Source organism: Nostocoides vanveenii (assembly GCF_039531165.1).
In the GTDB taxonomy this organism is placed as follows: Bacteria; Actinomycetota; Actinomycetes; order Actinomycetales; family Dermatophilaceae; genus Nostocoides_A; species Nostocoides_A vanveenii.
Genome location: NZ_BAAAPN010000037.1, coordinates 1 through 50446, shown reverse-complemented (window position 1 = coordinate 50446; position 50446 = coordinate 1). Strand labels below are relative to the sequence as shown.

The 50446-nt window shown below is 68.7% G+C and carries 48 protein-coding genes and 6 pseudogenes; 28 read left to right on the top strand and 26 right to left on the bottom strand.

All coding sequences use genetic code 11. The features are described from left to right. Nucleotides 1–147: 147 nt before the first annotated feature. The 3 genes and pseudogenes from ABD209_RS07875 to ABD209_RS07865 all read right to left on the bottom strand — a co-directional run. Nucleotides 148–1197: pseudogene (locus ABD209_RS07875) on the bottom strand (acyltransferase family protein); the annotation flags it as partial. A 73-nt stretch (nt 1198–1270) separates the two neighbouring features. Beyond that, nucleotides 1271–1864 (bottom strand): methylated-DNA--[protein]-cysteine S-methyltransferase, encoded by a 594-nt coding sequence (locus ABD209_RS07870; protein ID WP_344064448.1) that lies wholly within the window; start codon nt 1862–1864, stop codon nt 1271–1273. Next, nucleotides 1861–2373, bottom strand: coding sequence for an RNA polymerase sigma factor (locus ABD209_RS07865; protein ID WP_344064445.1), 513 nt, complete (start codon nt 2371–2373; stop codon nt 1861–1863). The genes ABD209_RS07870 and ABD209_RS07865 overlap by 4 nt, the downstream gene beginning before the upstream one ends. A 260-nt stretch (nt 2374–2633) precedes the next feature. On the opposite strand from ABD209_RS07865, the pseudogene ABD209_RS07855 reads away from it, so the two are divergent. The 8 genes and pseudogenes from ABD209_RS07855 to ABD209_RS07820 all read left to right on the top strand — a co-directional run. After that, nucleotides 2634–4100, top strand: a pseudogene (locus ABD209_RS07855) (LAGLIDADG family homing endonuclease); the annotation flags it as partial. Between the two features lie 51 nt (nt 4101–4151). After that, a pseudogene (locus ABD209_RS07850) lies at nt 4152–4745 on the top strand (intein-containing recombinase RecA); the annotation flags it as partial. Between the two features lie 108 nt (nt 4746–4853). Next, nucleotides 4854–5621: pseudogene (locus ABD209_RS07845) on the top strand (intein-containing recombinase RecA); the annotation flags it as partial. A 27-nt stretch (nt 5622–5648) separates the two neighbouring features. Then, nucleotides 5649–6074, top strand: a pseudogene (locus ABD209_RS07840) (recombinase RecA family protein); the annotation flags it as partial. Between the two features lie 5 nt (nt 6075–6079). Next, nucleotides 6080–6700, top strand: coding sequence for a regulatory protein RecX (locus ABD209_RS07835; RefSeq protein ID WP_344064442.1), 621 nt, complete (start codon nt 6080–6082; stop codon nt 6698–6700). Nucleotides 6701–6776: 76 nt separating this feature from the next. Further along, on the top strand, nt 6777–8153 hold the full coding sequence (locus ABD209_RS07830; RefSeq protein ID WP_344064439.1) for a nicotinate phosphoribosyltransferase: 1377 nt from the start codon (nt 6777–6779) through the stop codon (nt 8151–8153). 2 nt (nt 8154–8155) lie between these two features. Next, entirely contained in the window at nt 8156–8737 is a 582-nt protein-coding gene (locus tag ABD209_RS07825) for an isochorismatase family protein (RefSeq protein ID WP_324386703.1), read from the top strand. Then, the gene (locus ABD209_RS07820) at nt 8734–9492 is read left to right on the top strand and encodes an NUDIX hydrolase (RefSeq protein WP_344064436.1); all 759 of its coding nucleotides are present in this window, start codon (nt 8734–8736) and stop codon (nt 9490–9492) included. Before ABD209_RS07825 ends, ABD209_RS07820 begins: the two co-directional genes overlap by 4 nt. 7 nt (nt 9493–9499) lie before the next feature. Here the strand turns inward: ABD209_RS07820 and ABD209_RS07815 are convergent, their stop codons facing one another. Together ABD209_RS07815 and yczR are read right to left on the bottom strand one after the other, a co-directional pair. Beyond that, nucleotides 9500–9874 (bottom strand): VOC family protein, encoded by a 375-nt coding sequence (locus ABD209_RS07815; protein ID WP_344064433.1) that lies wholly within the window; start codon nt 9872–9874, stop codon nt 9500–9502. Between the two features lie 39 nt (nt 9875–9913). Further along, on the bottom strand, nt 9914–11356 hold the full coding sequence (gene yczR / locus ABD209_RS07810; protein ID WP_344064430.1) for a MocR-like transcription factor YczR: 1443 nt from the start codon (nt 11354–11356) through the stop codon (nt 9914–9916). A gap of 60 nt (nt 11357–11416) precedes the next feature. On the opposite strand from yczR, the gene yczE reads away from it, so the two are divergent. Both yczE and ABD209_RS07800 read left to right on the top strand, forming a co-directional pair. Further along, a complete protein-coding gene (gene yczE, locus ABD209_RS07805; protein ID WP_344064427.1) occupies nt 11417–12118 on the top strand; it encodes a membrane protein YczE in 702 nt (233 codons plus the stop codon). Between the two features lie 83 nt (nt 12119–12201). Then, nucleotides 12202–12408: a CsbD family protein gene (locus ABD209_RS07800; protein WP_344064424.1), complete on the top strand. Its 207-nt coding sequence runs from the start codon at nt 12202–12204 to the stop codon at nt 12406–12408. A gap of 66 nt (nt 12409–12474) precedes the next feature. On the opposite strand, the gene ABD209_RS07795 is transcribed toward ABD209_RS07800, so the two are convergent. The 5 genes and pseudogenes from ABD209_RS07795 to ABD209_RS07775 all read right to left on the bottom strand — a co-directional run bounded on the left by ABD209_RS07795 (nt 12475) and on the right by ABD209_RS07775 (nt 17108). After that, nucleotides 12475–14622: a RecQ family ATP-dependent DNA helicase gene (locus tag ABD209_RS07795; RefSeq protein ID WP_344064421.1), complete on the bottom strand. Its 2148-nt coding sequence runs from the start codon at nt 14620–14622 to the stop codon at nt 12475–12477. Nucleotides 14623–14775: 153 nt separating this feature from the next. Further along, on the bottom strand, nt 14776–15501 hold the full coding sequence (locus ABD209_RS07790) for a 5-oxoprolinase subunit C family protein (protein WP_344064454.1): 726 nt from the start codon (nt 15499–15501) through the stop codon (nt 14776–14778). Nucleotides 15502–15718: 217 nt separating this feature from the next. After that, nucleotides 15719–15886 carry a carboxyltransferase domain-containing protein gene (locus ABD209_RS07785; protein WP_344064451.1) on the bottom strand — a complete coding sequence of 56 codons (168 nt, stop codon included), beginning with the start codon at nt 15884–15886 and terminating at the stop codon, nt 15719–15721. A gap of 9 nt (nt 15887–15895) precedes the next feature. Further along, a pseudogene (locus ABD209_RS07780) lies at nt 15896–16517 on the bottom strand (LamB/YcsF family protein); the annotation flags it as partial. Nucleotides 16518–16532: 15 nt separating this feature from the next. Further along, complete coding sequence (locus ABD209_RS07775) at nt 16533–17108, bottom strand: hypothetical protein (RefSeq protein ID WP_344064418.1); 576 nt, start codon at nt 17106–17108, stop codon at nt 16533–16535. A gap of 99 nt (nt 17109–17207) precedes the next feature. Here ABD209_RS07775 and miaB point away from each other — a divergent pair, with 99 nt between their 5' ends. Then, a complete protein-coding gene (gene miaB / locus ABD209_RS07770) occupies nt 17208–18725 on the top strand; it encodes a tRNA (N6-isopentenyl adenosine(37)-C2)-methylthiotransferase MiaB (RefSeq protein WP_344064415.1) in 1518 nt (505 codons plus the stop codon). An 8-nt stretch (nt 18726–18733) separates the two neighbouring features. Here miaB and ABD209_RS07765 read toward each other — a convergent pair whose 3' ends face one another. Beyond that, a complete protein-coding gene (locus ABD209_RS07765; RefSeq protein ID WP_344064412.1) occupies nt 18734–19057 on the bottom strand; it encodes a hypothetical protein in 324 nt (107 codons plus the stop codon). Nucleotides 19058–19245: 188 nt separating this feature from the next. Next, complete coding sequence (locus ABD209_RS07760) at nt 19246–19434, bottom strand: antitoxin (protein ID WP_324387302.1); 189 nt, start codon at nt 19432–19434, stop codon at nt 19246–19248. Nucleotides 19435–19579: 145 nt separating this feature from the next. On the opposite strand from ABD209_RS07760, the gene def reads away from it, so the two are divergent. The 3 genes from def to dapF all read left to right on the top strand — a co-directional run bounded on the left by def (nt 19580) and on the right by dapF (nt 22034). Continuing rightward, nucleotides 19580–20152 carry a peptide deformylase gene (gene def, locus ABD209_RS07755; RefSeq protein WP_324387303.1) on the top strand — a complete coding sequence of 191 codons (573 nt, stop codon included), beginning with the start codon at nt 19580–19582 and terminating at the stop codon, nt 20150–20152. Then, the gene (gene miaA, locus ABD209_RS07750; RefSeq protein WP_344064407.1) at nt 20142–21059 is read left to right on the top strand and encodes a tRNA (adenosine(37)-N6)-dimethylallyltransferase MiaA; all 918 of its coding nucleotides are present in this window, start codon (nt 20142–20144) and stop codon (nt 21057–21059) included. Before def ends, miaA begins: the two co-directional genes overlap by 11 nt. A 108-nt stretch (nt 21060–21167) precedes the next feature. Continuing rightward, a complete protein-coding gene (gene dapF / locus ABD209_RS07745; protein ID WP_324387305.1) occupies nt 21168–22034 on the top strand; it encodes a diaminopimelate epimerase in 867 nt (288 codons plus the stop codon). Here dapF and ABD209_RS07740 read toward each other — a convergent pair. Both ABD209_RS07740 and glpK read right to left on the bottom strand, forming a co-directional pair. Next, complete coding sequence (locus ABD209_RS07740; RefSeq protein WP_344064404.1) at nt 22018–22623, bottom strand: class I SAM-dependent methyltransferase; 606 nt, start codon at nt 22621–22623, stop codon at nt 22018–22020. The genes dapF and ABD209_RS07740 overlap by 17 nt on opposite strands. Next, nucleotides 22623–24149 carry a glycerol kinase GlpK gene (glpK, locus tag ABD209_RS07735; RefSeq protein ID WP_344064401.1) on the bottom strand — a complete coding sequence of 509 codons (1527 nt, stop codon included), beginning with the start codon at nt 24147–24149 and terminating at the stop codon, nt 22623–22625. The genes ABD209_RS07740 and glpK overlap by 1 nt, the downstream gene beginning before the upstream one ends. A 95-nt stretch (nt 24150–24244) precedes the next feature. Here glpK and ABD209_RS07730 point away from each other — a divergent pair, with 95 nt between their 5' ends. After that, complete coding sequence (locus tag ABD209_RS07730; protein ID WP_344064398.1) at nt 24245–25957, top strand: glycerol-3-phosphate dehydrogenase/oxidase; 1713 nt, start codon at nt 24245–24247, stop codon at nt 25955–25957. A gap of 73 nt (nt 25958–26030) precedes the next feature. Then, nucleotides 26031–27533, top strand: coding sequence for a GTPase HflX (gene hflX / locus ABD209_RS07725; RefSeq protein ID WP_344064395.1), 1503 nt, complete (start codon nt 26031–26033; stop codon nt 27531–27533). 96 nt (nt 27534–27629) lie between these two features. Here hflX and ABD209_RS07720 read toward each other — a convergent pair whose 3' ends face one another. From ABD209_RS07720 to ABD209_RS07700, 5 genes are read right to left on the bottom strand one after another with little or no spacing between them, the layout of a single operon-like run. Further along, the gene (locus ABD209_RS07720; RefSeq protein ID WP_344064392.1) at nt 27630–28724 is read right to left on the bottom strand and encodes a VWA domain-containing protein; all 1095 of its coding nucleotides are present in this window, start codon (nt 28722–28724) and stop codon (nt 27630–27632) included. After that, a complete protein-coding gene (locus ABD209_RS07715; protein WP_344064389.1) occupies nt 28721–29710 on the bottom strand; it encodes a VWA domain-containing protein in 990 nt (329 codons plus the stop codon). Before ABD209_RS07715 ends, ABD209_RS07720 begins: the two co-directional genes overlap by 4 nt. Then, entirely contained in the window at nt 29707–30597 is an 891-nt protein-coding gene (locus ABD209_RS07710; RefSeq protein ID WP_344064386.1) for a DUF58 domain-containing protein, read from the bottom strand. The genes ABD209_RS07715 and ABD209_RS07710 overlap by 4 nt, the downstream gene beginning before the upstream one ends. Beyond that, on the bottom strand, nt 30579–31595 hold the full coding sequence (locus ABD209_RS07705; protein ID WP_344064383.1) for an AAA family ATPase: 1017 nt from the start codon (nt 31593–31595) through the stop codon (nt 30579–30581). Before ABD209_RS07705 ends, ABD209_RS07710 begins: the two co-directional genes overlap by 19 nt. Nucleotides 31596–31613: 18 nt before the next feature. After that, the gene (locus ABD209_RS07700) at nt 31614–32513 is read right to left on the bottom strand and encodes a S1C family serine protease (RefSeq protein WP_344064380.1); all 900 of its coding nucleotides are present in this window, start codon (nt 32511–32513) and stop codon (nt 31614–31616) included. Nucleotides 32514–32631: 118 nt separating this feature from the next. Between ABD209_RS07700 and ABD209_RS07695 the strand changes: the two genes are divergently transcribed. Both ABD209_RS07695 and ABD209_RS07690 read left to right on the top strand, forming a co-directional pair. Next, nucleotides 32632–35280, top strand: a complete 2649-nt coding sequence (locus ABD209_RS07695; protein WP_344064378.1) for an MGH1-like glycoside hydrolase domain-containing protein — start codon at nt 32632–32634, stop codon at nt 35278–35280. A 144-nt stretch (nt 35281–35424) separates the two neighbouring features. Beyond that, on the top strand, nt 35425–35799 hold the full coding sequence (locus tag ABD209_RS07690; protein ID WP_344064375.1) for an Rv0909 family putative TA system antitoxin: 375 nt from the start codon (nt 35425–35427) through the stop codon (nt 35797–35799). Nucleotides 35800–35809: 10 nt separating this feature from the next. On the opposite strand, the gene ABD209_RS07685 is transcribed toward ABD209_RS07690, so the two are convergent. Continuing rightward, complete coding sequence (locus tag ABD209_RS07685; protein ID WP_324387223.1) at nt 35810–36532, bottom strand: AIM24 family protein; 723 nt, start codon at nt 36530–36532, stop codon at nt 35810–35812. A 118-nt stretch (nt 36533–36650) separates the two neighbouring features. Between ABD209_RS07685 and ABD209_RS07680 the strand changes: the two genes are divergently transcribed. Then, a complete protein-coding gene (locus tag ABD209_RS07680; protein WP_344064372.1) occupies nt 36651–37151 on the top strand; it encodes a hypothetical protein in 501 nt (166 codons plus the stop codon). Nucleotides 37152–37294: 143 nt separating this feature from the next. Then, nucleotides 37295–38506 (top strand): lipase family protein, encoded by a 1212-nt coding sequence (locus ABD209_RS07675; protein ID WP_344064369.1) that lies wholly within the window; start codon nt 37295–37297, stop codon nt 38504–38506. On the opposite strand, the gene ABD209_RS07670 is transcribed toward ABD209_RS07675, so the two are convergent. Both ABD209_RS07670 and ABD209_RS07665 read right to left on the bottom strand, forming a co-directional pair. Continuing rightward, on the bottom strand, nt 38507–40393 hold the full coding sequence (locus tag ABD209_RS07670) for a cation:proton antiporter domain-containing protein (protein WP_344064366.1): 1887 nt from the start codon (nt 40391–40393) through the stop codon (nt 38507–38509). Between the two features lie 42 nt (nt 40394–40435). Then, a complete protein-coding gene (locus ABD209_RS07665) occupies nt 40436–42115 on the bottom strand; it encodes a DUF885 domain-containing protein (protein ID WP_344064363.1) in 1680 nt (559 codons plus the stop codon). A gap of 121 nt (nt 42116–42236) precedes the next feature. On the opposite strand from ABD209_RS07665, the gene ABD209_RS07660 reads away from it, so the two are divergent. The 3 genes from ABD209_RS07660 to ABD209_RS07650 are packed head-to-tail and all read left to right on the top strand — an operon-like array spanning nt 42237 to nt 45318. After that, nucleotides 42237–43628 carry a DUF6421 family protein gene (locus ABD209_RS07660; protein ID WP_344064361.1) on the top strand — a complete coding sequence of 464 codons (1392 nt, stop codon included), beginning with the start codon at nt 42237–42239 and terminating at the stop codon, nt 43626–43628. Beyond that, nucleotides 43628–44209: an SDR family NAD(P)-dependent oxidoreductase gene (locus ABD209_RS07655; RefSeq protein ID WP_344064358.1), complete on the top strand. Its 582-nt coding sequence runs from the start codon at nt 43628–43630 to the stop codon at nt 44207–44209. Before ABD209_RS07660 ends, ABD209_RS07655 begins: the two co-directional genes overlap by 1 nt. 47 nt (nt 44210–44256) lie before the next feature. Beyond that, nucleotides 44257–45318, top strand: a complete 1062-nt coding sequence (locus ABD209_RS07650) for a threonine aldolase family protein (RefSeq protein ID WP_344064355.1) — start codon at nt 44257–44259, stop codon at nt 45316–45318. Between the two features lie 87 nt (nt 45319–45405). Here ABD209_RS07650 and ABD209_RS07645 read toward each other — a convergent pair whose 3' ends face one another. Further along, nucleotides 45406–45654, bottom strand: a complete 249-nt coding sequence (locus ABD209_RS07645; protein WP_344064352.1) for a PIN domain-containing protein — start codon at nt 45652–45654, stop codon at nt 45406–45408. A 514-nt stretch (nt 45655–46168) separates the two neighbouring features. On the opposite strand from ABD209_RS07645, the gene ABD209_RS07640 reads away from it, so the two are divergent. Beyond that, complete coding sequence (locus tag ABD209_RS07640; protein WP_344064349.1) at nt 46169–46690, top strand: hypothetical protein; 522 nt, start codon at nt 46169–46171, stop codon at nt 46688–46690. A 112-nt stretch (nt 46691–46802) separates the two neighbouring features. Continuing rightward, nucleotides 46803–47021, top strand: a complete 219-nt coding sequence (locus tag ABD209_RS07635; RefSeq protein ID WP_344064346.1) for a hypothetical protein — start codon at nt 46803–46805, stop codon at nt 47019–47021. On the opposite strand, the gene ABD209_RS07630 is transcribed toward ABD209_RS07635, so the two are convergent. The 3 genes from ABD209_RS07630 to ABD209_RS07620 all read right to left on the bottom strand — a co-directional run bounded on the left by ABD209_RS07630 (nt 46996) and on the right by ABD209_RS07620 (nt 48774). Next, the gene (locus ABD209_RS07630) at nt 46996–47982 is read right to left on the bottom strand and encodes an IS481 family transposase (RefSeq protein ID WP_344064343.1); all 987 of its coding nucleotides are present in this window, start codon (nt 47980–47982) and stop codon (nt 46996–46998) included. The genes ABD209_RS07635 and ABD209_RS07630 overlap by 26 nt on opposite strands. A gap of 76 nt (nt 47983–48058) precedes the next feature. After that, a complete protein-coding gene (locus ABD209_RS07625; RefSeq protein WP_005177612.1) occupies nt 48059–48391 on the bottom strand; it encodes a TfoX/Sxy family protein in 333 nt (110 codons plus the stop codon). Continuing rightward, nucleotides 48388–48774, bottom strand: a complete 387-nt coding sequence (locus tag ABD209_RS07620) for a nuclear transport factor 2-like protein (RefSeq protein ID WP_005177618.1) — start codon at nt 48772–48774, stop codon at nt 48388–48390. The genes ABD209_RS07625 and ABD209_RS07620 overlap by 4 nt, the downstream gene beginning before the upstream one ends. Here ABD209_RS07620 and ABD209_RS07615 point away from each other — a divergent pair. The 3 genes from ABD209_RS07615 to ABD209_RS07605 form a co-directional block, all read left to right on the top strand. Further along, nucleotides 48773–49513 (top strand): winged helix-turn-helix transcriptional regulator, encoded by a 741-nt coding sequence (locus ABD209_RS07615; RefSeq protein WP_344064330.1) that lies wholly within the window; start codon nt 48773–48775, stop codon nt 49511–49513. The genes ABD209_RS07620 and ABD209_RS07615 overlap by 2 nt on opposite strands. A gap of 58 nt (nt 49514–49571) precedes the next feature. Next, nucleotides 49572–50033: a hypothetical protein gene (locus tag ABD209_RS07610; protein WP_344064328.1), complete on the top strand. Its 462-nt coding sequence runs from the start codon at nt 49572–49574 to the stop codon at nt 50031–50033. A gap of 101 nt (nt 50034–50134) precedes the next feature. Then, the coding region (locus ABD209_RS07605; RefSeq protein WP_344064325.1) for a transposase at nt 50135–50446 on the top strand (312 nt) is incomplete at its 3' end.

Genomic DNA, 50446 nt, shown 5'->3' with positions numbered 1-50446 from the left:
CGCGGTCATCATCACCCGAAGCCTGCTCCGCCGAGCCTGGACGACCCACCGCTGGGACACCCGACCCACCCGACGACCCTGACCTATCCGCGCGATCTCTAAGTGAAAGCGCAGCGGGTTCTCGATCAGCTTGTGCGTCAACCACGCCGGTATGACGCTGGCCGTCACCACCGCGACGCCCTGCCACCAGGTCAGGCCGTGCCACGCCTGTTTGGCGGCCACGACGAGCGGCCAGTGCCAGAGATAGAGGGAATAGGACAGGCCGCCGATCCAGACCATCGGCCGGACGCCGAGCAGACGCACCGGGCCGAGGGCGCCCGCGCTCTGGCCACCGAGAATGACGGCCGCCGCACCGAGCACGGGGATCAGGGCCGCGGAGCCCGGCCACGGCGTCCTGGTGGACTGCGTGAACAACCCGACCGCGATCACAGCGAGGCCGCCCCACGCGATGGCGGCTGCAATCGGGGGGCGCAGGCGCGCCCATACGGTCGTGCCGACGGCGACGAGCGCGCCGACGCCCAACTCCCACAACCGGGTGGTGGTGACGAAATACGCGCGGGCCGGGTCGGTCGCAGTGAGATGGATGGACCAGGCGAGGGTGGGAATCACGATTGCGGCGAGGCCGATGGACAGGGTCGGGCGGATCGGCAACCGGCGGGTGCGGATGAGCAGTGCCAGCAGGAGCAGCAGGATCGGCCAGATGATGTAGAACTGCTCCTCCACCGCCAGGCTCCAGAAGTGCTGGACCGGAGAGGCGGTGGTGTCCTCCGCGAGGTAGTCGACGGACCGGGCGGCCAGGCGCCAGTTGACGACATAGGCCGCGGCCGAGGTGATATCCCAACCGAAGTCGCGCCAGCTGATCTTCGGCAGGACGATCCAGGTCAGCAAGGTGGTGGTGACCAGGACCGCCGCGGCTGCGGGGAAGAGTCGTTTGGCGCGGCGGGCGTAGAACCCGACCAGCGAGATCCGCCCGGTGCGCTCGACCTCACGGGTGATCTGCCCGGTGATCAGGAAGCCCGAGATCACGAAAAAGATGTCGACACCGGCGAAGCCTCCGGTCAGCCCGCTCAGGCCGGCGTGAAACCACAGCACGGTGCCGACCGCAATCGCGCGCAGGCCCTCGACGTCCGGCCGGAAGCCTTTGGGCTGATGGGTCGTCGACGGCGCAGCGGGTGCGGCATGGGTGGTCGTCGGCAAAGTCGTCCATCATCGGCGTGCGGGCTTCGGGCCCGTCAAGGGTACCCGCCGAGCCGGTCGCGCCCGTTTCGGATCAGGCAGACTCGAAGGAAAGCAGGGTGGCCTTGGCCGGCGCGCAGCCGCGGTACCTGCCGAGGGTCCCGTCGGCCGGGACGACCCGGTGGCAGGGCAGCACGATCGGGAGCGGGTTGGTCGCGCACGCCGACCCCACGGCGCGGGCCGCGCGGGGGCGGCCCACGAGGGCGGCGACTTCTCCGTAGGTGGCCGTCGCGCCATACGGGATCGCGGTGAGCGCGGCCTGGACCTCGCCGCGAAAACCCCGGGTGAGGGCGAAATCCAGCGGGAGGTCGAAGGTGGTCCGCGCGTGCGCGAAGTACTCGTCGAGTTCGGTCGCGGCGACGTCGAGGCGGCGGGCATCGCGAAGGATGCGGGGACTGACGTGGTCGGCCAGCTCGGCGAGCACCGCGTCGGTGTCCTCGTTCTCGAAAGCCACCCGCACCAGGCCGCGCTCGGTGGCGGCGATCAACAGCGAACCGATCGGGGTGTCGAGCATGCGATAGGCGACGGCGAGCAGGTGCTCGCTCTCGGCGCGGGCGGCGAGGCGATCGTGCAGCCTCTGCAGTTCGGTGTCCGTGGGCGCGGTCAGGGTCGTCAGGGTCGGGCTCATCGGCTGGCTTTCGCGGGAGTGCGGGCGGACGGGGTCGGATCGTCGGTGGACAGCGTGCGGCGCAAGGCGGCGATGCCGTCGGCCGCCGCCCGGCGAACGGCGGCGGGGGAGGAGCCGGTCACTTCGGCGGTTTCCGTATGCGGCAGCCCGCCGAAGTAGTGATAGGCGACGGCTTCGCGTTGGCGTTGGGGGAGCCGGGCGACGGCCTGCCAGACGTCGGTGGCCTGCGGGTCGTGCGAGCGCGCGGCATCAGGAAGGGCATCGGCCGGGATCGCTTGCCGGGCGGTCGCGCGGACGATGTCGATGGACTTGTTGCGGGCGACACGCACCAGCCAGGCCTGGACGTTGGTGCCGGGCGGTAGGTCCGGCCACGCGCGAAGCGCGGCGAGGAAGGTCTCCGACCATGCGTCGTCGGCGTCCGGACCGGCGCCCAGGACCGCGCGGCAGACGCGCAGCACGGTGGGTCCGTGCGTCTGCACGGCGTTCTCGAAGGGTTGGACGGGTGGCATCACCAAGTAGTCGCCTGACCGTGGACGGATGTGAGGCCACAAGTAGACACCCTCGGCAATGCTGCGGCGTGTCGCTGTTCGTCGAACAAGTGTTCGGCTAGTGTCGTTCACAGGTGGGAACGCCGCACTGCATCATCCACAGCCTTTCCGGCGGGGATGGAGGGTTGTCGGTGGTCCCGCCTAGCGTCTGACCCACGAGCCGAACTCGGCCGGGGTCGAAGGCAGGCGCGCTCGACACGAGATGAAAGAAGAGGTGTGGCATGGCCGCGAAGCCGGACATGGACCAGAAGTTGGCCGACCAGAAGAGCAAGGCCCTCGAGTCCGCGATGGGGCAGATCGAGAAGAACTTCGGCAAGGGCGCGGTGATGCGGCTCGGCGACGAGGTCCGTGCGCCGATCGAGGTGATCCCGACCGGATCGATCTCGCTGGATGTCGCCCTCGGCATCGGCGGCCTGCCGCGCGGGCGCGTGGTGGAGATCTACGGACCTGAGAGCAGCGGCAAATGTCTGACTGCGGACACCTACATCTGGACCGATCTGGGCCTGGAAACGGTTGCCGAGTTCTTCGCCCGCTTCGGACAGGCGGCCTCGTGCACATCCCGAACCACCGATGTCCGAGACTCCGGGGTTCGAATCGTCAACGAGCGCGGAGCGCTCGAGCCTGTCGTCGTGCTGACGCACAACAACCGCAAGCCCGTACTTCGCATCACCACTCGGTCCGGCCGAAGCGTCACCGCGACGCACAACCACCCCTTCCGCGTCATGTCGGAGCGCGGCAATATCGTCTGGCGCAACGCAGGACGCTTAGTGCCCGGCGACGTCATCGTCTCGGCGCTCTTCGGCGCCGAAGAAGCGGCTTGCGGTGCCGGTCTTAGCGAGGACGAGGCCGTTTTCCTCGGATACCTGGTTGCCGAAGGAACGCTCGGTGAGGCGAACCGGCATGCGGTCCGCTTCACCAATTGGGATGCCGAGGTAGCGGCGGAGTGGAGCCGGCTCGCGGAGACTCTGTTTGGGGTCCGCGTCAAGCACGACGCGGACCGGGAGCATGTCATCCACGACGTCGCCCTGCGTCGACGCATCGCGGACGAGTATGGGCTCGACTACGTCAATGCGCCCGGCAAGGTGATCCCGCACCGGGTTCGCACGGCCGGCGCCAAGGCCCAGGTCGCCTTCTTGTCTGCCCTGTTCGAAGGCGATGGCTGGATCGACCCCACCTCCACGATCGGTCTGGGCACTGCCTCCGTGGAGCTCGCCCGGCAGGTCCAACTGATGTTGTTCGGGTTGGGGATTCCGGCGTCTATCCAAACCACCTACGACCGCGACTACTACAGCGTGCTCATCAACCCGGCCGCTGCTCACCGCTTCCTCGACACCGTCGGCTTCCGCAGCCGGCGTCGTGCGGATCAAGTGGCCTCGAACTTTCGTCGCTCTCCGCGTGATCCGCAGTTCGAGAACATTCCCCACCTACGGGGCCTGATCGCCGATCTGCGGGACGCAATCGGCGGGGACCGCGAGTTCGATCGGATCGCGGGGGATCTTTTCCGCGCAGATCTGGACCTGGGTTGTTCCCGCGGGCGCCTGGACAAGATCCTCGCCTGGGCGCAGGGGCGCCCGTCTCAGATCCCCCCGGGGGCGAAGCACATCATCGGCATTCTGCAGGAGCTGGCTGAGTCCGACTACACCTACGAAGCGATCACCGCGGTCGAGGACGCGGGCGAGGAGCCCACCTTCGATCTCATGGTTCCCGATTCCCACAGCTTCCTGGCCAATGGGATGTTGTCGCACAACACAACCGTGGCGCTGCATGCGGTGGCCAATGCGCAGCGCAATGGCGGGATCGCGGCCTTCATCGACGCCGAGCACGCGCTCGACCCGGACTATGCCAAGAAGCTTGGTGTCGACACCGATGCGCTGATCGTCAGCCAGCCCGACACCGGTGAGCAGGCGCTGGAGATCGCCGACATGCTGGTGCGTTCTGGGGCGATCGACATCATCGTCATCGACTCCGTCGCGGCGCTCGTGCCGCGCGCCGAGATCGAGGGCGAGATGGGCGACTCGCACGTCGGCCTGCAGGCCCGCCTGATGAGTCAGGCGCTGCGCAAGATCACGGGCGCGCTGAACAACACCAATACGACGGCGATCTTCATCAACCAGCTGCGCGAGAAGATCGGGGTGATGTTCGGCTGCATGTCGTACAACACGCGGATCACGCTGGCCGACGGATCCACCGAAAAGATCGGCAAGATCGTCAACCAGCGGATGGACGTCGAGGTCCGCACCTACGACCCCGTGACCGACAGCGTCGTTGCCAGGCCGGTGACCAACTGGTTCGACAATGGTCCAGCCGCACGCTTCCTTCAATTCACGGTCGCCAAGTCCGGAGGAAACGGACGCTCACAGTTCGCCGCCACCGAGAACCATTTGGTCCGCACGCCTGGTGGTTGGCGCGAGGCCGGCGAGTTGATCGCAGGAGATCGGGTCATGGTCAGCGAGACGGCGCGTCTGTCCGACCAGCAGTGGCAGGTCATCCTTGGCGGTCTGCTGGGTAACGGCCATTTGGCTCCCAACACCCGGGGACGGTCAGGCGTTCGCTACCGCATGGGGCACGGACCCAAGCAGGTCGCGTATCTCGACTGGAAGTGCGCCCAGCTCGGCAACATCGGCCAGACCCGGACAGTTCGGTCCACGGGCGCGGTTCACGTCGACTTCACTCCGTTGCCCGAGCTCGGCGAGTTGCGTGAAGTCGTCTATTGGGGCGACGGCAAGAAGCACGTCACCGACGAGGTGCTCAAGCAGCTCACCCCGGTGGCTCTTGCGGTGTGGTTCATGGACGACGGCTCCGTTGCCCTGCGCAGTAAGGGTCTGCAGGAGCGAACGCGCGGGGGTAGTGGTCGGATCGACTTTTGCGTCGAGGCGATGAGTCCGTCCAGCCGCACTCGGCTCGCGGACTACCTACGCGACACATTCGGAGTCGAGGCCGCGGTCACGACGCGGGGCCGAGCCCAGAAGTCGTATCTGGTGCTGACCACCGCTGGTTCCGCGCGCTTCATGGAAGTTGTGGCGCCGTATGTCCATCCGTCGATGGACGACAAGCTGCTGCCGAGATTCCGTGGCCAGTTCGCGATGCCGCCGCAGTTCGTGCCGCCGCGGGAGGTCCTGGTGCCCGCTCGCGTCTTGGATGTCCACGTCAAGCCGCCGACCCGATCGATGCACCGATTCGACATCGAAGTCGAGGGCACCCACAACTACTTCGTCGACGGGGTGATGGTGCACAACAGCCCCGAGACGACCACGGGTGGCAAGGCGCTGAAGTTCTATGCGTCTGTCCGACTGGACGTGCGTCGGATCGAGACCCTGAAGGACGGCAACGAGCCAGTGGGCAATCGCACACGGGTCAAGGTCGTCAAGAACAAGGTCAGCCCGCCCTTCAAGCAGGCCGAGTTCGACATCCTTTACGGCCACGGCATCTCGCGCGAAGGCGGCTTGATCGATATGGGCGTGGACCAGGGCTTCGTGCGCAAGTCCGGGGCCTGGTACACCTACGACGGCGACCAGCTCGGTCAGGGCAAGGAGAACGCCCGCAACTTCCTCAAGGACAACCCCGACCTGGCCGACGAGCTGGAGAAGCGGATCAAGGAGAAGCTCGGCATCGGTCCGCGCGTGGACGCACCGGCCGTCGTCGACGTGCCAGTCGAATTCTGACGGTCGTGAGCAGCCAGTCGCGGCCCGCCCTCGACGCCTTGCGCGCCGAGGTGGCCCGGCTCCAAACCGGCGGGAACCCACACCCCCCGCCGCGGTCGTCGCCGGAATCCACTCCCTCCGGCGACGACCGCACACCAGCGGCTCGGGATCCGCACGCCGTCGCGAAGGCAATTGTCTTGCGCCAGTTGACGAATTCGCCCAAGACGCGGGCCCAGCTGGCGCGCGCGCTGGCGAAGCGGGAGTGTGACCCGGCAGTGGCGCGCGAGGTTTTGGACCGGCTCGCCGAGGTCGGTCTGGTCGACGATGCGGCGTATGCCGAGCTCTATGTCCGTTCGAAGCAGAACAGCCGGGGCGTGGCCAAGGCGATGCTGAGCCGGGAGTTGCGCGCGAAAGGCGTTGCTGCCGACACGGCCGCCGACGTCCTCGACGCCGTTCCTGATGCGGTCGAGGAAGAGCGAGCGCGAGCCCTCGTTCGGACCCGGCTCAAGCGACTGAACGGGCTCGACCGATCCGTTCAGGTGCGCCGGCTCGCGGGGCTGTTGGCCCGCAAAGGGTATCCGTCCGGGTTGGCCGGCCGGGTCGTGTTCGAGGAGATCGCACTGTCGGCGGAGCACGTGCGCGACTGAGGGGCGGGCCTTGGGGTGGGCCCGGGATGGGCGGGCCGTCCTTCCCCACGGCGGGGGAAGTCCTGTTATAGTCAAAATGACTGTAATGCCGCAGAGAGGGGGATCCGTAGTGGATGCAACTGAATCGACGGTCCCGAGCGGGCCTTCATCAAGGGCCGTGGGTGGCACGTGGCACGCGCCGAGCCCGGGGATGCTCACCGACCGCTACGAGTTGACGATGTACTCCTCCTTCGTCGAGGACGGCAGCGTCGACGATCACAGCGTTTTCGAAGCCTTTGCCCGTCGTCTGCCGCCGGGCCGGCGTTATGGCCTGCTTGCCGGGCTTGGCAGACTGATTCCGCTGATCGCCGACTTCGGGTTCGACGAGGACGAGATCGGCTATCTCTTGCAGGTCGGCGCGATCACGCCCAAGGCGGCCGACCGGCTGGCGGACTTCCGGTTCAGTGGCGACCTGACGGCCTATCCGGAGGGCGAGATCTACGTTCCCGGGAGCCCCGTGCTCACCGCGGAGGGCCCGCTGGGTGAATGTCTGCTCCTCGAGACACTCGTGCTCTCGGTGCTCAATCACGACACGGCCGTCGCCAGCGCTGCCGCCCGCATGGTCACGGCCGCGGGCGACCGACCGATCATCGAGATGGGCAGTCGGCGAACGCACGAGATGTCGGCCATCGCGGCGACCCGCGCGGCCTATCTGGCCGGCTTCGGGAGTACGAGCAATCTCGCCGGTGGCCACCTTTACGACATTCCGACCGTGGGCACGGTGGCCCACGCCTTCATCCTCTCTCACGAGAGCGAGCGCGCAGCCTTCGCCAGCCAGGTGGCCGCCCTGGGCGTCGGCACCACCTTGCTCGTCGACACCTATGACATCGAGCAGGGCATCCGGACGGCGGTGGAGGTAGCCGGGTCGGGGCTGGGCGCGATCCGCATCGACTCCGGCGATCTCGACATCGAGTCGCGCCGTGCCAGAGCGTTGCTCGACGAACTCGGCGCCACCGGCACCCGCATCGTCGTCACCAGTGACCTTGACGAGTACGTGATCACCGCCCTCGGCGCGGCACCGATCGACGGGTTCGGCGTGGGCACGCGCGTTGTCACCGGATCGGGGCATCCCACCGCGGGGATGGTCTACAAACTCGTGGCCGTGGCCGACCGCCCCGGAGCCGATGCACCCCTTCGCCCGGTGGCGAAGAAGGCGAGCGGCAAGGGATCCGCGGGCGGGCGGAAAACGGCATACCGGCGAGGAGACGGGAGCGAAGGCTTCACTCTCGACGGCACCGTTCCCCCGGACGCCCGGCCCCTGCAAGTGCCCGTGATCCGGGGCGGCGAGATCGTCCACAACCCGGCGCTCGACGAGATCCGCGGGTATGCCCGGGCGGTCGTCGAGGCCTTGCCGGCGAGCGCCCGGGATGTCGCCGACGGGACGCCTTTCACCACTGCAACCGAGGAGGACTAGGCATGAGCACCACAGCACTTCTGGTCGTCGACGTCCAGAACGATTTCGTCGAAGGCGGATCGCTGGCCGTCACCGGTGGGCGCGCCGTCGCCGCTGCGATCGTCGACCACATCGATCGGTATGCCGGCGACTACCGCCTCATCGTCGGCTCCCGAGATTGGCACACACCAGGATCGGACAATGGGGGCCATTTCGCACTGACCGGCGCGCCCGACTACGCGGGCACCTGGCCGGTGCACTGCGTCGCCGGCACAGCGGGTGCCGAGTTCGCCGAGGCGGGCCTGGCGGATCGGCTGACCCATCAGGTGCGCAAAGGGATGGGCGAGCCGGCCTACTCGATGTTCGAAGGGCGCGCCGACGCCGACGGCGATGGCTTGGCCGAACTTCTTGCTGCGCAAGGGATTCGAGCCGTGGACGTGGTCGGGATCGCGACCGACTACTGCGTTCGCGCCACGGCGCTCGACGCACGCCGGGCCGGCTTCGAGACACGGGTGATCCTTCCGCTGACGGCGGGGGTGGCGCCGCAGTCCTGTGCTGCGGCGCTCGATGAGCTGGCCGCGGCTGGCGTGGAGGTGCTCCGATGAGCGCGGCGAAGCGGTCCGGTGAGAGCTATCCGCCGTTCGCGGTGACCGTGGATCTCGCCGTGTTCACCATCCACGAGGGAACCCTGGCCGTGCTGCTCGTCCAACGTGGGGATGACCCCTTCGCAGGGCACTGGGCCCTGCCGGGTGGCTTCGTCGGAATCGCCGAGGACGCCGCAAGCGCGGCGTGGCGGGAACTTGCCGAAGAGACTGGCCTGGAACGCTTTTCGGGACACCTCGAGCAATTGGCCACCTACTCGGCGCCAGATCGTGACCCGCGGATGCGAGTCGTTTCCGTTGCGCACGTCGCCTTCGCGCCGGGCCTGGCTCGCAGCGGCCCGACGGCCGGTTCGGACGCGGCAGCGGCGCGATGGTGGCCGGTCGAGGACCTGGGGCTGGATGCGGATGCCCCGGGGGAGGGGAGCGTCGACCTCGCCTTCGACCACGCCGACATCCTGCGCGATGCCCTGGAGCGCGTGCGATCGAAGATCGAATACACCACGCTCGCAGCACAGTTCGCCGACGAGCCGTTCACCTTGGCCGACCTGCGCCGCGTGTATGCCGCTGTCTGGGGGGCCGCACCGGACCTCGGCAACTTCCGTCGCAAGGTGCTCTCGACCCCTGGCTTCGTGGTGGCGACCGAGGGCCGGGACGAGGGTGACGGTCGCCTCGGGCGACCGGCGTTGCTCTATCGGCGCGGTCCGGCGACGACCTTGCAGCCGGCGATGCTGCGCCCGGACGGGCCGCCCGCCGGCTGACTCGGGGCTAGGGCACGTCCTCGATGAACTCCAACCGGTTGCCGAAGGGGTCGTCGGTGTGGAAGCGCTTGGTGCCCGGGACTTCCTGACTCCACCGGACCTCGGCCCCGGCCTCGGTCAGGCGCGCGGCCAGCGCATCGAGGTCGGTGGCCAAGAGTGCGGGGTGCGCCTTACGGGCCGGCACGAAGGGCTCTTCGATCCCCATGTGCATCTCGAGGTCGCCGAGCCGGAACCAACACCCGCCTCGCACGGCCAGCATCGGCGGCTTGGGCACTTCGATGAAACCCAGCGCGTCCACCCAAAAGGACCGGCTGGCCTGCTCGCCGCCCGGCGGGATGGCGAGTTGGACATGCTGCAGACGGGTGATCCGGAAGGACGTCATGGCGCCAGCGTGCCAGGTCCGGGCGGCCGGTGCGGGCGATCAGGCGACGAAGCCGTGGGCGGCGGCGGTCGTGATCCCGGCGACCCCGTGGGCGCGGACATGATCGACGGCCGCGCCGAGACGTTCGACCGCGGTCGCCATCACGTCGGGGTCGGCGACATAGGGGATCCGGACGTGATGCTCGAAGCCGCCGGAGGGGGCGAAGCGGGGTCCAGCAGCGATTTGCAGGCCGAAGCGCTCGGCGGCGAGAGCGACCGCACCGGCGCTGATCTCGCCGAGGTCGACCCACAGATTGAGGCCACCGCGCGGCACCACGAAGCGCGCGTCGGGAAGCCGCTCGCGCAGTGCGGCGCTCGTCGCATCGCGGGCCGCGCGAAGCTCGGCGAGCCGGCCGATCGGCATACCGCCGTGGGTCCGCAGCAGGTGGGTCAGGACGAGTTGCTCGAGGATCGGCGCACCGAGATCGAGGGTCGCCCGCGCGTCGAGCAACCGCCCGGCGAGCGCGCCCGGCACGCGGATCCAGCCGATCCGCAGGCCGCCCCAAAAGGTCTTGGCCGCACTGCCGAGCGCGATCGCGTCCGGGGCCAACACGCCGAAAGGTCGCACGGCCGGGCCGCCGTCGAGGTCGACCTCTGCCACCGTCTCGTCGATGAGCGGGATGGTGCCGCTGCGCCGCAGTGCCCGGGCGAGTCGTTCGCGGTCGCTGTCGTCGAGCAGGGCGCCGGTCGGATTGTGAAAGTCGGGGATCAGGTATGCCGCCCGCGCGCCCCCGGCGCGCAGCACCCGTTCCGTCTCGTCGAGATCCGGCCCCGTCGCATCCACGGGGATCGTCAGGGTGCGAGTCCCGCTGCGGCCCAAGGCTTCCAGCGCGTTGGGATAGGTCGGACTCTCGACGATGACCCGGTCGCCCGGGGTGAGGAGGGCGCGCGAGACGATGGCCAGGCCGGCGACTGCGCCGGAGGTGACGAGGATCTGGTCGGGGCTCGTCGGCAGGCCGCGCTGCCGGTAGCGGTCGGCGATCGCGGTACGCAGATCGAGCAGGCCGACCGGGGCGTAGCCGTTGTCGCTGAGATAGCCGGGGAGTTCGGCGAGGGCCGCGGCAAATGCGTCGAGAATCCCCTCCGGCGCCCTCGTGGCGGCGCAGGTCAGGTCGATGGCGTCGGGATCCAGCCGGATCGCCGGCGTGAGCACTCGACCAGCTGACGCGGATTTGCTCGGTACGCGCGCGATCGAGCCCGACCCACGACGCGCGGCGAGGTAACCGCGCTCGGCCAGCACGGCATACGCGTTGGTGACGGTCGTGCGAGAGCAGCCGAGTGCCGCGGTCAACTCGCGCTCGCTGGGCAGGCGGGTGCCGGAGGGGATGCGGCCGTCGGCGAGCAGCGCCATGATCGCCCCGGCGAGCGACCGATAGGCGGGGCGAGCCAGGGCGTCTTCGCCGAGGAGGCGTCCGAGCCGCACGGCGGAGATGGACGGCGTCATGAGGCCACTCTTGCATGATTGGCTATGTAAAACCAGACCACTTGGGGGAAGGCTGTAGGCATGTCACCACTTGCGCTGGCCCGCCGCGGCCTGGCCCGCCGGGCGGACCTGCATCCGATGACCCCGCTGGAGCAGATCCGCGCTGGGAAGACGGCCCACCGGCTGAGTCAGCTGGTGATCGGTCTGGTGCTCTACGGCGTCTCGATGGCAATGATGCTGCGCAGCGGCCTCGGTCTCGATCCGTGGGATGTCTTCCATCAGGGCGTGGAAGAGCACTGGGGGGTCAGCTTCGGCACGGTCGTGATCGTTACAAGTTTTGTGGTGTTGCTCCTGTGGATACCGCTTCGGCAGTGGCCGGGGCTGGGGACGGTGCTCAATTCCGTGCTGATCGGGCTCGCGACCGACGCGACGCTGCGCGTGCTGGACGCGCCAGACAACCTGGGCGCTCGATGGGGGCTCCTCCTCGGCGGCATCGTGGCCAATGCCATCGCGGGTGGCCTCTACATCGGCAGCCAGTACGGGCCCGGGCCGCGCGACGGGCTGATGACGGGCCTGCACCGGCGCACCGGGGTTTCGTTGCGCCTGGTCCGCACCTCGATCGAGGTGTCGGTGCTCGTCGTCGGCTGGCTGCTCGGCGGTGTCGTCGGCCTTGGCACTGTGCTGTATGCCGTCCTCATCGGCCCCTTGGTGCAGGTCTTTCTGCCGATGTTCACGGTGCGACTGCCGGCCCCGGCCGCGGAATCGGCGACCGTCCGGCGCTGAAGATCGCCCGGGTCCTTAGCCCCCTAGAGAGCCGATCCTTTGGCACGGTGGAACCACTGATCAACCGAACAAAGGAGAAACCCATGGGTATCGGCGACAAGATCAGCAATGCCACCAAAGAGGCCGTCGGCAAGGTCAAGGAGAAGGTCGGTGACGCCACGGACAACGAGCGTCTGCAGGCCGAGGGTTTGACCGAGCAGGCCGAGGCCAACGTCAAGCAGGCTGCCGAGCGTGCCGAGGACGCCGTCGACGACGCGCGCGACGCGGCCAAGGACGCCTTCGGTTCCTGAGCGTCATCACCGGGTCGGGCCCCGCCCGGGGATCTGGGCGGGGCCCGACCCGTGCACGGGCGGCGGTCAGCCGTCGATCGCTAGCGCCAGGGGGAGCACGGCTGGGGCCCCGGCGCGCCGCAAGGCTCGCGCCGCCTCGGTGACCGTCCACCGGGAACTCACAAAGTCGTCTACGAGCAGGATCGGGCCGGGAATGCCGGCCAAGGCGTCGGCCAATGCCAGACCGACGGCCAGGCGCTCCCACACATTCGCCAGCCGGAAGGCGGAATTGCCGCCCGGCTCACCGGCTGGACCACCATCAATCACGTCGAGGGTGCCCAGATAGCGCAGCCGACCGATCTCGGCGATGCCCTGCGCGAGCGAGGTCACCAGCGCCGGCCGGGCGCGCGACGGAATGGCCACGACGGCCACCGGTCGCTGTGCCCAGCCCCATTCCGTGAGCACCTGAACCACCCCGGACAGCACCTCTGGGGGCACCGGCCCGTCCCGTTGCAGGAGCGGGCGCAAGCGTTGGCCCCACCCCAGGTCCGACAAGCGAGCGAGCACTCGCCCGTCCTCCGCCTGCTCCTGCGCCGCGATCTTGCCCCGGACCGGGACCCCGAGCCGGTCCATCCCGGTCGGCCACATCGCGCGCGGCTCGATCACGGTGCCGACTCGGGCCAACTGCTCGCGGGCGGCCCCGATTACCCGATCGGGGATCTCCGTTGGATACCAGGGGCCGGCGCAGTTGTCGCAGCGTCCGCAGTCGGCTGCGGAGTCGTCATCGAGCGCGTGCTGGAGGTACGCCATCCGGCAGGCCGCGCCGCGTTCATACGCGAGCATCTGCTCCTGCTCGGCCTGTCGCTGCTGGGCGACCCACGCGTACCGCTCGCCGTCATAGGTCCACGGCGCACCCGTAGCGATCCAGCCGCCGCTGACCCGGTTGACCGCCCCGTCGACATCGAGCACCTTCAGCAGCAACTCCAGTCGGGTGCGCCGGATGTCGACGATCGTCTCGATGGCCGCGGTCGACAGGGGGCGTCCGGCCTGCGCCAAGGCGGCTAGCACCGCTGACGCCTGCTCCTCGCGCGGCATCGACACCGAGGCGAAATAGCGCCAAATGTCCTGATCCTCCGGCCCCGGGAGCAGCAGGACATCGGCCCGCTCGGTGGCCCGCCCGGCCCGCCCGACCTGTTGGTAGTAGGCCACGGGCGACGATGGTGCGCCGACGTGCACGACGAAGCCGAGGTCGGGCTTGTCGAAGCCCATGCCGAGTGCCGAGGTCGCGACGAGGGCCTTGATCTCGTTGGCGCGCAAGGCATTCTCGAGGCGTTCGCGGTCCCCTGGGTCGGTGCGACCGGTGTAGGCCGCCACCCGATGACCGGCCCGCGCGAGGGCGTCGGCCATATCCTCGGCACCGCTGACGGTCAGCGCATACACGATGCCGCTCCCCGGCAGGTCGCCAAGATGCGCGAGCAGCCAGCCCAGCCGCTGCTCCGGCGACATCGAGCGCAGCACGCCGAGCCGCAGCGAGTCCCGGGCCAGGCCGCCCCGGATCGTCGTGACCGGCGCGCCCCCCGCGGACAACTGCACTTCGACATCGGCGACGACCCGCGCATTCGCCGTCGCGGTCGTCGCGAGGACGGGCGTGTCGGCCGGGAGACCGTCGAGCAGGTCCTTGATCCGGCGATAGTCCGGTCGGAAATCGTGCCCCCAGTCACTGATGCAGTGCGCCTCGTCAACGACCAACAACCCGCAGCGGCGCGCCAGGTCGGGCAGTTGCTCCTCGCGGAAGCGCGGGTTGTTCAGGCGCTCGGGCGAGACGAGCAGCACGTCGACGTCGTCGGCCGCCAGCGCATCGCGCACCTGATCCCAGTCGGTGGCATTCGCCGAGTTCATCGTCACCGCCCGGATCCCGGCGCGTTCGGCTGCGCCGATCTGGTCACGCATCAGCGCCAGGAGCGGCGAGATGATCACCGTCGGTCCGGCTCCGGCCGCCCGCCGCAGGGCCGTCGCGACGAAGTAGACGGCCGACTTGCCCCACCCGGTGCGTTGCACGACGAGCACCCGGGCCCGCCGCTCCACCAGCGCCTCGATCGCCTCGAACTGCCCGTCTCGGAAGTCGGCGTCGGCGCGGCCGACGAGGCGGCGCAGGTCAGCTTCGGCCCGTTCGCGCAGCGACGGTGCCCCGGCCGGTGGTGCCGGCGGGCCGGTTGTGGAACTGGGTCGCGTCATACCGATGACCGTATGCCGTGCCGCCGACAGCCGGTCATCCGTCGTCCACAGGTCAGCCCGCGATCGGGGTGACGTGTTGGGTCCCCGCGAAGTATTGGAGGAGCGGAGCGGGGGAAACTTCGTGGAGTGACGTCGGCCCGCGATCCGGGGTCGTCAGGGCAGACTGAGCCGTACCTCATCGCCCGGACGCAACTGGGCGGCCCGGTCCGCAGCGACTGACGACACGACGGCTACGACCGGATAGCCGCCTGTCGCCGGACGGTCGGCGAGGAACAGGATCTGCTGCCCCGACGGCGGCACCTGGATCGCCCCGCGGACCACGCCTTCGCTAGCCAACTCGGCTCCGGGTGACTGCCAGCGCAGGTCCTCGCCGGCCAACCGCACGCCCGTCCGGTCCAGGCGATCCGTCACGCGCCACGGCATCGCGCGCAGGCGGCGCCGCGCCTCGTCGGTGAGCCAGTCGGCCCGCGGCCCCCACGTCGCCGCCAACTCCACGTGGTTGCCGAGCGGCGCCACCGCCACGTGCCCAACGACCGGCACGTATGCCGTGTCCTCACCCACCTCCAGCACGTCACCCGCCGCCAGTGGCGGCGGTCCCACACGCGCGAGCGCGTGCCGGGAAACGGATCCGAGTACGGGGTCGCCGGCCCAGCCGCCGCGGACGGCGAGATAGCTTCGGAGGCCGGCACTCGGCATACGGCAATCGAGGCGAACTCCCTGGGGCCAGAAGACCACCGCATTCCGATCGACCGCCCGCCCGGCCAACTCCACCGGCCCTTCGGCTCCGGTCACGGCGATCAGCGGATTCGCCTGCACGACGGCGGCGAAGCCTCCCAAGGTGACCTCGATTGCGGCGCAGCCGGGGGGATTGCCGACCAGCCGGTTGGCCAGCCGCCAGGCGCCTCGGTCGGCCGCGCCGCTCTGAGAGAGCCCGACCCGCGCCAGCCCGGCTGGCCGGCGTCCTGCAGGGACGCGAACGGTCCCGGGTCGAGCACGAGCAGACCGGGCGGCATACCGGCAACGCTACGGCGCTCAGTGATGGGTTAGGGCGTCCGGGCCGCCGAGGCGTTGCGCGATCCAGACGGGCAAGTCGAGGTCAGCAGCCCTGGTCGACGAAGCGCACGCGCATTCCGGGGCTGAGCAGCGCGGGTGGGTCCCAGTCCTCGTTCCAGAGCGTCTCGTCCGTGCGGCCGATGAGTTGCCAGCCGCCGGCCGCGACGGCGCCGGGGGAGTCGCCGTGGACGCACAGGCTCTCGACCGGCACATGCACGTCGCGCCCGTCGACAGCCCGCACGACCCGCTCGCGAGCCATCCGCGCCGCGCGCTCCGGGATGGCGGCGGCGTCCACAAGAGCCCCTGGTTCCCCGCGCGGCACCAGCCGGCCATCGGGCGTATAACCCCGATCAACGAACCCCTCGCCGATCGTCCGCAGCCCGGCCGCGGCTCCGAGCGACAGCAGCCGCGACCCCGGCAGGCCGAGCAGATCGAGCTCCCGGTCGTATGCCGTGACTGACGCACCACGGCGCTCGCCTGACGCTCGTGGTGGACGACCGCGTTATAGAGCGCCCCGTGCGGCTTGACATAGGCCACCCGGGAGCCGGCCGCCCGGGCAAAGGCGTCCAGCGCCCCGATCTGATAGAGCGCGTCGGCCCGCAGATCGTCCGGGTCGACGTCGATAAAGCGCCGCCCGAAGCCCGGTAGGCGACCTGTGCCCCGATCGCCACGCCCCGCTCCGCGGCCAGCCGGCAGACGCGCTCCAGCGTACGCGGGTCGCCGGCGTGAAAGCCACAGGCGACATTTGCGATGGTCACGACCGCCAGCAGGCCCGCGTCGTCGGTTAGCGACCACCGCCCAAAACCTTCCCCCAAGGCCGCGTTGAGATCGATCGTCGTCATGCGCTCATTGTCGGCTCAGGGCTCGCCGTGGTCCATGGTCACCGCTGCGATCTCGCCACCGTGGTCGACGAAGAGGTCGACGCTGAACCAGGAGATGCACGAGTCGGTCATCCCGTCGCGCGGCTGGATCGTGACCCGAGCGAGCCCGGCCACCTCCGGCGCCCGGAAGGTCTGCCGGTTGTTGCAATGCGGATAGTCGCCGATGCCGATGGTGAACGGATCGATTTCGGTATGGATGCCCGCGAACTGCCGCAGCGTCGCCGTCGCGTCGAAGGGCCCCACCATGGCGGCGAACTCCTCACGGTCGATCCGCCAGCTCGCCTTGTCGGCCAACTTCGCGCGCGGCACGGTCTTGTCGATGGCATCCCGCAGCCCAAGTTGAACTTCGGGCGCGAAGGGCACGCCCGCCAGGAGTGCGGGGCTCGGTTCGAGAGCGAAGGCGACGAATGTCCGGCCCAGTCGCTGGGCCTCGGCCGTGCCGATCGTTGCCACCGAACTCGACGGCGACTCGCTCGCGCTCACCGACGCACCCGGATCGCCCACTGAACCACAGGCGCCGGTGAGGGCGATCGCGGCGGCGAGGAGCGTCATACGGGCGGGAAGGCGGCAAATGCGCATACCCGGCACACGCCCGGTGCGAGCTTTCGGTTGACGGCCGCACCCGAAAACCCCCGTACCCTGGTCGGTGCCATGACCAAGCTGTATGACGTGCGCACCCACGGGTGCCAGATGAACGTCCACGACTCCGAGCGCCTCGCCGGGTTGCTGGAGACTGCGGGCTACACCGATATCGAGAGCCTCCCGGCCGAGCAGCGGCCCGAGGTGGCGGATGTCGTCGTCTTCAACACCTGCGCGGTGCGCGAGAACGCCGACAACAAGCTCTACGGCAACCTCGGCACGCTGCGACAGGCCAAGCTCAAGCACCCTGACCTGCAGATCGCCGTCGGCGGCTGCCTCGCGCAGAAGGACCGCGGCACCATCGTCGAACGGGCACCGTGGGTGGATGTCGTCTTCGGGACGCACAACATCGGTTCGCTTCCCGCGCTGCTCGACCGCGCTCGCCACAACAAGCGCGCGGAGGTCGAGATCCTCGAATCCCTCGAGACCTTCCCGTCCACGCTGCCCACTCGCCGCGACAGCGCGTATGCCGGCTGGGTCTCGATCTCGGTCGGCTGCAACAACACGTGCACCTTTTGCATCGTCCCGAGCCTGCGCGGGAAAGAGCAGGACCGGAGGCCGGGAGAGATCCTCGCCGAGATCGAGGCGCTCGTCGCCCAAGGCGTCATCGAGATCACCCTGCTCGGCCAGAACGTCAACACCTATGGCGTGGAGTTCGGCGACCGGGGCGCCTTCGCCAAGCTGCTGCGCGCGTGCGGCGACATCGACGGGCTGGAGCGGGTGCGCTTCACCAGCCCGCACCCGGCGGCCTTCACCGATGATGTCATCGCGGCGATGGCGCAGACACCGAATGTCATGCCGCAACTGCATATGCCGCTGCAGTCCGGCTCCGACCGGGTCCTGAAGGCGATGCGCCGCTCCTACCGCAGCGATCGCTTCCTCGGCATCCTGGACTCAGTGCGCGCCCAGATCCCTGATGCCGCGATCACCACCGACATCATCGTCGGCTTCCCGGGCGAGGCCGAGGCCGATTTCGAGGAGACCCTGCGCATCGTCCGCGCGGCCCGGTTCTCCTCTGCCTTTACCTTCCAGTACTCCATCCGTCCCGGCACGCCCGCCGCGACCTTGCCCGACCAACTGCCGAAAGCCGTTGTGCAAGAGCGCTTCGACCGCCTGATCGCCGTGCAGGAGGAAGTCTCCTGGGCCGAGAACCGGCGGCTCGAAGGTCGCGAGGTCGAGGTCCTTGTCGCGCCGGGTGAGGGCCGCAAGGACGCAGCGACCTCGCGCATGTCCGGCCGCGCGCGCGACAACCGGCTCGTCCACTTCGCCGTGCCCGACGGCGCCGAGCGCGCCCGCCCCGGCGACCTGGTCACCGTCGCCGTCACCTATGGCGCCCCGCACCACCTGATCGCGGATGCCGCGCTCGCCGGCGGGCCGTATGCCGTGCGCCGCACCCCCGGCGGCGACGCCTGGGCCGCCCTCAACGCCGGCGAACGCCGTGGAGCCCCGAGCGTCAAGCCACCGGTGTCACTCGGTATGCCGTCGCTCGGGGCCCCGTCCCGCGTCACCCAGCAGGGGTGCTCGGTTTAACCCTCGTCTCAAGCGAAGCGCGGGTCCTCGCCGGTCGGATTGCCCTCGTCCTCCAGCCCTCGGTTGTTGTCCGCGGAGGCAACGTCGTCACGGGTGTCGTCCCATTCCGGCGTCGGCCGGTCCAGGTCGTCCATGGCGCCACTGTCCCGGTCGGTGAGGTCGTCGACCCGGTCACGCACCGCGTCGCCTGCATCGTCTGCCTTCTCCTTGGTGGCATCCCACGCGTCGTCAGCGGCGTCACCGGCATCCCGGGCAGCGTCGCCGACGGCATCCTTCGCGTCGCCGAAGGCGTCCTTGCCGTCGTCCGCGAGGTCGTCGACTTTGTCTTTCATGTCATCCAGCATGCCCATCGGCTCACTCTTCGGTGTCGGTCCTGGGCGCCATTGCCCAGGTCACGAGTAGACCAACCACATGCTGCCGGTGGGGGATTGGCGCCCGGGCAACTGCTCCGGGCCACGAAAATTGTCGTGGGCGCCGCGAACTGATTCAGTCCGCGACGCCCACGCAAGGGTCTGGAGGTCTACTCGCCGATCATGTCGTCGGCCTTCTGGCCGGCGGCGTCGATCTGGTCGCCGTACTTGCCACCCGTCGCACCGTCCGCAGCCTCACTGGCCTTCGCGATGCCCTGGTCGCTCAGTTCTTCGACCTTGTCCTCATGACCATGAACGAGGTCTTCGACCTTGCCCTTGATGTCATCAAACATGCCCATAAGCGTCCTCCTTGTCTCGGGGAGCAGCGCCGGTTGACGCTTCGGTAACGAACACTACTCCGCAGCCTGAAAATGTGCTGGGGCCGGACTGTGACGCGGCTGCGAATGTCCGGGACGGCTGCCGGCATACGAGAGAATGTCGCGTATGCCCGTCCGTCCCATCGTGATCACCGGCGAACCGGTGCTCCACAAACGCGCCCTCCTGGTCACCGATTTCGGCGCCGATCTGCAGACCCTGATCGACGACATGTTCGAGACCCAGACGGCATCCCATGGTGTCGGTCTCGCCGCGCCGCAGATCGGCGTGAGCCTGCGCATCTTCACCTGGCACCTGGACAACGAGGACGGTGTGCCACCGCTCGGTGTCATCGTCAACCCGTATGTCCGTGCCACCCGTCCCGCGGACGGCAAGCCCGATCCCGACAACGAGTCCGAGGGGTGCTTGTCGGTGCCGGGTCTGCATTACGCGCTGCGCCGGGGCGAGCGCGCCGAGGTGACCGGATTCGACCGGGAGGGAAACGAGATCGCTTTCACGGCGACCGGGTGGTTCGCGCGGTGCATGCAGCACGAGTACGACCACCTCAACGGCTTCCTCTATGTCGACCGGCTTGATGACAAGCTGCAGAAGAAGGCCCGCAAGACCATCCGCGAAAAGGGTTGGGGCGCACCGGGACAGACCTGGATGCCCGGTGTGGACGAGGATCCGTTTGGCCACTGAGCCCACGCCGATCGTCGCGGTGGTGGGGGCGACAGCGACCGGCAAATCAGCCCTGGCTCTCGAGCTCGCCGAGCGGCTGGGCGGCGAGATCGTCAACGCAGACGCGATGCAGCTGTATCGCGGCATGGACATCGGGACGGCCAAACTGCCGATGGGGGAGCGCCGCGGCATACGGCACTATCAGCTGGACGTGCTGGACGTGCGCGATGAGGCGAGTGTCGCGGTCTACCAACGGGATTCGCGGGTAGATCTGGACGCGATCGCGGCGCGGAGGCTCGTGCCGGTGCTCGTGGGCGGATCGGGGCTCTATGTGCGGGCCGCGCTCGATGCGCTGGATATCCCGCCGACCGCCCCGGCCGTGCGGGCCCGTTGGGAGGCGTATGCCGCGGAGCGCGGAGTTGCGGCCGCTCACCAGCGCTTGGCGAAGGTGGATCCGATTGCCGCGCAGCACATTCTGCCGACGAACGCACGGCGGGTCGTCCGGGCGCTCGAGGTCAACGAACTCACCGGTGCGCCCTTCACCGCCGCGCTGCCCGAGCGGGTGTATCGCCGCGCCACGATGGTGATCGGGCTCCGGCTCGACCGCACGGTGCTCGATGAGCGGATCGGCCGGCGCACCGAGCAGATGTGGGCCGACGGGCTGGTCGACGAGGTGGCCGGCTTGGTGGGCGAGGGTTTGCGCGCGGGCCGCACGGCGCGGACAGCAATCGGCTACAGCCAGGCCCTGGCTCAACTCGACGGCGAGCTGACCGCGGCAGAGGCGATTGCCGCGACCACTATGGCGACGCGGCGCTTCGTGCGCCGCCAGGAAAGTTGGTTCCGCCCCGATGCCCGGATCACCTGGCTCGATGCGAGCACCCCCGACCTGCTCGACCAGGCACTGGCCGTCGTCGCGGCCGCAAACTAGCCCCGGCTCTGCCGCCTCGGCGTTTCCGGGACCAGCGGTGCCAGCGCGCCACCTCGCCGGCTCCCCGAGGCGTCTAGGTCGCGTTCGTGGGTAAGGGACAATGGACGTATGCCTGCGAGCGTGCGGTTCACCAAGGGTCACGGCACCCGCAACGATTTCGTCCTGCTCGATGACCGAGAGGGCACCTTCGCCCTGACCGCCCAACTAGCCGCCAAGCTCGCCGACCGGCGCTCGGGCATCGGCGGCGACGGTGTCATCCGGGTGGCACCGACCCGGCTCGCGACCGACCCCGACGTGCGCGCCCAGGCCGATCGGGCCGAATGGTTCATGGACTACCGCAATGCCGACGGCAGCATCGCCGAGATGTGTGGCAACGGCGTGCGCGTCTTCGCCGCGTATCTGCGCCGCGAGGGCCTCGCCCCTGAGAGCGGCTTCGGCGTCGCGACCCGTTCGGGCGTCAAGCAGATCACCTTCGACGGCGAGACCGTCGTCGTCGACATGGGAGCCTGGCGGCTGACCGACCCCGAGCATGCAGCCGACGGTATGGACTCTCTTGTCCACCTCGAGGGCCACGAGCCCTTCTCCGCTCTGCGCCTTGACCTGGGCAACCCCCACACCGTTGCTGCCGTGCCGCCCACGGTGCAGCTCGACGCGCTCAACCTGACCGAGGCGCCCGACGTCAAACCCCCTGCGCCGCAAGGCACCAACGTCGAATTCGTCCAACCGCTCGCCCGTGGCCATGTGCGCATGCGGGTGCACGAGCGCGGCGTCGGCGAGACCGAATCCTGTGGCACGGGCGTCTGCGCGGCCGCGATCGCCACCCACCTGTGGGCCGGCGGCGACGATCAGGACGGCACCTGGCTGGTCGACGTGCCCGGCGGCCGCCTGCGCGTGCGCCTCCTTCCGGACAACCACGTCGAACTCGCCGGCCCCGCGGTCCTCGTCGCCGACGGCACCATCACTCTCGAGGGCTGACCCGCAGGACGCGAAAGCCCTTCTCGGTGGCGTAGCGATCCACGGCATACGCCGGGAAGGTCTCGGCGAGCCAGCGCTGCAGCGAGTCCGCTCCCAGTTGCTTCGCCACCACCAGGTATGCCGTGCCCCCCTCGCGCAACCGCGGCAGCCAGGTGCGCAGCAGGTCGTGCAATGCGGCCTTGCCGATGCGGATGGGTGGGTTGGACCAGATCAGGTCGAAGCGTACTTCGTCGGGCACCGACGAGGCCGTCCCCGCGCGCACGCCGGAGAGGCCGAGCCCAAGAGCGTTGCGCCGCAACAGATCCAGTGCGCGCTCGTTGACGTCCACGGCCCATACCTGCGCCTCCGGGGCGAGCAGGGCCAGCGTCAACGCCAGCGGCCCCCAGCCGCAGCCCAGGTCCAAGAACTCCCCGGCCGCCGGCGGTTTCGGCGCCTCACGCAACAGCACCGCCGTCCCGCGGTCGATGCCGTCGGGGCTGAAGATCCCTGACGCCACTGCCACCTCGCGCTCGGCGCCCGCCAACTCGACGGTGATCCGCCGCTGCTTCTCCGCGGTCGCCGGCTCGGCCGAAAAGTAGTGCTCTGTCATCACTGCTCGACGTCGTCGTCGACCCAGTTCAGGGTCCGCTCGACGGCCTTCGCCCACCCGCGCAGCAGCCGATCGCGATCAGCAGTCGCCATCCGCGGCGACCACCGCTTCGACTCCTGCCAGTTCGCCAGGATGTCATCGGTACTCGACCAGTAGCCCACCGCCAGCCCAGCCGCGTAGGCCGCGCCCAGCGCCGTCGTCTCGGTCACCACCGGCCGGATCACCTCGACACCGAGCAGGTCGGCCTGGAACTGCATGAGCGTGTCATTGGCCGTCATGCCGCCATCGACCTTCAGCTCGGTCAAGTCGACGCCGGAGTCGGCGTTCATCGCCTGCAAGACGTCATAGGTCTGAAATGCCGTGGACTCCAAGGCCGCTCGCGCGATGTGGCCCTTGTCCACGAAGCGTGTCAGGCCCACGATCGCTCCGCGGGCATCGGGGCGCCAGTAGGGCGCGAACAACCCGGAGAAGGCCGGCACGAAGTAGGCACCGCCGTTGTCGGCGACGCCCAGCGCCAAAGTCTCGACCTCGGGCGCTGACCCGATGATGCCGAGGTTGTCACGAAGCCATTGGACCAACGACCCGGTGACCGCGATCGAGCCCTCCAGCGCATAGACCGCCGGCTCGTCGCCGAGCCGGTAGCAGACCGTCGTGAGCAGCCCGTTACGGGATGGGACGATCTCGGTGCCGGTGTTCAGCAGCATGAAATTGCCTGTGCCATAAGTGTTCTTGGCCATTCCGCGCGTGAGGCAGCTCTGCCCGAAGGTCGCCGCCTGCTGATCGCCGAGGATGCCGGCGACCGGCACATCAGCCAGCAGCCCCGAACCCGGCTGACACACTCCGTAGACCTCGCTCGAGCTGCGGATCTCGGGCAGCATCGCCATCGGCAGCCCGATGGCCGCGCACAGGTCCGAATCCCATTGCAGCGTCTCGAGATCCATCAGCAGCGTCCGGCTCGCGTTGGTGACATCAGTGATGTGCAGACCACCGTCCACGCCGCCGGTGAGATTCCAGATCAGCCACGTGTCCATGGTGCCGAAGAGCAACTCGCCGGCTTCGGCCCGCTCCCGCGCCCCCTCGACCGAATCGAGCAGCCAGCGTGCCTTGGGCCCGGCGAAATAGGTGGCGAGGGGCAGGCCGGTGCGGGCGGCATGCCGGTTCGGTCCCTCGTCGCCGGCGAGCTCCTGCACCAGCCGTCCGGTCCGGGTGTCCTGCCAGACAATGGCGTTCGCGATCGGCTGCCCAGTGGCGCGGTCCCAGACGATTGTCGTCTCGCGTTGATTGGTGATCCCGACCGCCGCGACCGAACCGCGGTTGACATTGGCCTTGCCCAGCACGCCGCCGACGACCTCGCGCGTGTTGTCCCAGATCTCGATGCCGTCGTGTTCGACCCACCCGGCGCGGGGCAGGATCTGCCGGTGCTCGCGCTGGTCGACGGCGACTATCGTCCCGGCCGCGTCGAAGAGGATCGCCCGCGTGCTCGTCGTCCCCTGGTCGATCGCCAGGACGTATGTGCGCTTGCTCACCGGACACTCCTTCTCAACCTCAGCACGCCGGCTGTCACGGTAATCACGTCGGCCACCGTTCGTGGGCACCCTAGCCCGCTGGGGACAATGGCCGTATGACGACCCCACCCCGTCTCGATCCCGGCTACCGGGCCAAGGCCTGGCGCCGCCTGGGCGAACGTGAGTTCGACGTCCTGGTCATCGGCGGCGGCATCACTGGCGCCGGTGCTGCCCTGGACGCAGCGACCCGCGGCCTCTCGGTCGCTCTGGTGGAGCAGCGCGACCTCGCGTCGGGCACGTCGTCACGGTCGAGCAAGCTCATGCACGGCGGCTTGCGCTATCTGGAGAAGATGGACTTCGGGCTGGTCCGCGAGGCCCTGAAGGAACGCGAACTCGCGCTGACCCGCCTGGCGCCCCACCTGGTCAAGCCGGTGCCCTTCCTCTATCCCCTGACCCACCGCATGTGGGAGCGGCCCTATGTCACGGCTGGGTTGACGCTCTACGACAATATGGGCGGCGCTCGCTCGGTGCCGGGCCACCGGCAACTGACCCGCAACGGCGCCCAACGGCTGGTGCCCGCGCTGCGCAAGGACGGGCATACGGGCGCCTTGCTGTACTACGACGCGCAGATGGACGACGCGCGACACACGCTGACCGTCGCGCGCACGGCCGCGGCCTACGGCGCGATCGTGATGACGTCGACGCGGGTGACGGAGTTGGACCGGGCCGGCGAGCGCATCGTCGGTGCTGAGGTCGAGGACCTCGAGACCGGCAACCGCACCGGCGTCAGGGCCAGTGTCGTCATCAACTGCACCGGCGTGTGGACCGACGACATCCAGACCCTCGCGGGTGGCCGCGGCCGCTTCAATGTGCGGGCGTCGAAGGGCGTGCACATCGTCGTCGCGCGCGACCGGATCAACTCCGAGGTCGGGCTGATCCTGCGCACGCCGAGCTCAGTGCTCTTCGTGATCCCGTGGGGCACGCACTGGATCATCGGCACCACTGACACCGACTGGAACCTCGACCTCGCGCACCCTGCGGCTAGCAAGGCAGACATTGATTACCTTCTCGCGCATGTGAATTCGGCGCTCACCAACCCGATCACCCATGACGACATCCAGGGTGTCTATGCCGGTCTGCGGCCGTTGTTGTCGGGCGAGGACGAGCAAACCTCGCAGCTTTCCCGCGAGCACGCGGTGGCGCGCCCACAGCCGGGCCTGATCTCGATCGCGGGCGGCAAATACACGACCTATCGGGTCATGGCGGCCGACGCCATCGACGCGGCACGCGAAGATTTGGGCCCCGGTGTCGCGGACAGCGTCACCGAACACATCCCGCTGCTCGGCGCCGACGGCTACCCCGCGCTGATGAACCAGCTCGATCGCCTCTCACGCAAACACGACCTGCCCGTATGGCGGCTGACGCACCTCCTTGGTCGCTACGGCTCGCTCGTGCACGAGCTTTTCGACCTGCTCGCGGCCGACCCATCACTTGCTGAGCCGCTGCCGGGGGCAGAGGAATACCTCAAGGTCGAGATCGTCTACGGCGCGACCAATGAGGGCGCCTTGCACTTGGACGACCTGCTCGCCCGTCGCACGCGCATCTCGATCGAGACACCGAGTCGTGGCGTGGATTCGGCGCAGGCGGCGGCCGACCTCGTGGCGCCGGTCCTGGGCTGGGACGCGGGCCGGGTCGCCCGCGAGGTCGACCTCTATCGCGGCCGGGTCGAGGCGGAACGCGAGAGCCAGCAGGCCCCGGACGATCAGGAGGCCAACGCCGAGCGAACCTCCGCCCGCGACGCCCGGATCTGGGCCGACGCCGACGGCTGAGCAGCGCCTGACGAGGATTGGTCCGGAATCTCGGTGGCTCTTGCCTGCGTGTGCATGAGAACCTGGACGCCATATGAGTGAGGCACACAGGGATTCCCCGACCACCCCGGTCGCCGACGAGCGCGATCCTTTCGGCCGGCGGGCGAGTGCGCTGGCGAGCACGGCATACGAGGTCGATGACCGCGACGGCGATCAGTTCGATCGCGAGGAACGGACGGCGCTGCGGCGGGTTCAGGGCCTGTCGACGGAACTGCAGGACGTCACCGAAGTCGAGTACCGCCAGTTGCGGCTCGAGCGCGTTGTCCTCGCCGGGGTTTGGACCGAGGGCACGGCGGAGGACGCCGAGAACTCGCTGCGCGAGTTGGCGGCTCTCGCCGAGACGGCGGGCTCGACGGTGCTCGCGGGGCTGATGCAGCGCCGTCAGCGACCGGACCCGGGCACGTGGCTGGGCTCGGGCAAGGCCCTCGAACTGCGCGACGTCGTGATCGCCGAGGGTGCTGACACGGTGGTGTGCGACTCCGAGCTGGCGCCCTCGCAGCGGCGCGGTCTGGAGGACATCGTCAAGGTCAAGGTCATCGACCGCACCGCACTGATCCTGGATATCTTTGCCCAGCACGCCAAGTCGCGCGAGGGCAAGGCGCAGGTCGAGTTGGCCCAGTTGCAGTACCTCCTCCCGCGACTGCGCGGTTGGGGTGAGTCGATGTCCCGGCAGGCGGGTGGCCGGGTCGCGGGTGGTGAGGGTATCGGCTCGCGCGGCCCCGGCGAGACCAAGATCGAGCTTGACCGGCGCCGGATCAACTCGCGAATCGCCAAGCTGCGCAGGGAAATCCGCGAGATGAAGACGCATCGCGACACCAAGCGCCACTCGCGCAAGGCGCACGGCACGCCGAGCGTGGCCATCGCCGGCTACACCAACGCCGGCAAGTCCTCGCTGCTCAACCGGCTCACCGGGGCGGGCGTGCTCGTCGAGAACCAGCTCTTCGCCACCCTGGACACCACCGTACGACGCGCGCAGACATCCGATGGCCGTGAGTTCACCCTGACCGACACCGTCGGTTTCGTGCGGCAGTTGCCCCACGAGTTGATCGACGCCTTCCGTTCGACCCTGGAGGAGGTCGCCGACGCCGACCTGCTGCTGCATGTGGTCGACGGGTCGCATCCCGATCCGGAGGGCCAGATCAGCGCCGTGCGAGCGGTGCTCGCCGATGTCGATGCCGCGGATGTCAAAGAGATCATCGTCGTCAACAAGGCCGATATCGCCGACCCCGAGGTGATCGACCGGATCCTGCGGCACGAGAAGCACGCCATCGCCGTCTCCGCCCACACCGGTGCCGGGATCGAGGAACTCATCGTGCTGGTTGCAGATGAATTGCCGCGCCCGCGGATCGCGGTCGACGCCCTCGTGCCGTATGACCGCGGTGACCTGCTCTCGCGCATCCACGAGTCCGGCGAGTTGCTGGGCAGCGATCACACTGCCGACGGCACCCGGCTCCAGGCCTATGTCAACGCCGACCTGGCCGCCGAGCTAGCCCGCTTTGCCGTGCCCGCCGGGCAGGAGCTACCGATCGGCCGCTGAACCGGCCTTTCGACGGGGCTGAACCGGCCTTTCGACGGGCGGTTCCGGTATTCGATGACGGCCAGGTGCCACCAGGTCCGCAGCGGCGTAAGCAGTTCACGGGAAGGTGCGCTGGCGGGCGGCGATGGCCGCGCCGAGCAGCAGGAGCAGCGCCCCCAAGGCGGCGAAGGCGGGAGCCAACTCCACGCGCTGGGTGGTCAGGATCAGATCCTTGGGCACCGAGCTGAGCACCGAGGACAACTGCTTGCCCGTCGTTGCCGGGGCATAGGACGCGCCGGTCGCCATGGCCACGGCCTCCAGCGTCGGCTCGTCGACGACCAGGAACTGCGCGGCGTTGCCCCGACCATAAGGGCCGCCCTCGGCGAAGGCATCGGCGCCGAGCTGGTCGGCGGTGCACGCCATGTGCGTCGGATTGGTGGTGCCGAAACCGATGGGATACACGCGGACGCCCCGGTCGGCGGCGATCGCGGCCGCAGCGAGGGGGAGGACGCCCCGGGTGTTGGCGCCGTCGGTGAGCAGGACGACGACATCGGCAACCGGCTCGGTGGTGGGCGGCTCGACGTTCTTCGGGACGGGCGCGGGGAAGGGCACATTGTCATCTGGCGGCGGCTCGGGAGCCTCGTCGGGGCCAACCGGTTTGACGGCGGGGTTGATGCTCGCGATGGCATCGACCGACTTCAGGATGGCCGCCCCGATCGCCGTGCCTCGCCCGGTGGCGAGTCCGTCGACGCTGGTGAGCAACTGGTCACGGTCGGTGGTCGGCGGAGTGACCAGCTCGGCATACCCGGCGAAGGCGATCAAGCCGATGCGGGTGCTGGGGTCCTGCGCCTTGATGAAGTCGCGCAGGGCGCTCTTGGCGGCGACCAGGCGATTGGGTTCGATATCCACCGAGCACATCGAGCGCGAGACATCAAGGGCCACGATGATCGAGGTGCGGTTGGTGGGCACCTGCATGGTCGCCGTGGGCCGCGCGGCTCCGACCGCGAGCGCGGCCAGGCCGAGGAGCATGGCGGCGATCGGCAGGTGCCTGGTCCACCGGCGCTTCCTCGCGCCGACCGCGGCACGGACGAGCGCAACGTTGGAGTACTGGATCGCGGCCGGCCGGCGCCGGCGCTGCGCCCAGAGATAGAGGGCGAGGAGGACCGGCACGGCGACGAGCGCGGTGAGGGCGAGTGGCCAGCCGAATCTCATGCCGCGATCACTCGCCCAGTGCGAACGATCGAGACGATCATCGCGGTGGCCGCCGCCAGGATGGCGAGCAGGGCGAAGTAGGGCGCCAGCCCGGTCACCTCACGCACGCTCGTCCACTTCAGATCGATCGACGAGTAGACGGCGCTGAGGGCGTCGCTGTCGACCGCTGAGTAGTAGCGGCCGTTCGCCGCATCGGCGATGGCCTGGAGAGCGGCCGAATCGAGGGCGGTTTGCTGGGTCACGCCGTCCACGGTGACGCTCGCTCCTTCCGGGCTGCCCAGACCGACGCTGTCGATGCGGACCCCCGCCACCGACGCCAGACGCGCCATCGCCAGCGGGTCGAGTTGGGCGTCGCTCTGGCCGTCCGAGAGCAGGATGATCGCCGACGCGCCGAAATAGCCGATGTCGATGCTGTCGGGGTCGTTCTTGAGGCGCTTGTCATCGACATTGAGCTTGCCGCCGGAAATGGCCTGCAGCGAGGCGTAGATGCCTTGTCCGAGCGAAGTGCCACCGTGGCTGGTGAGCCGGTTGATCGCCGCGTCGACCTCGAGCGGGTCGTCGGTCGGCTGCTGGGTGATCAAGGCGGTGTCGCTGAAGGCGACGACCCCGATCTTGATCGTGGCGGGTTGTTTGGCGACAAAGGCCTTGGCGGCGACCTTGGCCGCCGCCAATCGGTTCGGCGCAAGATCCTCGGCCTGCATGCTGTTGGAGACGTCGAAAGCGAGGATCACGGTGCCTTCGCGGCGCGGGGTCTCCAGCGTGGCTCTCGGCCCGGCCGCGCCGATGATGAGCAAGGTCAGCGCGCCGAGCAACAGGCTCGGCGCGACGTGCTGCCACCGGGACACCGAGCGGGTGACCGGGACGAGCCCCGTCCGGCGCAGCGCCTCCTGATCGCGCGCGGCCCGGCCCAGCGCGCGGCGGTAGGCGATCACCAGCAGCGGCAAAGCGAGCAGCGCGGCCAGCGCCCACGGCACGGAGAAGGTCATCGCCGGCTCATTTTCCGCTGGTGCGCCATCCGTAGGAACGCACCCAGCAGGTCCTCGTCAGTGCGAATCGTTTGCAGCGTCAACCCCGTGCGCCGGATCGTCGCCGTCAGCGCGTCGTTCTGCTCCTCGGCAAGCGCGGCCATCCGGGACCGGAAGCCCGCGTCGCCAGTGTCGACGACCACTTGGTCGCCGGTTTCGTTGTCCTGCAGGACGATCACCCCGACATCGGGCAGGGAATGCTCGAGCGGATCGACGATCTGGATAGCCATGACATCGTGGCGTTGCGCGAGCTGGCGCAGGGGCTTCTCCCACCCGGGCGGGCTGATGAAGTCGGAGATGACCACGACCAGGCTGCGCTGCCGAATGGTGGCCACCGCCGCACGCAGCAGCCCGGCAAGCTCGGTCGTGGCCTGCGATCGGGGCTCGCGTCGACCTAGCTCATGGATCAGGCGCAACACCTGCGTGCGGCCACTGCGGGGCGGAATGGTTGCCACCGGACCGTCGTCGAAGAGAACCGCGCCGAGTTTGTTGCCACCGCGGCCGAGCAGTTGGGCGAAGCAGGCGACGAGGTCGACGACGATCGCGTCCTTGCCACGGCCGGTCGGCCCGAAGCGCATCGACGCCGAACGGTCCAGCAACAACCAGGCGGTCAGGTCGCGGTCCTCGGAATAGTCACGGACATACGGCGTGTCCATGCGCGCGGTGGTGTTCCAGTCGATCCGGCGCAGGTCGTCGCCGGGGACGTACTCACGCATTTCGCGGAAGTCGATGCCCTCGCCGCGGAAGAGGGTCGCGAAATCGCCCTGCAGCGCCCCGTCGAGGGGGCGCAGCACGGTCCATTCGACGCGGCGCAGGACGGCGCCCGCGCTCAGGTCGATGGCTGCCACTGGATCGACTCCGCGGCGCGGGGGCGGCCCTCGACGTCGGGCAGGGGGACCGCCGCAAGGATCGCGCGGACGATGTCGTCGGGGTCGACATTGTCGGCCAGCGCCTCGTAGGAGAGCACCAAGCGGTGTCGCAGGATGTCGAGGGCGAGGTCGCGGGCATCCTCGGGCAGCGCATAGTCGCGACCGCGCAGGAAGGCCAGGGCCCGTGCCGCGAGCACCATATTGATGGACGCGCGCGGGCTAGCGCCGAAGGTGATCAAGCGCCCGAGATCCGGCAGGCCGAGCAGCCCCGGCTCGCGGGTGGCGCCGGCGACCCGAACGGCATACTGAATGATTCCGGGGTCGACATAGACCGCATCGGCAGCCTTCTGCAGGCGCAATAGGTGCTCCGGGTCGAGCACGGCCTGGGTCTTCTCGCCCAATCCGAGCATCCGCTCGACGACCACGAACTCCTCTGCGGGAGAGGGGTATCCGACCTTGACCTTGAGCATGAAGCGGTCAACCTGGGCTTCAGGCAGGGGATAGGTGCCCTCGGACTCGATCGGATTCTGGGTGGCCATCACCAGGAAGGGCGCCGGCGCCGGGAAGGTCTCGCGGCCGATGGTCACCTGACGCTCCTGCATGACCTCAAGGAGCGCGCTTTGCACCTTGGCGGGAGCCCGGTTGATCTCGTCGGCGAGGACGAGATTAGCGAAGACCGGGCCGAGCGCTACCTGGAACTGACCGGATTGCTGGTTGTAGATGCGGGTGCCGACGAGGTCAGCGGGCACGAGGTCAGGGGTGAACTGGATGCGCTTGAAGTTGCCGCCGATCGCCTCGGCAAGGGCTTTGATCGCCAGCGTCTTGGCCAGCCCGGGGACGCCCTCGACGAGCAGGTGTCCGCGGGCCAGCAAGGCGACGATCATCTTTTGCAGCAGCTCGTCCTGGCCGACGATCGTCTTCTTGACCTCGTAGAGCGTCTGCTCCAGGGGGCGGGCGGTGGGGGCGGGTTCAGTCATCGATGAATCTCCTGACGGTCACATCGGGGCGGCGCGGACGGCCCCACCGGCGGCGGCGATCGGCACGGCGAAGCCGATGCCGACGAAGAAGGGTTGCTTGGAGGGGTTGGCGAGGGCGGTCACGACGCCGATGACATTGCCGGCCCGGTTGAGCAGCGGGCCGCCGGAGTTGCCGGGGTTGACCGCCGCGTCGAACTGGATCAGGTTCGTCAACGGGCCGCTCTCGGTCTCGATGGCGCGCCCGGTCGCCGAGATCACCCCCGCGGACAGCGAGAAGGTCAGTCCCAGCGGGTTGCCGACGGCGTAGACGTCTTGGCCGATCCCCTCGGCGCCGGCCAGCGTGGCCGGCACCACGACATCCGGTAGGCGAGCGGGTTTGAGCGTTGCCAGGTCGTTCTCCGGCTTCGCCTCGGCGACCGTCGCCGTCGTGCGTGTGCCGTCGGCGAAGCGGACCTCGATCCGGGTCGCGCCGTCGATGACGTGATTGGCCGTCAGGATCGTGCCGTCGGCGTTGGCGATGAAGCCCGCCCCGAGGCCGCGCTCCGCGCCGCCGCCCGTGGTGATCACCACCAGGGACGGCTGGATCTTGCCGTATGCCGTTGCCGCAGCGGGCGGTTGGCGCCCCGCATCCGCTATCGCCTTGCTGACCATCGGGCTCGCGGCCGCGCGGGCCTTGGCGTCGGTGTATTCGGCCGGGATGGCGAAGGTGCGCACGAGGGCGGCAACAGCGAGGACGCCCACCAGGGCGAGCGCCAGCCACGGCAGCCAGGCGCGACGCGGCAGGATGCGGCGGGCACGCGGCATACGACCATCGGGGGCGGACGCCCCGGCCGGAGCAGCGGCGGGGCTGGGCGCACCGGGGGAGCGGGTGGCGGTCTGCACCGCGCGGCCGCTGTCGGCACCCAAACGCCAATCCATGTCCGGGACTCTAAACGTCGCCACCGACAATCACCTCGCCGAGCACGTGAAGTCATAGGGAGTTCACAGGCTGCCCACGCCTGCGGCATCCGGATAACGGAGGTGACAGGCTGGGCCCGTGACCGATCAGCCGATGCCGCCCACCGCTGAGCACGCCCGGCTGAGCGAGGCGCAGCGGCCGGACAGCCCGTGGCGGCTGTGGGGGCCCTATCTCGCCGGCCGGCAGTGGGGCACGGTGCGAGAGGACTATTCCGCCGACGGGGATGCCTGGAGCTTCTTCCCCTTCGACCACGCCCACACCCGGGCCTACCGCTGGGGTGAGGACGGCATCGCCGGGCTGACCGATCGCTTCGGCTTCCTCAATCTCGGGCTCGCCCTCTGGAACGGCCACGACGACCGGCTCAAGGAGCGCCTCTTCGGCCTAACGAATCCGCAGGGCAACCACGGCGAGGACGTCAAGGAGTACTGGTGGCCTATCGATGGGACGCCCACCCACTCCTATGCCCAGGTCCTCTATCGCTATCCGCAACGCGCCTTCCCGTATGACCACCTCGTCACCGAGAACGCCGCTCGCGGGCTTGGTCAGGACGAGCTCGAACTCACCGACACCGGTGTGCTGGACGACTCGCGCTTCTTCGACGTGCTCGTCACCCATGCGAAGGCCGGCCCCGAGGATGTCCTGGTCGAGATCACGGCGACCAACCACGGCCCCGACCCGGCGCCACTCGACCTGTTGCCGCACCTATGGTTCCGCAACACCTGGTCCTGGGGACGCGACGAGCGCGTCCCGCGCCTGCGCCTGGCCCGCGGCCCCAAGGACGAGTCGGCGATCATCGCCGAGCACGGCTACCTCGGTCGCTACCTGCTCGTCGCCGACGCCGAGCCGCGAATCCTCTTCTGCGACAACGAGACCAACCAGCAGGCGACCTTCGGTGTGCCCGGCGGCAGCAAGCACCCCAAGGACGCGATCAATGCGGCCGTGGTCCATGGCGATGCCTCGATGGTGCGGCGCGGGCACGGGACCAAGGCCGCCTTCTGGTGGCACTGGGACGCGGTCGCGCCGGGGGAGTCGGTAACCATCCGGTTGCGGCTGATTCGCGACGGCGACGTGCGCACGGCCGACCCGTTCGCCGATTTCGACGCCATCCGCGACGCGCGCCACGGCGAGGCCGACGCCTTCTATGCCGCCGTGATCCCCGCCGACGTGCCGCCCGAGGACGCCTTCATCGCCCGGCGCGCGTTCGCCGGTCTGCAGTGGTGCAAACAGATCTATCGGTATGACGTTCGGCAATGGCTCGAGGGCGACCCCGCCGAGCCCGCGCCGCCGCGCGAACGGCTGGCCCGCCAACCGCTGGGCCGAAACACCAGCTGGCGACACCTCTCGCTCGCCGACGTCATCTCGATGCCCGACGAATGGGAGTACCCGTGGTTCGCGGCCTGGGACCTCGCCTTCCACTGCGTGGCACTGGCGCACGTCGACCCGGACTTCGCCAAGGAGCAACTGGTGCTGATGTGCCGGGAGTGGGCGATGCATCCCAATGGTCAGCTGCCAGCCTACGAATGGAATTTCTCCGACGTCAATCCGCCGGTCCACGCGTGGGCGGCGTGGCAGGTCTACACCATCGACGGCAGTCGCGACCAGGAGTTCCTGACACGGGTGTTCACCAAGCTGCTGTTCAACTTCGGCTGGTGGGTCAACCGCAAGGATGCCGAAGGCTCCAATCTCTTCGAGGGCGGCTTCCTCGGGATGGACAATGTCGGACCCTTCGACCGCAGCGCGCCCCTGCCCGACGGCTCGCGCCTGGAGCAGTCGGATGCCACGAGCTGGATGGCGTTCTACTGCCTGCTCATGCTGCGGATCGCTTGGGAGTTGGCACGCACCCAGCCGGCCTGGGACGAGGTCGCGACGAAATTCTTCGAGCACTTCCTCGCGATCGCCGAGGCGATGGACTTCTTCGGCTCCGACAATGTCGAGCTCTGGGATCAGGAGGACGGCTTCTATTACGACGTCGTCGTGGCTGCGGACGGCAGCTCGCAGAAGGTGCGCTTGCGCTCGATGGTCGGGCTGCTGCCGCTGATCGGCGTGGCCAATATGCCCGCCTGGGTGGATGCGACCCTGCCCGACTTCACCGGGCACCGGGCCTGGCTGCAGGCGCGCCGGCCCGAGTTGCTCGATGCGCTCGTGCACCTCGCTGACGGCTCACCGGACACTCTCTCGGTCCTGACGCCCGACCGGCTGGTCCGGCTGCTGCGGAGGTTGGTCGATGAGTCGGAGTTCCTCGCGCCCGGCGGCATCCGGTCGATGTCGGCGGCCTATCGCGAGGGCACGACGCTGCAACTGGAGGGTGCCGACCTGCCCGTGCGCTATGTGCCGGGTGCGTCGGACTCACGCCTCTTCGGCGGCAACTCCAACTGGCGCGGCCCGATCTGGTTCCCGGTCAATGTATTGCTCACCGACGCTTTGCGCCGGTATGCCGGGGGCATGGCCGCCGATGTCCAGGTCGAGTACCCAGCGGGGTCGGGTCGGCTGATCGGCGTCGCCGAGGTCGCCGACGATATCGACCGCCGGCTGGTGGGCCTGTTTCGCATCGGACCGGACGGGCGTCGCCCGAGCGATCCACGCGACATACCGACCCATCCCCTCTGGCAGGCGCACCCGACCTTCAGCGAGTACTTCCACGGCGACACCGGAGCCGGGTTGGGCGCCACGCACCAGACCGGATGGACGGCGCTCGTCGCTCATTTGGTCTGCCTGCGCGAGGACTGAGGCGGGCTCAGGGTTGCCCCGGATCCGCCGGGGATCGGTGCCGGAAGGCCGGGCGCAGGGAACAATCGCGCTCGCCGATCACGTTGAATGGCACGGTAAGGCCGCCACCGGGCGGCTACGGATCCACGCAGGAGGGGATTCCCCATGGCCATGAACGAATCGCTGAGGAAGGCTGTCGACGACCTCGACCTCGAGCGTCGGCTCGACGAATTCGGCAAGTTCGCCCAGAAGACGTATGACGGCGTGCGCGCCCAGGTGGGCACGCTCACTCACGACAACCGCGAGAAGGTCGACGGCTGGGTGGCCAAGGCCACCACGCTTGTCGACGAGCGCACCGATGGCAAGTACCACGACAAGGTCGCCAAGTTCAGCGCGGCGCTCGGGACCGGCCTGGACAAGGTTGCCGAGCAGCGGCCGGATGCTCCCGCCGCGGACGGGCCGGCAGCGGACCAGCCGGCCCCGGCCGACGGCGCGACGGCCTTCCCGGCGCAGTACCCGAGCGACCAGCCCGGGCACTGACCGCCAGGCGTCAGCTGAGTAGGCCGCCCAGCATGCTGCTGGAGCCGCCGGACTGCTGCTGGTGACCGCCGTCGGTGACCGACTCACTCGGCTGGACCACGACATAGCCTTGGCCCGAGAAGGCCATCTGCAGCAGCTCGCCCGTGCCACCGCGGATCATCGAGCCGATGCCACCGGTGTCCACGCGGACGTCCATCCGCACGCCCGCCGTCCACAGCACGACAGCCTGGGCGTCACCGAAGGTGGGGCTGCTGGCCACGTCGAGGGCCACCGGGTCGCCCTTGGTGGTCACCGCGACATAGCCCGTGCCGCGCAGGGAGACGTTGTAGAGCCCGCCGGTCATGGCGGCGCCACGGGCCTGGATGCGGTGGATGTCCCACTGGATCGAGTTGCTGAAGGCCAGCACATTTCGGCCGTTGACCGAGATCGCGTCGTCCTGCAGATACATGATTTGCACCTCGCTGGCCTCGTCCGCCAGGAAGAGATCGCCCTGCCCGGAGCAGGTCATCATCGTGACGCCCTCGCCGGTCACCGCCGACTTGAACATCCGCCCCAGCCCGGAGCTCTGCTTGGTGAAGCGCACATCGCCCTGGTAGGCGACCATCGAGCCGGCCCGGGCCATCACCTCGCCGTAGCGCATGTCCACCCGCAACATCTTCTTGTTCTGCAGCGAGAACGGGTCCTGCGTCTCCTTCTCTCGGAAATCGGTGAACAAGCTTCCGTGGATGGTCATTCGCGTTCCTCTCCGTATGGCCGGCGGGGTCACCGACGTTCTTGCACAAACCGTAGGCGAAAGCCGCCCTCCGGACCTATCGTTTGGGACGTTCAGCCGCATCGATTCGGAGGTTGTCATGGGTTTTCTCGACAAGGCCAAGGCCGCGGCGATGGATCTGCAGCAGAAAGCTGACTCGGCCATGTCCAATGCGGGCATGATGGGCGGCAGTCCCATGGGAGCGCCGGGTGGCGGTGGGGGTCCGGGTGGACCCGCGGATCGCTTGCTGCGCGACCTGGGCGTGTTGACCTATCTCAACGCCGCGGGCCGCCCCGGTTCGTCGGCCGACTACCAGCGGATCATGGAGCAGTTGCGTTCACTGGAGGGCTCGGGGCAGCTCAACCTCCAGCTCTCACCAGCAGCTGCGCCCGGGTTCGGCGCGCCCGGCGCCCCGCCGCCCCCGCCCGGAGCCGTCCGCGCGGCGCACGAGGCTGCGGCCGCGCCGCCCGCGCCCCCGGCTCCTTCTGTCGAGCCGGCGCCCGCAGCCGCGCCGGCGGTCGCAGCCGCGCCGGTGGTCGAGGAGTCCGCGGGCGGTGGCGGCGGCTCGGCGCCACCCCCGCCGCCGCCAAGCTGGGCCTGACCGACGCGCGACGAGGGTCACGTCGTCGGCGAGATGCCAACGGTGGGTGAGCGGCGGCATACGGGCATGTCCTGCGCTATTCTGATCCGCTAGTTACCTGCGGGTAGCCACTTCGCGTTGCTCACCCGAAAGGTTCCGAACCCATGCGTCGTTCTGTTGTCACCGCCACTGCCGCCGTCCTCGGCGCGTTCGCCCTCGCCGGGCCGGCCACGGGCGCGACCGAGCCGCCGCGCCCGACGTTCTACGAGGCGCCGGCCGCGATCAGCGGGAATGCCGGCGATGTGATCCGCAGCGAGAACCTCACGTTCTCGGTCGACCCGGCCGGGCTGAGCTCGCTCGTGATGACCTCCAAGCGCATCCTCTACACCAGCACCGACCGGAGCGGCGCCAAGGTCGCGGTCTCTGGCAGCGTGCTCGTGCCCAAGGCGCCGTGGATCGGTCTGGGGCACCGGCCGATCGTCGGCTACGCCGTCGGCACGCAGGGGCTGGCCGACCGCTGCGCGCCGTCGCGGCAGCAGTCCGAGGGCTTCGAGTACGAGTCGATCTTCATCAAGGGCCTGATCGAGCGCGGGTATGCCGTGGCGATCACCGACTACCAGGGCCTCGGCACTGCCGGCGTGCACACCTATATGAACCGGGTCGTCCAGGGACGGGCTGTGCTGGACTCCGTGCGTGCCGCCCAGCGCCTCGCGGGATCGGGCCTGTCCAGCTCGAATCCTGTTGGCCTCGTTGGCTATTCGCAAGGTGGCGGCGCGTCGGCAGCGGCGGCCGAGCTCGCTGCGTCATACGCCCCCGAGTTGCGGGTCAAGGGCGCGGTCGCGTCGGCGGTCCCTGCCGACCTGGCCGCTGTGCTCGCCAATCTCGACGGCACGCTCTATGCCGAGTTCGCGCTCTACGGGATGCGCGGCCTGGCTGCGGGCTACGGGGTCGACATGAGCCCCTATCTCAACGCCGCGGGCCGCCAGGCGATGGACGAGGTCGAGGGCGAGTGCGTCACCGACCTGGCCAATCACGCCTTCGTGCGCACCGAGACCCTGTCCGCGACCGGGGTGCCGGCGAGCACGATTCTGGCCCAGGAACCCTTCAAGACGATGGTTGCGCAACAGCGGATCGGCACGATCAAGCCGGCCATGCCGACCCTCGTCGTGCATTCCGTGCTCGACGATGTCATCCCGTATGCCGTGGGCAAGGCGATGGCCAAGAGCTGGTGCAGCAAGGGTGCCAATGTCTACTTCTCGACCGTCGTCTCGCCTGGCCACGTCGGTGGGGTGCTGGACAATGCGGCCCAGTCCTATGCCTTCCTCGAAGCCCGCTTCGCCGGCTTGCCGCAGTTCTCCAACTGCTGGACGCTGTGATTAGCCGAGGGCCTCGTCCACGAAGCACCAACGCCACGCCTCGCCGGGCTCGAGTGAGCGCATGACCGGGTGACCGCTGTCGTGGAAGTGCGCGGAGGCGTGCTTGCCCGGCGACGAGTCGCAGCACCCGACATGACCGCACTCGGTGCACATCCGAAGGTGCACCCAGGTCAGGCCCTCGGCCAGGCACGCCGGGCAGCCGTCGGGGGTATCAGGGACGACGCAGTGAGCCTCGGACTGAAGGTGTGCACACGCCGCGGTGACCGCATCAGGCGGGCGGAGAGGCGTCTCGCGCACGCGTGCCGCGCGGTGCGCGCCCCAGGTGAGCGCCGCCTCCTCGGCGTCCATGGAGTTGAGCACGGCGGTGAGCACGTGCTGGTCGACTGCGGCGGTCGAGCGCATGCGCAGCAACTCCGCGCGCTCGGCCGCGATCATCGTCAACCGGGTGCGTCGATAGGTCTCGCTCGGCGTCTCGCTCTGCTGGCTGCCCAGGCGCTCCCAGATCCGGTTGACGCGGGCGGCGGACTGGCTCTTCAGGGTCGCCAGCACGCCGGGGTCGGTGTCCGGGTCGGCCTCGATGGCACGCAGCCCGGCACCCGCGGCCGCCCCGACGACGGTTGCCTCGACGAGGGCATCCTCACGCGGATCCGGGCCGCGCACATCCAAGACCCGGCACAACCACGGCAGCGAAAAGCCTTGGAGGACAAGCGTTCCGACCGTCACGATCAGTGCGACCAGGACGAGCATCGGCCGGTATGGCGTGTTGTCCGGGAGGGTGAGCGCCGCGGCGAGGGTGACCACGCCGCGCATACCGGCCCACGAGCCGATCACGCCGGCGCGCATGCGGTCGGAGGCATCGCCCGAGGAGCGGGCGCTGGCATACGTGAAGGGGAGCATCCACAGCGGGCGCAGGATCAAGCAGGCGGCGAGCACCGCACATCCGACGAGCACGCTGCGGCCCAGCGTCAGATCGCCCGCGCGGACGGAGTCGAGGATCGAGGCCATCTGCAACCCGATGAGGAGGAAGACCGCGTTCTCGAGGAGAAAGGTGATGCTTGCCCAGTTGACGCGCTCCGAGAGGCGGGAGGGAGCGCTCTGGAGCACGGGTGCCTGGTGGCCGAGAAAGAGCCCCGCAACCACGACGGCGATGACACCGGAGGCATGGACCTTCTCGGCGGCCACATAGGCGACGAAGGGGACGGCGAAGGACAAGGCCGTGTCGGCCGCTGTTTCCACGAGAACCTTGCGGATGAAGCCGACGACGACGAAGACGAGCCAGCCGGTCGCTGCGCCGCCGAAGGCCGCGATGGCGAAGTCCTGGGCAACCGATGCGGCACTGACCTGTTCGACGTGGGCGTCCGCGCCGGCATGGGCGATCGCCAGGCCGGCCGCCGCGAGGGCGGTGCGCAGGGCGACGAGTGCGGTGGCGTCGTTCAGGAGCGATTCGCCCTCGAGGATCGTCGTGATCCGCCGTGGCAGGCCGATTTGGCGCGCCACGGCCGTTGCTGCCACGGCGTCGGGAGGAGCGACGATGGCCCCGAGCGCGAAGGCCAGCGGGAAGCTAATGGGCAGGAGCGCCGACGCGACCAGCGCGACACCGAGAGCGGTGAACAGCACCAGCCCGACGGAGAGCCCGAGGATCGGCCCGATGTTCGCGCGAATGTCGATCAACGAGGTGTTGAGGGCCGCGGCATACAGCAAGGGCGGCAGCAGCCCAAAAAGCACGAGGTCGGGGGAGAGGCTGAGCGTCGGCACGCCGGGAACGAAGGAGGCGATCACTCCCACCCCCAGCAGGCCGAGCGGCGCGGGCAGCTCGATCTGCTCGCACAATCGAGCGACGATGATGACGGTCATCGCAATGACGGTCAGAGTCAGGGCCAGATCCACGCCCGTATTCTCACCCGGCCAGCGGGTGGCCCGTCACCGAGTTCAGAGCTCGCCCAGCACTGCCGAGCGCAGCGTGTCCAGGCCGACGCTACCGATGTCCAGCGCGCGGCGGTGGAAGTCGCGCAGGTCGAAACCCGCACCCGCCCGTGTTGCCGCCTCGTCGCGCAGCTGCAGCCAGAGCCGTTCGCCGATCTTGTAGGACGGTGCCTGGCCCGGCCAGCCGAGATAGCGGTCCAGCTCGAAACGGAGCATCGGCTCCTCCATGGCCACGTGCGAGCGCAGGAAGGTCCACGCCTTCGCGTAGTCCCAGTCGCCCCCACCGACCTCGGTGGGCGCGGGCATACCGCAGTGCACGCCGATGTCGACGACGACACGCGCGGCCCGCAGGGCCTGCCCATCGAGCCAGCCGAGCCGGTTGCCAGGGTCGTCCATATAGCCCAACTCCGCCATCAGCCGCTCGGCATAGAGCGCCCAGCCCTCGCCGTGCCCGGAGGTCCAGCACGCGAGGCGGCGCCAGCTGTTGAGCAGGTCGCGGCGATAGACCGTCTGGGCGACCTGCAGGTGATGACCGGGCACGCCCTCGTGGTAGACCGTCGTCAACTCGCGCCAGGTCGTGAAGTCGGTCACGCCGTCCGGCACCGACCACCACATCCGGCCGGGGCGGGTGAAGTCGTCACTGGGTCCGGTGTAGTAGATGCCGCCGGTGGTGGTCGGCGCGATCATGCCCTCGATCGCGCGCACCGGGCCGGGGATGTCGAAGTGGACATCGGCGAGGGAGGCGATGACCTCATCGGCGCGCGCCTGCATCCAGTCGCGCAAGGCGTCGGTGCCGTTCAGGTGATAGCGCGGGTCGGCGTCGAGGATCGCGACCGCCTCGTCGGGCGTCGCCCCGGGACGGATCTGATCGGCGACCTCGCGGCGTTGCTGCTCGATCCGCGCAAGCTCCTCCTGACCCCACGCATAGGTCTCATCGAGGTCGACGCTGCTGCCGAGGAAGTAGCGCGAGTGGAGTGCGTAGAGCTCGCGGCCGCACGCGTCCGCTTCGGGTGCGCGGTCCAGGAGCGTGGCGAGGCGCCCACCCAGATTGCCGTATGCCGTGGCCGCCTCCCCGATGGCACTCACCATCTGCGCGCGCACGCTCTCGATCAGGTCGGCTCCGTTGACGGTGGTGGTAAGGCTGGAGAAATAGCCTTCCGGCGCAACGAGTTTGGCGCACTGGTCGATGCACGCCCGGACCTGGCGGATGGGGGCGACATGACCTTCGCCCGCCGATGCGATCAGAGTGGTCATCCACTGATCCAGGGCGGTGGGCACCCTGGTCAGGCGTGTGGCGAAGGTCGTCCAGTCGTCGTCGGTGCTCGTCGGCATCAGATCGAAGACGCCGCGGATGGACTGCAAGGGAGCGGCCAGCACGTTGAGTTCGCTGCGATCGAGACCGGCGGCGGCAATCTCCTCGGCAAGGCCGAGCCGCTCGCGCATGGCGTCGAGGGTGACGGTGTCGATATCGTCCTGCGGCTCGGCGCCGGCGAGCTTGGTGAGGGTGTCGCGGCGCAGTGCGGACTGCGCCGCGTATCCGTCGGGACTGAAATCGTCGAGGAGGGCGTCCGAGCCGGGGATGCCGTAATGCGTGCCGGTGATCGGGCTGAGCGCGATCTCCGCCGCGAAGTGGGCTTCGGCGATCGCGTCGATGGCTGTGGGTTGCCTCGTGGGCGTGTCAGTCACGAAGGGCGACGTTACCGGACAGTTGTGGTGAGGTCAGCTCGAAAGGCCGTTTGTGTCTGTCGAGCGCGAACATGACATGCATATTTCCTGTCAAACCCGCTCGCGTGAGACAATAGTGAGCATGAAGCGCGTATTGACCGTAGATTCTTTAGTTGCCGATCTGGCCGATCGTGGCTTTGCCGAGCCTTGGAAGCGACTGAAGGCCGCGGCCTCCGCCCTGCAGGGGCTGCAGGCCAAGGATGGCTCACTCGCGCACCCGGACATGAGTGCGGTCGCCGGCGAACACGTCGCGACGATCGTGGCCGCGATCGGTGAGCTCACGGCATACGTGCCGCACGACGAGAGCTATCTGCGGGCGCTGGTGCGCGACTTCGAGCGGTGGGCTGCGGCTGGTTTCGGGGTGCCCGACTTCCTCGACTCCTTGCTGGAGTTTCACCCCGAGCAGCACCGGGTGGACGGGCTGCGCCATGTCGTCGTTTTCCCGATGTACACGCAGAACGGCTCGACCAATCGCCTCGTGGAAGCCGTTCTGTGCGAAGTGATTTGGCCGGATTTCGTCGCCGAGTTGGAGGCGGGCGACTATGGCAACAAACTCTTCGTGCCGATCCGCTTTCTCGATTTCACGCCGGGCTATGACACCAACTCGGCCGTGCTCTTCCCCGAGTCGGTGGCGATGCGTGAGGTCCCGAGTTTCACCTGGGGCGGCATCTTTGCCGACCGCGAGGCCGCGCGCTTTCGCCGCGTCGTGACCCACGCGGCCCACGTCACCAATCTCGTGCTGCCCGAGGGTGTCCGTCGGATGCTCGCCGATCAGGGGCTGACGGAGGAGGCCTTCGTCATGTGGGACCTCATCCACGACCGGACGCACATGCGCGGCGACCTGCCCTTCGATCCGTTCATGATCAAGCAGCGGATGCCATACTTCCTCTACTCGCTCGAAGAACTGCGCTGCGACCTGACCGCCTATCGCGAAGCGGTCCACATCGAGCGGCGCATCGCGGCGCTCGCCGCCCCGGACGAGGACGAGGTGCTCCTCGCCGATCGCGCGCGGCTGGTGCAGTATGCCGTGATCTTCGACCGGATCTTCCGCTTCGCCATCACCGGTGTGCGCGTGCGCAACTACGACGGGCTCGGCGGTCAACTGCTCTTCGCCTGGCTGCACCGCAACCGGGTGCTGCACTGGACCGACGGGGCTTTGTCTGTGGACTGGGATCTGGTCCCCGATGTGGTCAACGCCCTGGGCGCGGCGATCGAGGAGCTCTATTGGGAGTCGATCGACCGGCCCAAGGTCGCCCACTGGCTGGCGGCCTATGCCCTGGTGTCGGCCACCGTCGAGCCGCACCCCGCGTCCGTATGGAAGCGCGGTGACCTCCCGCTCGACGGGCCGCCGAAGGGCCTAACCGACCTGGTGATGGACGATGAGTTCCCACTGTCGATGTTCTACGAAGCCTTCGAGCGCAAGATGCGGGATGTCATTGCCTCAACGGCCGGTATCACCGGAACGGACCGCTGATGGGGCGCATCGTGGTCGCCGGCGCGGCCGGCGCTAGTGGGCAGGCGGTGGTGCGGGCGCTGCGGGCGGCGGGGCATGACGTGGTCGCGGTGACCCGGGACGACGCCGACCTCGCCGACGCGGGTGCGGTCACGGCATACGCCAATGGCGTCGTGGCGGCGGGTCCGGTCGACGGGCTGGTGCACCTCGTGGGCGGTTGGCGCGGCGGTGGTGGCGTGGCCGGCCAGAGCGACGCGGACTGGGACTTCCTCTCGACGCGGGTGATCGACACGCTACGGCACACGAGCCGGGCGTTCTTCGCGGCGCTCGCTGCAGCCGGGGGGCGGCTGGTGATCGTCAGCACGACCGGTCTCGACGCGCCGCGCGCGAGCAATGCGAACTATCTCGCGGCTAAGGGGGCGGCGGAGGCGTGGACCCGTGCGCTTGGGCATGAGCTGGGGAAGGCGGGTGGTGGCGCGCAGGTCATCCGGGTGATGGCGCTCTATACCGATGCCGAGCTCGCGGCGAATCCGGGCAAGGACTATGGGGCCTGGACGCATGTGGATGCGCTCGGTGATCAGATCGCGGCGGTGTTCGCGTGAGTGTCGTCAGTGCGGTCGCGACCAAGCGGGCCGACGATAATGCGGGCGTGACTACCAGTGCCCTGCACGACGCCGAGCGTCGCGGATTCGCCAGTGACAACTATTCGGGAGTTCATCCGGAGGTCCTCGAGGCCATCGTCGCCGCCAACGGCGGGCACCAGTCGGCGTATGGCAGCGACGCCTATACCGCCCGCCTGCAGGATGTCGTCCGGGGGCATTTTGGGTCGGCGGCCGAGGCGTTCCCGGTCTTCAACGGCACGGGCGCGAATGTCACTGCGCTGCAGTCGATTCTGCCGCGCTGGGGTGCGGTCGTGTGCGCGCGGACGGCGCACATCAATGTCGACGAGGGCGGAGCGCCGGAGCGGGTCGCGGGCCTGAAGCTGCTGACCGTGCCCACCGAGAACGGCAAGCTGACGCCCGAGTTGGTGGACCTCGAGGCGTGGGGCTATGGCGATGAGCACCGCGCCCAGCCACTGGCCCTGTCCATCACGCAGTCGACCGAACTCGGGACGCTCTATACGCCGGCGGAGATCCGGGCGCTGAGTGATCACGCGCATGGTTTGGGGATGGCCGTACACGTCGACGGGGCGCGGTTGTCCAATGCGGCTGCCGCGCTCGGGGTGCCCTTTGCGGAGTTCACGACCGAGGCGGGTGTGGACATCGTCTCGCTGGGCGGCACCAAGAATGGTGCTCTCGGCGCGGAGGCGATCGTGGTCATCAATCCCGATCGTGCTGCGGGACTTGTGTATTCGCGCAAGTTCAATATGCAGCTGGCGAGCAAGATGCGCTTCGTCTCGGCGCAGTTGATCGCGCTCTACGAGGGCGATCTGTGGCAGCGCAACGCCGGGCATGCAAATGCCATGGCGGCTCGGCTGCGGGCGGCGCTGGCCGATGTGCCCGGGGTGGAGTTCACGCAGGAGACGCAGGCCAACGGCGTCTTTGCGACGCTGCCGGCTGGGGTGGCGGATCCGTTGCGCCGGCAGTATAAGTTCTACGACTGGGACGCCGCCCGGCGCGAGGTGCGCTGGATGTGCTCCTTCGACACCAGCGAAGCCGATATCGATGCCTTTGCCGCGCTCGTGCGCGCCGAGGTCGCCGCTGCCCGCTGACCCCGCTCAAGTGGCCCTTCAGTCCCAAGGATTCACGAGTGGCTGAAAGTGCCGCGTAGTGGGGTTGGCGACCACGAGGCCGCGCGCCTAAGCGATCGCGGCGATCAGCGCGTCGTCTAGGGGTGCGTGCCCCGGAATCCGAGGGGTCGCGAGAACGCGAGCGGCGGCGGGATCGAAAGGCGCGATCCGGTTGTCGAAAGCAGGCAGAACGCGCTCGTCGAACCACCGACGCAAGATCGCGCCTTGGGCCCCATCGGAACGCTCTCGCTTGACCACCCCGCGCTCGATCTCGGCCACGGTCACGGCGGCCACGCACCCGTAGGGCCGAGACGACATTGGTGTCACGGAGGAACTTCATGGCTGAGTGGGATGTTCGAGCCCACGGCGAGGACCAACCAGAGGTGAGCTACGGTGCGTGGCGCATGCCAAGCCGCGTGCGCAAGGGCAAGCGCCGCCCAGCGAGACAGTCAGCAAATGACTCACCGGCACAACAGCTTTCGTTGACCTTCCGGGAAGCGACGCGCCAGGAGAACGCCCTCATCAGCGAGATTTGCAGGGACCTCGAGGTCTGGCGGAAGGGCGACTTCGTGGGCGCGACCGCAATCGCGACCAAGCCGCTGCCTGGGCGCAGGCGTCCGGGGTGCTTTTGGCGCTGTCGCGACCCACTCCGAGCCGGGCGAGCGGCGAGGTGTGTAGGCCGGGGGAACCGTAGTGCGTGCCCGTAGCGCACGGCCCGTCAGCGTCGGCACGGGCCGGGAACCGCCCAAAAAGTTGGGGTATCGGCCTTGAAATAGCGCGTATGTTCGATTAGAGTTTTCGTCTGGAAGCACCACTCGCCGTCGCTGCCGCCTTGGACGCGGTCGCTTCCATCACGCCCGGCGGGATGCCGCTGGAGGTTGCCGGGCTGCTGGCGTTGGTCGCTGATGTGCAGGTGCTGCGAAACCGGTTGGATGGGTTGGTCAACGACGTGCTGGTGGCGGTGGCGCGGGTTGATGATGATGCGATGCGGGAGGAGTTCCCGCAGGAGGAGTTCGGGTCGGATTTCGTGGGGCGGGTCGCGTTGCATTCGCAGGCGCCGGAGTTGGTCGCGCCGTGTCTTGGGGTGAGTGTGCATGTCGCGCAGGGCCGGGTGGTGACGGCGGTGGAGTTGGCGCTGCGGGCGCCGTTGCTGGTGGATCAGATGCGGGCGGGGCGGTTGGAGGCGTTCCGGGCCGGGTTGCTGCATCAGGAACTCTCGGATGCGCCGGCGCCGGTTGAGGACGAGATCGTGATGCGGATGGTCGCGCGGGCGGACCCGGTCGGCGGGTGGAGTGAGACGGCGGGGCCGTTGCTGCGGCGGACGCGGAGCTTGTTGGCGCGGCTGGCGCCGTGAGGTGGTGGCGGCGCGGGTGGCGGCGTCCCGGGAGTTGCGGGGGTTGCATAAGCGCGGGGAGAGCGAGTCGTTGGATCGGTGGGACGGGCTGTATCACGTGGAGGATTCCCGGATGGCGTGGGCCGCGATCGACGATCTTGCGCAGCAGATCCTGAGGTCGGGTGCGGCGGACACGCTGGCGCAGGCGCGGGCGGATGCGCACATGCAGTTGTTGTTGGAGCACTGTGATGTGACGGTGCATTTGCACGCCACCGCCACTGCTGAGCAACTGGCCGAGCAGCTGGCCGCGCTGCCGGCCCCGGCCGCTAGCTGTACTGACCGGGGACGTTGATCAATCGTGAGAAGGGCGGCTGGCCTCCGCAGGCGGTGTGTGGTCGGTGCTGGTTGTACTCGTGGAGCCAGTCGGGGAGGGCATCGCGGCGTTCGTTCTCGCTCGTGTAGCAGCGCGCATACGCCCAACCGTCGGCCATGGTGCGGTGGAATCGCTCGACCTTGCCGTTGGTCTGTGGGCGGTATGGCCGCGTTCGCTTCGGAGTGATCGATAGGGCCTCGCACGCGTCTTGCCACAGATGAGAACGGTACGCACCACCGTTATCGGACAAGATGCGCTCAATTGCGACCCCTCGGTCGGCGAACCACTCGACCGCTCGATGCAGGACTCCGACGGCGGTGACAGCGGATTCGTCGTTGTGAACCTCGGTGTAGGCGACGCGCGAGTGGTCATCGATGATGGTGTGCACGAACGCATACCCGAGCTTGGGGTTGCGCCACTTGTTCTTCGGCTTGCCGGGAGTGACGGCACGATTCCTCGATCCTTGACGTCGCCCGACGTATCGCCAGCCCCCACCGTCGGGGATGTTCCCGAGCTTCTTGACGTCCACGTGCACGAGCGAGCCAGGGTGGTCGTGTTCGTATCGGCGGATCGGCTCGCCGGTAGCACGGTCGACGTAGGAAAGTCGATTCATGCGCGCGGTCGTGAGGATGCGGTGGACCGTGGCCGGGGCGACGCCGAGTCGGGCTGCGAGTTGAATAGGCCCTTCCCTCAGGCGCATTCGTAGGCTCACGCACCGTTTTGTCGTCTTCTTGCTCGTCTTGTTCGGCGAAGACTTCGGCCGTGACGACCGGTCCTGCATCGGCTCGCCAGCAAGGTAGCGGTCGACCCACCGCTTCACGGTTGGCCACGACACCTGGAAGCGGGCAGCGACTTCGCTGATCGGCCATCCTTCCTCGATGACGAGGCGTGCGACTCGTAGACGATGACGTGGGGTTAGCGCGGCATTGCGATGACTCAAAGTGCCTCCTGAGATAGATCGGTGGCCGGCCGCGTTTGCGACCGGCCACCGGATGATGGAGTTGGAGTAGAGGTCTCTACTCGGCGCCTTGCGCTGCATGGAAGGTGAGTGCTGGCTCGAGCCAGGACTCGAGCCCAGGTCCCTGGAGTGCGGCCTGCTCGACGCTGATCCAGCCGTCGCCCATGGGGCGGTCTGCGCCCATGAGCGCAGGGTGAGCACCAGGACGGGTGAGCAGGTCTTCCGCGTCAGTGGGGTCGATGCGTAGCAGGAGCGTCCCTTCCCGACGAGCGGCGACGACCATCCGGTCCTCGACCATGAACGACACTCCCCCGAACATCGACACCTCACGAGGGTTGCGAGCTCTTAGCGCGTCACGAACTCGCTCGACCAGGTCCTTCTGTGCTGTCATCGTCCACCCTTCTCGATGTACTCGGGGCCGCTGTAGTGAAGGTTCAAGGACGCGATGCGTCCGCCGTCGAAGGTGAAGAACTCCGCGAAGGTCATGGGACCGCCGGGCATGGTCGCCGTGTAGAGCACGGCGGAGCTGTTAGTGCCGTGCACGTCGTGGATGATCTCGATCTGCTTGACCGTCGCGATGAACCCGGCAACCCCGCCCAGGAAGCCATCGGTGGCGTCGGGGAGGTGTCCAGCGAGGGAGCCCGTGAAGTCGAGGTGGTCATCCAGCAGAGGCCGTAGGTCAGCCCCGTCCTGGTAACTGTCGATGCCGGACTCGAGGATCCGGTAGTAGTCCTTGAGTGTCTGAGGTGCGGCAGAAGACAGGGTGGCGGGCATGGCTCTCCTTGGTGTGAGAATGGTGCTTGATACTTTCAAGCAGGCGCTTGATAAAGTCAAGGGGGTTCAGGTGAAGTCCTACGGACAGCTTTGTTCGATCGCTCGCGCCTTAGATGTCGTCGGTGACCGGTGGACTCTCCTGATCGTGCGTGAGCTGCTGATCGGGGGAGCATTGCGCTTTGGCGAAGTCCAGCGCGGCCTGCCTGGCATCGCGACGAACCTGCTCACCCAGCGTTTGCGGGACCTCGAGACCAACGGTGTCGTCGCCCGCGAGCCCGCCCCAGGAATCCCGGGCACGCCAACGTATCGACTTACCGAGCGTGGCCGGGCCCTGGACGGAGTGCTGCGCGAGCTTCTGAAGTGGGGTGCACCGACGGTTCCAGAGGCGCCGAGTGATGCGATCTTCCAGATGCACTGGCTCAGCCAACCGGCACGCTTCCTCCTCGCGGATCACAGACCGGACGAGCCACCGATCGTGATCCGGTTCGGCACCTTCGACGACGGCTTCGACCTCACCGCCGCCGCCGGGACCATCACGGTGAACCCTTGCCAGCGCGATGTCAGCCCCCTGGCGCGTGTTGCAGGCCCCGGGCCGGTACTGGTTGCCCTCCTGCAAGGCGCAATGCCTCTGCCCGCCGCTATCGCGCATGGCGTGGATGTCACCGGCGATGCCGCGACCCTGACGCGAGTTCTACCAGCGCCGCAAGCGTCGACTAACGTCCCCGGTCAGTACAGCTAGCAGCGAGGAGGCAGCGTCAGCCACGCCTTCGGCCGCGGCTCCTGACGAGCCGGAGTGGATGTCCGCGACCGAGCGGGCCGCCGAGCCGACCTTGGATGCTGAGGCCGAGCCCGCGCCGTCGGATGAGTGGGCAGCGGAGCCCACCTGGGACGCTGCGCCCGGACCAGCGCAGGCCGAGGATCCGGCCGCGGCTGCCCACAAGCCGGAGTGGATGCCCGCGACCGCGGGGACTGCGGAGCCCACCCGGGAGGATGGGCCCGGACCAGCGCAGGCCGAGGATTCGGCCGCGGCTGCCCACGAGCCGGAGTGGACGCCCGAGGCTGAGGTCGACATTGCGTTGGCCGACCAGTGGGCCGCGGAGCCCACCTGGGACTCTGAGGCTCAACCCGCACTTGCGGAGGATTGGGCAACGGCTGCTCACGAGCCGGAGTGGACGCCGGCGACCGACTGGGCCGCGGCGCCCACTTTGGAGACTGAGCCCGAACCCGAGGCCCCGTCAGCCTCGATCGTGCATGAGTGATCGGCGTGTCCGGGGTGTGAAAGTACGGAAGTGCCTGTCCTGCAACGGGATACTTGGACTTACGACAGTTCAAAGTTCCTGAGCGGGAAGGCACTTGGTAGGTGAGGCGTACTTCGTGGTCGAGCGGGTTGGCGGTATCGGGTGACGGGTCGGGCGTGGTCGCCCAGGCGGGCAGTGTCGCGGTGCGGCTGCTGGCTGATCGGGTCGGCCTGACCGAGACGCTCTCGAGGGCCCTGGCGCGGCGCGGGTTCGTCCTGGGTCATGACCGGGGCCGGGTGCTGGTGGATGTGGCCACGATGCTGGTCGCCGGTGGTGAAGCGATCTCGGATATCGACACGCTGCGTCACCAAGATCGGGTGCTCGGGCCGGTGGCGTCGCCGGCGACGGTGTGGCGCGCGTTGGACGAGCTGGCC

Coding starts and splice junctions, on each gene's coding strand:
- ABD209_RS07870 (WP_344064448.1), bottom strand. CDS start 1,864: ATGAGCCCGACCCTGACGACCCTGACCGCGCCCACGGACACCGAACTG.
- ABD209_RS07865 (WP_344064445.1), bottom strand. CDS start 2,373: ATGCCACCCGTCCAACCCTTCGAGAACGCCGTGCAGACGCACGGACCC.
- ABD209_RS07830 (WP_344064439.1), top strand. CDS start 6,777: ATGACTGTAATGCCGCAGAGAGGGGGATCCGTAGTGGATGCAACTGAA.
- ABD209_RS07825 (WP_324386703.1), top strand. CDS start 8,156: ATGAGCACCACAGCACTTCTGGTCGTCGACGTCCAGAACGATTTCGTC.
- ABD209_RS07820 (WP_344064436.1), top strand. CDS start 8,734: ATGAGCGCGGCGAAGCGGTCCGGTGAGAGCTATCCGCCGTTCGCGGTG.
- ABD209_RS07815 (WP_344064433.1), bottom strand. CDS start 9,874: ATGACGTCCTTCCGGATCACCCGTCTGCAGCATGTCCAACTCGCCATC.
- yczR (WP_344064430.1), bottom strand. CDS start 11,356: ATGACGCCGTCCATCTCCGCCGTGCGGCTCGGACGCCTCCTCGGCGAA.
- yczE (WP_344064427.1), top strand. CDS start 11,417: ATGTCACCACTTGCGCTGGCCCGCCGCGGCCTGGCCCGCCGGGCGGAC.
- ABD209_RS07800 (WP_344064424.1), top strand. CDS start 12,202: ATGGGTATCGGCGACAAGATCAGCAATGCCACCAAAGAGGCCGTCGGC.
- ABD209_RS07795 (WP_344064421.1), bottom strand. CDS start 14,622: ATGACGCGACCCAGTTCCACAACCGGCCCGCCGGCACCACCGGCCGGG.
- ABD209_RS07775 (WP_344064418.1), bottom strand. CDS start 17,108: ATGACGCTCCTCGCCGCCGCGATCGCCCTCACCGGCGCCTGTGGTTCA.
- miaB (WP_344064415.1), top strand. CDS start 17,208: ATGACCAAGCTGTATGACGTGCGCACCCACGGGTGCCAGATGAACGTC.
- ABD209_RS07765 (WP_344064412.1), bottom strand. CDS start 19,057: ATGAAAGACAAAGTCGACGACCTCGCGGACGACGGCAAGGACGCCTTC.
- ABD209_RS07760 (WP_324387302.1), bottom strand. CDS start 19,434: ATGGGCATGTTTGATGACATCAAGGGCAAGGTCGAAGACCTCGTTCAT.
- def (WP_324387303.1), top strand. CDS start 19,580: ATGCCCGTCCGTCCCATCGTGATCACCGGCGAACCGGTGCTCCACAAA.
- dapF (WP_324387305.1), top strand. CDS start 21,168: ATGCCTGCGAGCGTGCGGTTCACCAAGGGTCACGGCACCCGCAACGAT.
- ABD209_RS07740 (WP_344064404.1), bottom strand. CDS start 22,623: ATGACAGAGCACTACTTTTCGGCCGAGCCGGCGACCGCGGAGAAGCAG.
- ABD209_RS07730 (WP_344064398.1), top strand. CDS start 24,245: ATGACGACCCCACCCCGTCTCGATCCCGGCTACCGGGCCAAGGCCTGG.
- hflX (WP_344064395.1), top strand. CDS start 26,031: ATGAGTGAGGCACACAGGGATTCCCCGACCACCCCGGTCGCCGACGAG.
- ABD209_RS07720 (WP_344064392.1), bottom strand. CDS start 28,724: ATGAGATTCGGCTGGCCACTCGCCCTCACCGCGCTCGTCGCCGTGCCG.
- ABD209_RS07715 (WP_344064389.1), bottom strand. CDS start 29,710: ATGACCTTCTCCGTGCCGTGGGCGCTGGCCGCGCTGCTCGCTTTGCCG.
- ABD209_RS07705 (WP_344064383.1), bottom strand. CDS start 31,595: ATGACTGAACCCGCCCCCACCGCCCGCCCCCTGGAGCAGACGCTCTAC.
- ABD209_RS07700 (WP_344064380.1), bottom strand. CDS start 32,513: ATGGATTGGCGTTTGGGTGCCGACAGCGGCCGCGCGGTGCAGACCGCC.
- ABD209_RS07690 (WP_344064375.1), top strand. CDS start 35,425: ATGGCCATGAACGAATCGCTGAGGAAGGCTGTCGACGACCTCGACCTC.
- ABD209_RS07685 (WP_324387223.1), bottom strand. CDS start 36,532: ATGACCATCCACGGAAGCTTGTTCACCGATTTCCGAGAGAAGGAGACG.
- ABD209_RS07680 (WP_344064372.1), top strand. CDS start 36,651: ATGGGTTTTCTCGACAAGGCCAAGGCCGCGGCGATGGATCTGCAGCAG.
- ABD209_RS07675 (WP_344064369.1), top strand. CDS start 37,295: ATGCGTCGTTCTGTTGTCACCGCCACTGCCGCCGTCCTCGGCGCGTTC.
- ABD209_RS07660 (WP_344064361.1), top strand. CDS start 42,237: ATGAAGCGCGTATTGACCGTAGATTCTTTAGTTGCCGATCTGGCCGAT.
- ABD209_RS07655 (WP_344064358.1), top strand. CDS start 43,628: ATGGGGCGCATCGTGGTCGCCGGCGCGGCCGGCGCTAGTGGGCAGGCG.
- ABD209_RS07645 (WP_344064352.1), bottom strand. CDS start 45,654: ATGTCGTCTCGGCCCTACGGGTGCGTGGCCGCCGTGACCGTGGCCGAG.
- ABD209_RS07635 (WP_344064346.1), top strand. CDS start 46,803: ATGGCGTGGGCCGCGATCGACGATCTTGCGCAGCAGATCCTGAGGTCG.
- ABD209_RS07625 (WP_005177612.1), bottom strand. CDS start 48,391: ATGACAGCACAGAAGGACCTGGTCGAGCGAGTTCGTGACGCGCTAAGA.
- ABD209_RS07615 (WP_344064330.1), top strand. CDS start 48,773: ATGGCTCTCCTTGGTGTGAGAATGGTGCTTGATACTTTCAAGCAGGCG.
- ABD209_RS07620 (WP_005177618.1), bottom strand. CDS start 48,774: ATGCCCGCCACCCTGTCTTCTGCCGCACCTCAGACACTCAAGGACTAC.
- ABD209_RS07610 (WP_344064328.1), top strand. CDS start 49,572: ATGTCCGCGACCGAGCGGGCCGCCGAGCCGACCTTGGATGCTGAGGCC.